Source organism: Halonotius terrestris (assembly GCF_006861665.1).
In the GTDB taxonomy this organism is placed as follows: domain Archaea; phylum Halobacteriota; class Halobacteria; order Halobacteriales; family Haloferacaceae; genus Halonotius; species Halonotius terrestris.
Window position 1 is genome coordinate 327,635 of record NZ_RKLU01000001.1, and the last position, 47,507, is coordinate 375,141.

The following is a 47,507-nucleotide window of genomic DNA, read 5'->3' on the forward strand; positions in this document are numbered from 1 at the left end:
GAACCGGAGGTCATCCGGCAATTCGTCGAAGGCCTCGTAGGCGTCGAGATACGCGCCGCAGGCACCGCTNGCCGTGCCGGTCACCGGGTCCTCGTCGACGCCCGCGCCGGGCGCGAACATCCGCCCGTGGAGCGTCGACTCGGATTCGAGCGTGTCGAAGGTGAACGCGTAGATGCCGGTCGCGTCGTACTCGTCGGTGATCGCCTCGATCGCCTGCAAATCCGGCTGCACGTCGCTGAGAGCCTCAAGGAAATTGACCGGGACGATGAGGAAGGGGAGGCCAGTCGTCGCTCGCGCGACGGGGAGGTCCGCGCCGACATCCCGGAGTTTCGCGGGGTCGATCCCAAGCGCGTCGGCCAGCCGCTCGTAGTCGATCTCGACGGTCTCGACCTCGGGCCGCGATTGGGTCATCCAGACGACGCCGTCGTCCTGCAGTTCGATATCGAGGACGCCGACGTTCGTTTCCAGTCGGTGGGTGCCGGGCTCGATCGCGCCGTCGGCCGCCAACAGCGCGTGACTGGCGATCGTCGCGTGACCGCAGAGTTCGACCTCCTGTGTCGGCGTGAAATAGCGGATTCGGCGGTCGGCGTCCTCGGAGGGCGAGAGGAACGCGGTTTCACTCGCCGACAGTTCGCGGGAGATCGCCTGCATCTGTGCCGCCGAGAGATCGGCGGCGTCGGGGACGACCCCCGCCGCGTTGCCCGCAAACGGTTCGTCGGTGAAGGCATCGACCAGACAGGCCCGTCGTCCGTCCATACTGAGCGAGGAGGCGGGACGGCCACCTAAAACCGTGGGTGTGGCGGAGCGGCTCCCGCGAAGCTCCGGTACCCGATATTTAATAGCCCGCTCAGTCCCAATACGCGTACGACCAGTATGAACGAGCGCTCGGCGGAGTTCGACTGTACGATCACGAACTGGACGTACGTGTACGGCCTGAGTCAGGACGTCGCCAGCGCGGTCAAAGCCGCCGATTTCGAGCCGGATGTGATCGTCGCGCTCGCCCCCGACGGCTGGTTCGCCGGCCGGTGTCTCCGTGATCTCCTCGGGATCGACGAGTTGGCGAGCCTCAAGATAGATCCCTCGTTGGAAGCCGAAGCCGCTGAATCGATCACCGACGCCCTCCCGGCCGAACGCGTCGCCGACAAGAACGTCCTCCTCGTCGACGACATCGCCGACACCGGCGGCACGCTCAGCCGCGCTGCGAGCATTGTCGCCGACCGAGAAGCAAGCGAAGTGCGGACGGCGACGCTGCACGCCATCGACACGAGCGATTTCACGCCCGCCTTTTTCGGCGACCGATTCGAGGACTGGCAGTGGGTGATCTACCCGTGGACGTTTACTGAGGATATGAGCGAACTGATCGCCGGCGTGATGACGAGCGTCGCCGACGATCGGTTCAGCACCGACGAGATCCGCGATCACCTCGCGTCGTTCCACGGAATCACCCGCGCCGAGTTGGAGATGGCCCACCCCGACCGACTCACCGAAGTCCTTGCGGAGATGGACCGCCGTGACCTGATCGAGGCTATCGACGCCGACGGCGAACAGCAGTGGGAGCTCCGCGAGACGACGAACTGATCGCAGCGAGTAGAGAGAGAATCAGTACTGCGGCAGCCGAAGCGAATCCGCACTCCCGGCGACGAACGGGAGCGCAGCGCGGTCGGCGGCTACTGGCGAGTCGCTCTCGTCGGTATCGATGACGATATCGCCGGGTTCCGCGTCGTCATCGGCGGCAACAACGTCAGTCGAGACGAAACCGAGGGCGATAGGTGCATCCAGCGACGGGCTGTCGGCCGCGCGGGTGATCCGGCCGACATCGTCGCCATCGACAAGAATCGAATCGCCAGCAGCGACGCTGGATTCGGGTTTAAGACCGACCAGTTGCTTGCTCGGTCGGCCTCGGTTTTCGACCTTCGAGACGACCTCTTGGCCGATATAACAGCCTTTGTCGAAATCGAGGGCGTGGCGCGCGCCGACCGTGTTCGGGATCTCGCCCTGTAGCTCCGACTCGAAACGCGGCGTGCCGGCCTCCAGCGTCAGCGTGTCCCACGTTCGATAGCCGAACGGCGCGGCATTGAGGCCGTGGTTGAGCAGCGTATCGAAGACACCGGGCGCGTCGTCGGCTCCACAAATCACCGTATAGCCGTCCTCGCCGGTCGGGTTGTCGCTGGCGACGACTGTGACGCCGGCATCGCCCATCGAGCCACGGTCGAAGTGGAGTTCCGGCTCCGGCGCGCCCGCGTGGTTCAGCACGGAGGCGATCTTTTCGGTGGCTGAGGGGCCGTGAACGCCGAAGACGCCGAAGTCGGCCGACACGTCGCTGATTTCTACGTCTTGGACGAAGATTTTCTCCGACCAGTCAGCGACCAGCTCCTCGACTTGGGAGGGTGGCGTGAACAACAGCAGTTGCTCGTCGGCGTTGTAGATGTAGCAGTCGGTTTCGATTCGGCCCTGTGGGTCGAGGACGAACGCGTAACAGCCCTCGCCGTCGGTCGCGGGCACGCGATTGGTGACGATGTTGTCGACGTACTCGACGCGTTCGGAGCCGGTGACGGCGACGATCCCGTAGCCCATCTCGATGACGCCGACGCCGTTGCGGACCGCCCGGTGGGCGACTGCGGGTCGGCCGTAGTGGTCGACGGCCGACCGCCCCGCGCGGTCGATCAGCTCGGCACCGAGGTCGTCGTGGTGGGCTCCCAGCAGTGTCATTGCGCCAGCGAAAGAGCCGGCGGAGTAAAACAGCGGCGACCGTAGGACGGTGGGACGCCGTCAGTTCGCGCGGGTGGCCGTCAAAACCCGAGTTTGTCCCGCAGAATATCGACCAGCGACGGCTCGCTTTCCTCGTCGCCACCCGGCTCGGGGACGACGTGGTCGGCCGGCCGGATGCGGACGGTGCCGCCCTCGTCGTTGGCGATGATCAGCCCCTCGGATTTGAGCGACGCCAACGCGGTTTCGATGCGATCGATGTCGGCATCGACGGCGGCCCGGAGTTCGAGGACGGTCATCCCGTCGCCGCCGCGGTCGAGGAGGGCATCGAGGATCGCGACCTCGACGGCGGGACGGTCCCGATACTCGGCGGGAAGAGCCATGCGAAGGGATACCGTCGGTATCGGTTTACATCTACCGACGGGCCGCCAGCAACGGAAACGACCGCGTCAGACGGCCGGCGGACGGAAGGAGTAGGTTTTAGTCGAGCAACTCGCTATCGACGCTAATGGGAATCCGGTGTCTACTCGGCCACGATTTCGGCGAGCCCGAACTCAAGCGGGATCGTGAGGAGAAAGGCGAGGAAGTGATCGTCACGGTCAGTGAACAGCAGACCTGCAGCCGGTGTGGCGCGACGAAGGTCGTCAGCGAGAACACCGAGGTCACCTCCATCCAACAGCTCACCGAGACGGCCGACGACGAGTCGGCGGCGACACCGAGCGACGAAACGGCCCCCGAAGCGACGGCCGGTGATGCGGGCGACGCGAGCGACGACGCGCCCCAGTCAACAGCGACGGAAGTAACCGCCGACGATGACGACGGCATCACGATCACCGACGACGCCGAGTTGTTGACGGACGACGACGAACCGACAGGCGAGGAGCCGGCAGGGGCCGCGGAGCCGACCGAGCCAACGGACGCAGTCGAAACGGCGGAAGCGACTGAGGCCTCAGAGACCGCGGAAGACACCGAGCCGGCCGAGACAGATGAGCCGACCGACGACGGCGTGATTCTCTCGGGATCGGCATCGGACGCAGACACGACAGAAACGGCCGAAACCTCTGAGGGCGAACGGGCGAGAGCGGATTCAGCAACTTCCGACGACCGCGAAGCCGGCGAGTGGCCCGAGTACGAGGGCGACAGCCAGCCCGGCGAGGAGCCGACAGCGTGGCCCGAGCAAGCGGGCGAGGACGACGGGTTCGACGCCACCTCACCGAGCGACGAGGGCCCCGACGACGTGACGTTCGGCGGCGGTTTCACGCCCGAAGTCGCCGACGCCGACGCACAGGCAGCGGGCGACGCCGAGGGCGAGGAGGTAATCGAGGAACCAGAGGAGTTGACCAAAGCCGAGGAGGCCTCGGTCTACGAGCCGACTGTCGACGACATCAACACCGAGTTCTACTGCCCGGAATGCGGTTTCAGTCGGCCATCGGGAGAATCCTCGATGCGCGCCGGCGACATCTGTCCGGACTGCCGTCGCGGCTACATCGCCGAACGGCGTCGATAGCCGTTGAGAGCCGCCCTGCCGGGAAAGAGAGCCGTAACTGTCGCCGCGAGCGACAAAAAACCATACCGTTAACAGCATCCACATCTAGGATAGGAGTGATTCGAATGACCAGCCTCCCCCGACGCCAGCCGGCGACGATCCGGTGTGGGGAGTCAGCCAGCGGGCGGAGTGCCGACTGTCTGGCGGTGCAGCCGGCCGCCGGGGGCGCGTAATGCTGCCGCGGCTCAAGCTCCAACTCGCGGGTAATGGCAAGGAGCTGACGGCCGCGTTCGTTGCTCTCGGCGTGGTTCTCCTACTCGGTGCGGGCTACGTCTACATGACGCCGCCGATCGAACAGCCCGATCCACAGCCCGACGCCCAGCCCGATCCGGGGCCGGAAACAGAGGAGTTCGAGGCGTTCTTCCTCGAAGTCGAGTTGATCGACAGCGCGGAGGTGCAGGACGGCTCAGGGCGATACGAGGAAGGACAGGTGTTAACCAAGTGGCCGGCGTACTTCTATCAGTACTCGCCGGAGTTGGAGTTCAATATCTCCGTCAACACGACGCGGAACGTGACCGTGGATCTCCAACAGGTCAACCTCACCCGCGAGGAGCGGATCGTCGCGGATCGCAACGACGAGACACTGTATGAGAATAATCGACTCCTGATCTACAGAGCTCCAGAGATCTCTAACGGGCGATTCTCCACCAGACGAACGTTCAACGTCCGAAACGAATTACAGGAGCCAGCCGAGGACATCGCCGCGGACTTCCCCTCCTCAACGAGTTCGCTCAACACGCGGCTCCTCCTCACTGTCGAGTACGTGACGGAACCGATCAACGGGCAGCGGTACAACGGAACGATCCGGTTGACACCGGAGTTGGGATCAAACAACGACGCCTACTGGATCGAGGGTGAACAAACGGCCCGGATCAGCGAGAATCAAACACGGATCATCGAACCGGCAGAACCGACCGAGCCGACCCAACCGACTGAGCCACCCGAACCGGTCAGAGGCGAGCCGGACATGCAGTTGGTCGGAATGCTCAGCCTGCTCGGGCTCGTCTGTATCGGTGTCGGTGGCGTCGTCGCCGCGAAAGTCCCGGAGATCGACCCTGAAGAGCTGAAAAAAGAAGTCGAACACAACGAGTACAGCGAGTGGATCTCGGAGGGCGAACTCATGTTGGATTCGGCCAACGAGTACGTGTATGTCAGCTCGATCGAAGATCTGGTCAACGTCGGCATCGACACCGACAAGCGAGTGATCTACGACCCCGACCTCTCGGTGTACACCGTCACTGACGGCGATGTCATCTACTACTACACGACTGAGCCGTCGGACCTCCAGCGGTGGGCCCACATCTGAGGTCGCGTTCGGCCAGCCGTCGATTACTGATAGCCCTCAAGCATCGTTTCGACGTACTTGGCGATCACATCGACCTCAACATGAACCGGATCACCGACCGCCTTCTCCTGTAACGTCGTCAGCTCGTAGGTTGTCGGAATAATCGCCACCGCAAACGACCCGGCGGATCGGTCGAGGTCAGCGACCGTCAGCGAGATGCCGTCGAGACAGATCGAGCCCTTGTCGACGATATACTGACCGTACTCGGCCGGTAGCTCGAAGGTAAACCGCCAGTCGTCGCCGATTTGCTCGATGTCGGTGATCGTCGTCACCGTATCAACGTGGCCTTGGACGACGTGGCCGTCGAACCGACCGTCGGCGGCGAGTGCGCGTTCGATGTTGACGGCGTCGCCGACAGTGAGGTCGCCGAGGTAGGTTTTGGCGACCGTTTCGGCGGCGAGAAAGACCTCGAACCACTGGCTCTCGTCGCCAGCGTCGGTGTCGCCGTAGGCTTCGACCGTGAGACAGACGCCGCTGACGCTGATCGACTGGCCGTGATGGAGGGAATCGAGTCCCGGCGCGCGGATCCGCAGTCGGCGGCCCTCGGCGTCGGCATCAACGGCGACGACCTCGCCGGCGGTTTCGACTATTCCGGTAAACATACCGGCTGCAGGCGACCCGGACAAATAGCGGTTGTGCAATCCCGACCCCGCAGCCGGCGCGTTTTTGTCGCTGCCAGCGGTAGGAAACGCGAATGCAACTCGGGATTTTAGATTTGATTGGGCTCGCCACGACGCTCGTGTTTGCCATCCCGGTCGCCAACTTCGGCGTAACGCAGCTACTCGCTGGGGAGACGGTGTTCGGCGTCGCGTTGCTTATTGTGGCGACCGCGATGGTCGCTCTCCCGCAGTACTTTCTCGACCCGGAAACGATTCTCAAGCGGCTGGTCAAGGGGTTGCTCCCCGCTCGACTGCGGAGAAAATCGGGCGACGAGCCGCCGGAGCAGTAGTCCCTGCTACGCGTCGCCAGCGGTCGGCGTCACCGAAAACGGATACTCGACGAGTCGTTCGCCGCCGTCGGAAGTGACTTCGATGAGTGATCCAAGCCGAATCCGGCCGTGCTCGGGATCGACGACGCGCGTCTCGACAGCGAGCGTCGATCCCGACCGCAACGCGCCATCATCGGCGGGGCTCGGAGCCTCGTACGGCACGAGGCCGACACCGTGGACAGTTGCCTGCGCACCGGCATCGTCGGTGGCTTCGGCGGCGGCTGCATCGTCGTCGTCCGACTGTCCCATCGGCGGGAAACCGTAGGCAGTGAGCTCCGCGGTCGCTTCGGCAGCGACCGTCCGGACGTTGCCGTCCGGTTGACAGTGACGGCGGGCGGCCGTCTGCCCGGCTTTGGCGGCGATGAAAGCGCGGCGATCCCAGCCGCCGTCGCTGGCAACGACAATCGTCCGGGTGAGAGAGCCGTAGTAGCCGTGTGGGCCTCGCGGTCTGATGTGGACGACGATTCCCTCGCCGGCAGGGAGGGGTTCAGTCGCGCCAGTGTCGCCGGCTCGAACCCGAACCGTCTCGGGAGCGACGCCGACGGCTGCGAGGTCGGCAGCGATCTCCCGTTCCAACCGCTGGGCCGAGAGTGGGTCGCCATCGACGCGGACGACACCGCCGTCCGTCGTGCTGGCTGCGAGACGGTCGCTCGCTCGCCGCATTGCGTGGGCCGCCGCTTGCTGGACGGCGCGGAGACAGTCGCGTTCGGCTGGAGTCTTGCTGGCGCGAGCCTCGGTGAGGGCAGTCGTTGACGACAAGTCGTAGCCGGCTTTTTCGAGTCGAACCGCGGTGTCGTGTGGTAGATGACTTGGAACGCGAAGCGTGCCGGAGCCAGCGTCGGCACCGAGCCGGTCGGCAAGTGCCGACACAGCATGTGTTCCGGGCGGGGTATCTGGGTCGCGGGTCGCTACTGTGCGGTCGATCTCGGCGTGCTGTGCGTCGTCGGCAGCAGCGACGAAATCGGCGACTGCGGCTGCTCGCTCGGATGCCGGCACGCAGTAAATCGCTTCCAAACCGCCAGCAGCGGTCGGTACACAGACGATCGCTGCCGCGTGCGGCGGGTCGGCGGTTCGCGTGAGATACCGGCGGTCGGGCTCGTCGCTGGCGACGTGAACGAAACCGACAGTGTCGGGGGCAGCAAGCGGATCGCGGAGGGCGACGAGCCCGGCCGGCGGCGTCGGCGGGACCGGCCACGCCTCGGTGGAGCGGCCAGCCGGCGAACTCACGGCTCGGGTTCGGGGGCGTCGGCCGTCTCGGTCTCTTGGACGGCGTCGAGCAGCTCCTGCGGCGGATCGTCGCGGAGTTCGTTGTGCAGGAGGACGCTGATCGGGACGGTCGGCGCGCCGTCGATCAGGTTTTCCAGCAGGACGAGCCGTTCGCGGGCCCGGCTCATGCCGACGTAGAACACCCGGCGTTCGTTGTCAGTCAACAGCGGGACGGGATCGGTGTGTTTCGTGAACTCGTCGTCGCCAACGGTCGTCGGGTCGGCGGTCTCCTCGTGGCCGGAGACGGTCGCGGCCATCTGCTCGACGACCTTCTCGGTGAGGTCAGTCCCGACGAAAACGTGGTCGGCCTCCCGACCCTTCGCGGAGTGGATCGTGCCGACGCGGACCGTATCGGGGTCGAGACCGGCGTACTCGCCGTTGAAGTAGGCGTCGATGGAGGTCCGCTGGAAGCTCGTCACCTTGCGGACCATGTCGCCCGCGGATTTTTTGTCGGGCATGAACGGCGCGAACTCCTCGACATCATCGGGGTCAAGCGGAATCTCGGTGAGGTCGTCGCTCTCGGCGGCTTCCTCTTCGGCCTCAAGGAAGTCGTAGAACTCCTCGCGGTCGTTGGAGCCGAACGTCGACTCCTGTAGCATGTCGGCCAGGCGGCGACCCTGCAGCAGCGTGAGTTGGTCGCCGGCGTTGTACGCCTCGATGGCGCGGACGTAGTCAGTCAGCCGGTCGGTCCAGAGCCGCTGGTCGGTGAGCGCCTTGAACGGGATGCCCTCGTCAACGAACTCCTCGATGAACTGGAAGAGTTGGTAGCGGGCGCGGAACAGCAGCATGATGCTGCCTTGGTCTTCGTCAACGGTGTAGCGAACGTTGCGAACGAGTTCGAGCATCGAGGCGTTCTCGACGGCCTCGACGGCACCACCCTCTTTGCGGGGTTTGAGGTCCTTCTCCTGTCGTTTGTCGAGATGGCGGATCTCCGTGTTGACGACGTTGAGAATGTTGGAGGGGAGGCGGTAGGAGTTCGGGAGGATCTCGTCCTCGTCGCGGTCAGCATCCAACAGGAGGTNCGGGTCCGCNCCCTGCCANGCGTAGACGACCTGGTCGTCGTCGCCNGCGATNAGNACCGNCTCCGTGTGGGGCTTCCACTCCTCGTACACGTCGTGTTGAAGCGTCGTGATGTCCTGAAACTCGTCGATGACGAGGTGGTCGACGTTCGGGACGAGCGACCGTTGCTTGACGCGCTCGAGCATGTCGGCGAAGCCGACGACGCCCTCCTCACCCTTGTAGGCGCGCCACGCGCGGATGGCCTCCGGGACGTCGATGCGGTCGTCGTCGCNCGACCACGTCGGCGTGTACTTGTTGCCCGNCTGNGCGTTNGGGTCGACGTCCGGCGGGAGCCGAACCTCGTCGANGTCCCACTGATACGGCACGTCGTACCAGTCGGCGACCTCGCGGCGGGTGCGCTGGAGCCACTGNNNGGTGGCNATGATCTTGTTNCCNATNGTCGTCGAGNNGGCNGTACGGCGGCCGCCGCTTTTGTACTCGTCCTCGTACTCGATGCCGTACTCCTCGCAGAACTCTTCTTTTTCGTCCTCGCCGACAACGTCGCCGCGAGAGAGATCAAGCAGTTCGTAGGCCTTCGCGTGCATCGTACAGACGTTGCCTTTGAGTGCGCGAGGCGTCGTATCGAGCCGTTCGGCCAAGCGTTCCCGGATCTCGGCGGCGGCGGCGCGGGTGTAGGAGACGACGAGGATATCGCGAGGTTCGACATCGTCGGCTTCGAGGATGGTCTCGACGCGGTCGAGCAGGGCGGTGGTTTTCCCGCTGCCGGGACCGCCGAAGAGACGCGTGATCGTGCCGTCCGTGGTACTCATTGTAGCATGCACATGTGCCCCGGCATGATAAACAACGTGACTTCGAGTAAGCCGGCAACAACACAAAACAGCGGGTCAGGAGGGCGTTACTGATCGGGGAGCCAGCCGCAGACCGAACAGGTCGTCGCCGCGGCGTCGTGGAGGGCTCCGCAGTCGGGGCACTGCTTCTTGTTGTACGACTCGTCCCAGCCGGCGGGCTCGGTTGCATGCCCATTCGCGGACAGGAACTCATCGAACAACTCATCGTCTGAAGACTGTGCTGATGACATTACGTTCCATGATAACGCGTACCACGTATTTATGCTTTGTGGCGGTGAGCACGCGGATCGATTCGGCCCATCTCAACCGCAAAACCCCACTGTTATTGTCGCGCCGCTCCTACAGTAATCCGACATGGGAATCCTCGAGAACAAGGCCAGAGCGCGCCTGTTCTACAANTANNTCTCGAANNTCTACGACACGNTNAACCCNTTCATCTGGAACGAGGAGATGCGCGACNANGCNCTNGNGTGGNTCGACNTCNANNNCGGCGACCGCGTNCTCGATGTCGGCAGCGGCACCGGCTTCGCCACCGAAGGCATTCTCCAGCACACCGATGACGTGTACTGCCTCGACCAATCGATCCACCAGATGGAGAAAGCCTTCGGGAAGTTCGGCAAACACGGCGACGTGAAATTCCACCGCGGCGACGCCGAACGCCTGCCGTTCGCCGACGATACGTTCGATCACCTCTGGTCGTCGGGCTCCATCGAGTACTGGCCCAATCCCGTCGACGCCCTCGAAGAGTTCCGACGCGTCACCAAACCCGGCGGCCGCGTGTTGGTTGTCGGCCCCGACTACCCGNACTCGGNCGTNNTNCAGAANCTCGCCGACGCNATCATGCTGTTCTACGACGANGCCGAAGCCACCCGGATGTTCGAGGCCGCCGGCTACAGGGAATTCCAACACCACATCCAACAGGCCAGCCCCGGTAGCCCGAAGGCGATCACGACCGTCGCAACCGTGCCTGAAAGCGATGAGGGCGTCGCTGGCGACGTTGCTGATGATTCGGCTGGAGAAGCGACAACCGATCCGAAAACAGCGACCGCAAGCGACTCGACGGCGGACTGACCGCGCGATCCGTTCTTAGCCGTCGATAAATTCGTTGTCCCGCCAGTCGACACCGGACGCACCCGAGCCTTTCTGTGGGTTCTCGACGACTTCGACGGTCGCCGACCGCGCTTCACCCTCGACGATCCGTGTCGCTTCGAGTTCGTCGTCGTGTTCGGTGATCGCCGTCAGCGTGCCCTTCTCCGACAGCAGGGCGATCTCCTTGAGCACCTGAAACATCGGGTACTGGACCGCGGTGTTCTGCAGGACGGTCTCGCGGTCGCCCTTGAAACAGGCGAACTCGACGAGTTCCGAGGGGATTTCCTCTTCCTCTTCGTCGCCCCAACTCGGGCTCCCGCCGCCGGCACGCGGCGGCTCTTCCTCGTAGACCCGCGTCTCGGTGACGCTGGCTTTGAGTTGGGCCGTGGGGGTGTACTTGCTGAGGCTCTCGTCGGTCGCCTCGGCGTTGATGATCAGGGTGTTGTTGCGTCGAGTGAGGGTTACCTCCGCGATCTCCTCGGGGAGATCCGGATCCTCCAGATACTCCTGGAGGTCTTCGAGAGGCAGTTCGAGCGTCGAGTGGAGACGGAATACGCGGCCTGACATGTTTTTGAGGTGACGGGTGGGTTGCCGTGGGTGCCGGTACCTACTGGGGTGTAAGGCCCCCACTGTTATATGCGCTATCCTTTCTAGACTCCGCGGCTGACGGCCGGCAACCGGCGGCTGCTGGAGGCCGGATTAGGTCATCAGCGTGGCTTCGAGTTCGCCGCGTTCGTCGAGTTCGGNGAGNATNTCGCTGCCGCCGACGAACTCGCCGTCGACGAACGTCTGCGGNATNGTCTCCCAGTCGCTGTGTTCGGCGAGGGCTTCGCGGTACTCGTCGAGCGCGGGCAGCACGTCGACCGTCTCGAACTCTTCGACGTGTTTGCCGATGAGTTCGAGGGCACTGGCGGAGTAGCCGCACTGCGGCATCAGTTGGTTCCCCTTCATGAACAGCACCACGTCGTTGTTCTCGATGGCGTCGTCGACGCGTTCGCGGACTGTCTCCTCGTCCATCTCGCTGTCGGGCTGGAAAGTCATACCTGCCGATAGGAGCGTGGCGGGGATATGCGTTGTGTCCCGGCGCGTCGGCAGTGTTCACGAAAGCGGTTGCACGCGAACGACCGAGGGGTCCCTGCGGTCGTCCTCGCGTTACTCGTCGGGGGCGACGCTGACGACGTTCATCAGCGAGGAGACGGGGACGCCGTCGATCTCATCGAGGCCCTGTTTGTCGACGAGGACGACACAGCCGACGGGGGTGCCGCCCTGATCGCGGACGGCGGTGATCGTCTCCTTCATCGTCGTCCCAGAGGTGATGATGTCGTCAATGATGTAGCAGTTCTGGTCGGAAACAGCGGAGAAATTCTGTGAGAAGCCGCCGTCGATCTCGTCGATGTCGCCTTCCTCCCACTGGTGTTTCGCGGGGCCGTAGGCCGCGATATCGGTGTCGAGTTCGTTGGCGACAACCGTCGCCAGCGGGACGCCGGCCTTTTCGATGCCGACGGTCAGACCGACATCGGTGTCGTCTTTCGAGATGAGATCGGCCATCGCGCGGCTGACGTAGGTGAGCCGGCTGCTGTCGCGGCCGATCGCGCTCCAGTCGACGTGGATATCCTGCGGGCTGGCTCCCGGCTGGCCGGCGTGGTCGGGTTCGCTTTTGATGCCGCCGCGCTCGACGAGCCAGCTTGCGGTCTCCCGGGAAACGTTGAGTTCGTCGGCGATCTCGCCGCGGGACAGGCCGCGACCGGCCAACTCCGCCGCGCTCTCGATGAGGTTATCGACGTTTTTCATACTCGCTGAATTGAATGGCGTTCTTGATAGTACTGTTGTCGTCGACGAACGCGTCCTCGTAGTCCGCAAGATCGTAGATACCGGTCACCAGATCGTCGAGGAACGCGTCCGACAGCGAGTCGAGCGTGTCGACGGCGGCTTCGAAGTGGCCGACGTGGGAGTTGACACTGCCGACAATGGCCTTGTTGTGGAGTACCAGCTCCCGGTGGAGTTTCCCGCCGTCGATTTCGAACTCCCAGTCACCCGGAATCCCGAGCGCGGCGAGGACGCCGTTGGGTGCCAGGGCCTCGATAGACTCGAAGGGGTGTTTCGCGTAGCCGGTGGACTCGTAGATCAGATCAGGGGCTTCGTAGCTGTCGGGGATCTCCGGGACCGGCGTCTCGTTGCTGTTGACGTAGGTGCTGCCCAGTGACTCGATGATGTCGATGGTCGGATCGGGTCGCTCACGCCGGCCGAGACAGTAGGTGCGGTCGAACCGCTGTTCGAACATGGCGAGCGTGATGAGTCCGAGGCTGCCGTTGCCGAGGACGAGAGCGGATTCGGGCGTCCACTCGAAGGCCGACCGGCTCGCGTCGGCGTGTTCGACCGCCTTTTCGGTTATCGAGATCGGCTCAACGAGAAAGCCGTATTCGGCGAGTTCGGGCGGTACTGTGACGAGAAACTCCGCGGGGCTGGTGAAGTATTCGGCCATAAAGCCGTGATCGCCGACGATCCCGCGTTCGAGATACTCGCCGTCAGGGGCCATATCCGGCTCGCCGCGCTCGAAGTACGCGTTGTCGCCGTTCGGGCGGCGGCGAACCGTCGGGACGACGATATCGCCTTCGGAGAGGTCGGTGCCGTTGGCGTCTTCGACGACGCCGACGGCCTCGTGGCCCAACACCATGTGGTCGGTGTCGGCCGGGAAGCCGCCGTGACCGCCGCTGATGACTTCGTGGTCGGTGCCGTCGACGCCGACCCGCAATGTGCGAACTAACGCCTCGCCGTCGTCGGGTTCGGGCTGGGGAAGGTCGATGATCTCGGGCTCGCCAGCCCCCTCATACACTGCGATAGCCTGCATACCGTGTCGGTCGGTCCCACGGCTGAATAGCTTTACTCTTCTGTGAGTAAGGATTTCTGCTGCGGAGAACCGAGAACAACGCGGGTTAGGAGTCGAGTTCCTCGCGCAGCAGTTGGTTGACGCTGCCGGGGTCGGCCGATCCCTGAGATTTCTGCATGACTTGGCCGACGAGGAAGTTCAGCGCGCCGTCCTCGCCACTGTGATAGTCGTCGACAGCGTCGGGGTTCTCGTCAATCGCTTCGACCACGAAGTCGGCGATGGCGTCGTCGTCGGCCTTGCCGAGGCCTTCGCGGTCGATGATGGTCTCGGGGTCGTCGCCGTCGTCGAGCATCGACCGGAGGACGACCTCTTCGGCGTTTTTGACCGTGAGCTCGTCGCTTTCGACGAGTTCGATCAGCCGCGAGAACTCATCGAGGCGACCCTCAATATCGGTGATCAGCATATCACGGTAGTTGAGNTCGCCNAGNAGGTTGTCGGCGACCCACGTCGCNGCNANGNCGGGGNCGAACTCCTCGGCGACGGCCTCGAAGAAGTCCGCGACTTCCTTCGTCGAGGTGAGTTTCGAGGCCGCTTCGTCATCGAGGCCGTAGTCGGCGACGAACCGCTCCCGGCGGGCGTCGGGGAGTTCCGGAATCTCGATTTTCTCCTTCCAGTCGGCGACTTCGAGCGGCGGGAGGTCGGCCTCCCGGAAGTAGCGGTAGTCGGCCTCTGACTCCTTCGAGCGCATCGAGACGGTGATCCCGCGGGACTCGTCCCAGTGGCGCGTCTCGGTTTCGAGCGCGCGGCCGCGCTTGACGGCGTTTTTCTGTCGGCTGACCTCGTAGGCGAGGGCCTTTTCCGCGGCCTTGTGACTGGAGATGTTCTTGACCTCGGTGCGATTTGCGTCTTCGAGGACGGCCTCGTCGATCGCGCCCTCATCGTCGACCTCGTCAGCGTCAACGAGGGAGATGTTGGCGTCGACGCGGAGGCTGCCGTCTCGGGTCGCATCGAAGACACCGAGATATTCGAGCACCTCTTCTAATTTAGCGAGGAAGGCCCGCGTCTCGTCGGGCGAGCGGAAATCCGGCTCAGTGACGATCTCGACGAGTGGCGTTCCTGCGCGGTTGTAGTTGATGAGCGTCGCCTCAGCGGTGTCGATATTGCCGCCCTTGTGCTGGAGGCTGCCGGGGTCCTCTTCGAGGTGGGCTCGCGTAATACCGATCTCGCGGCGGTCGCCCTCGACGCTGATTTCGAGGCTGCCTTCCTGGCAGATGGGGGCGTCGTACTGCGTGAGTTGGAAATTTTTTGGGAGATCAGGATAGTAGTAGTTCTTCCGGTGGAACGTCGTTCGCTCGGGGATGTCGGCGTTGAGTGCCTTGCCGATCTTGACGGCGGCTTCCACAGCCCCTTCGTTGAGCACNGGNAGCGCGCCNGGNAGNCCGAGACAGNNCGGNCAGGTCCGNCTNTTNGGCNCNTCGTCGGCNGCGGCNNCNGTCGNACAGCCACAGAAGATCTTNGTNGCCGTCTCNAGCTGGACGTGCACCTCCAGCCCGATGACGACCGCGTGTTCGTCGGTTTGGACGGCCTGCGCTGTCATTGGGCCGAGTTTGCCGCGCGCTGGCTAAAGCCTAACGGAGCGGCAGATGCAGCGGACGAATCGACTTGCAGCGACACCATACGATCCGAGAACCACAACTCGACGACTGGAGGCAGTCGTCGCACGCGCGTCTGACACAGTTTTATACGGCTCGGGACGGCTTGTCACAGTATGACTAATCGGGTCGATGAACTCGAAGGACAGATCGCAGAGCTTCGCGCCGCGGTCAACGGCCTCACGGAAGAACTGGTCGAAACCAAAGCCCGCGTGAAGGAGCTCGAAGGCGAGGCCGAACCGACCGAAGTCGATCCCGAACCCGAAGCCGACGACGCCGAGTCGGAATCCAGCTCGACCGGCACCCGCACCCAAAACGACGATCACGTCATGGTCGTCGAACACGACCGCGACGACATCGGTCACGCGACCGAGACGGTCGAGGGCAGCGACGAGCCGACCGAAAGCGAGTCGGAAGACACAACTGACGAGGAGCCCGACCTCGAAACAGACGACATCATCGTCGCCTAACCCGCCGGCGACGACCGCGCCGCCGCCCGCTTTCACCCATGCACATCAAAGCCCTCGTGTTGGACGGTTTCAAGAGTTTCGGGCGGCCGACTCGCATCCCGCTGTACGAGGATTTCACTGTTATTACGGGCCCCAACGGCTCGGGGAAATCGAACATCATCGACGGCGTGCTGTTCGCGCTCGGGCTCGCCAAGACCCGAGGCATTCGCGCCGAGAAACTGACAGACCTCATTTACAATCCCGGCCACGACGGCGAGGAATCGACCGCCGACGGCCCACGCGAGGCCAGCGTCGAGGTCATCCTCGACAACAGTGAGGGAACGCTCACCCGGGATCAGGTCGTGACCGCCGCCGGCACCGACCGCGTCGGCGACGTCGACGAGATCACGATCAAACGCCGGGTCAAACAGACCGACGACAACTACTACTCATACTACTATCTCAACGAGCGGTCCGTCAATCTCGGCGACATTCAGGACCTGCTTTCGCAGGCCGGCATCGCTCCCGAGGGCTACAACGTCGTCATGCAGGGCGACGTGACCGAGATCATCAACATGTCGGCGGGCCAGCGACGCGGCATCATCGACGAGATCGCCGGCGTCGCCGAGTTCGACGCCAAGAAGGAATCAGCCTTCGAGGAACTCGACGCCGTCGAGGAGCGAATCAACGAGGCGACGCTCAAAATCGAGGAGAAAGAGGAGCGACTCGACCAGCTGGCCGACGAGCGCGATACGGCCCTCGAATACCAGTCCTTACGCGACGAGAAACAGGAGTACGAGGGATATCTGAAAGCCGCCGAACTGGAGGACAAACGCGCCGAACTCGACGATATCGAAGACCAGATCGACAGCCACGATGAGACTCTCGCCGAACGACAGGAGACCCTTGACAGCGCGCAGGGCCGACTCAGTCGACTGGAAGACGAACTCGACGAGCTCAACCGCGAGATCGAACGCAAAGGTGAGGACGAACAGTTACGGCTCAAACGCGAGATGGAGTCGATCAAAGGCGAGATCGATCGCCTCGAAGGCCGGATTGAGGCCGCCGAAGGACGGATCGAAGACGCCGAAGACGAACGCCGGCAGGCCTTCGTCCAGATCGACCGTAAGCAGGAAGAACTCGACGAGATCGAGGCGACTATCAAGGAGCTCAAAGTCGAGCAGGCGTCGGTCAAAAGCACGATCCAGAGCAAGCAGGCCGACCTCGCCGACATACAGGACGAGATCGACAACGCCGACACCGAGTTCGACGAACTCAAAGCCGAGCTGTCCGATAAAAAAGAGCGGCGCGAGGAGCTGAAGACGCAGGCCAACGACATCCAGCGGAAGAAGGATCGCCTGCTCGACGACGCCCGACGACGCTCGACCGAGGTCGAGGAGGCCCAAGCCGACCTCAATGAGGCTCAAGAGGCGATTCCGGATCTCAAAGCCGAGCTATCGAACCTCCAGAGCGAACTCGACAAAGCCGAAAAGAACAAATCGAAAATCGAGGCCTCGATCGACACGCTCCGGACGGAACGCGAGGAGACGAAAGCCGAGTTGGAGGAGATCGAGTCGGAACTCCGCGAGAAGCAATCGGAGTACGCCGACATCGAGGCCCGCAGCGACGACGACAGCTCATGGCCGCGATCGGTGACGACCATTCTCAACGCCGGCAAGCGCGGCGTCCACGGCGCGGTCGGCGATCTCGGCAGCGTCGACAGCGAGTACGCGACCGCCTGTGAAACCGCTGCGGGGGGCCGGCTTGCCAACGTCGTCGTCGACGACGACGGTGTCGGCTCGGAGTGTATCGACTACCTCAAATCCCGCAACGCCGGGCGAGCAACCTTCCTCCCGATTACGGAGATGGACAACCGCGGGCTGCCGAACCTCCCATCCCATCCGGGTGTCGTCGACTTCGCGCGCAACCTCGTCGAGTACGATAGCAAATACGAGGGCATCTTTTCCTATGTGCTGGGCTCGACACTCGTCGTCGAGGACATGGAGACNGCCCGCGAGNTNATGGGCCAGTTCCGGATGGTCACGCTCGACGGCGACCTCGTCGAGAAGAGCGGCGCGATGACTGGCGGCTCCGGCGGCGGCTCCCGCTATGCGTTTTCCGCGTCGGGCGGCGGCAAACTCGAACGGCTGGCCGAGGAGATCGACCAACTCGAAGACAAACGCCGCCAGCACGAAGACGAAATCCGCGATCTGGAAGACCAGATCGACGCCGCCCGCGACCGGAAATCCGATGCCGTCGAGAAAGTCCAGTCCATCGAGGCCGACATCGAACGCACCCACGAGGAGATCGACGACGCCGAGGCGGAGATCGACGAACTCGAAGCCCGCCTCGAAGAGATCGAAGCCGAACGTGAGGCCGTCGAGGAGGAGATGGCCGAAGTCGATGCCGAACTCGACGAAATCGAGAGCGAGCGCGAGGAAATCGACGCGGAAATCGAGGAGCTGGAAGCCGAGTTGGCCGAGTCAAAGATCCCCGAGTTGACCGACGAGGCCGACGCGATCCGCGAGGAAATTCGGGATCACGAAGACCGGATGGACGATCTCGAAGGCCGACTCAACGAGCAGCAACTCGAACAGCAGTACGCCGAGGAGGCCATCGACGACCTCCACGATACCGTCGAAGCGGCCCAAGACCGGAAGGCCGACGCCCAAGACGAGATCGACGACCTCGAAAGCCAGATCGACGACAAAGAAGACAAACTCGACGAGAAACGCGAGGCCATTGAGGATCTGGAAGCCGAGTTGGCCGACCTCAAAGACGACCGCGAGGATCTGAAAGCCACGGTCAAAGAGGCCCAGGCCGAGCGCGACGAGGCCAAAGAGGCCGTCGGCGAAATCGAGTCAAAACTCCAGGCGGCCCGCGAGGAGCGCGACCGGCTTGAGTGGGAGATCGACGAACTAGAGCAGGCCGTCGGCGACTACGATCCCGACGAGATTCCGGATCACGACGAGGTCGAATCCAACATCGACCGCCTCGAAACCGAGATGGAAAAACTGGAGCCAGTCAACATGCTCGCTATCGAGGAATACGAGGAAGTCGAAGCCGACCTTGACGAACTCGTTGACGGCCGCGACACGCTGGAGGAGGAACGCGACGGCATCAAAGACCGAATTGACCAGTACGAATCCCAAAAGAAGGCAACGTTCATGGACGCCTTCGAGTCGATCAACGGCCACTTCGAGGATATCTTCTCGCGGCTCTCCGACGGGACGGGCGAACTCGTCTTAGAGAACCCCGAGGACCCCTTCGAGGGCGGGCTGACGATGAAAGCCCAACCCGCGGACAAACCGATCCAGCGNNTGGNNGCGATGTCCGGCGGCGAGAAGTCNCTNACNGCNCTCGCNTTCATATTCGCGGTACAGCGATACAACCCCGCGCCGTTCTACGCGCTCGACGAGGTGGACGCGTTCCTCGACGCGGCCAACGCCGAGATGGTCGGCGAGATGGTCGACGACCTCGCTGGCGACGCGCAGTTCATCGTCGTCTCCCANCGCTCNGCGCTGNTGGANCGCNNCGAGCGCGCNATCGGCGTGACGATGCANGACGACAACTACAGCGCGGTCACCGGCATCCAGTTCGACGGCGACGATGCCGACCCGGAGGTGCCAGCCGATGACTGAACTCCCCGACGCTGTCGGCCTCGACGGAATCGCTGGCGATTACAGCGACGATCAAGAGCGACCGCCTGAGCCGACCGCCGACGATGACGAAGTCGAGCCCGTCGAGCTGCTGGTCCAGTTGGCCGAGGAGGGCGAAATCGAGCCGTGGGACATCGACATCGTCGAAGTCACCGACGCCTTCCTCTCGAAACTTGAAGCGACTGATCTGCGCACGAGCGCGCGGGCGTTGTTCTACGCCAGCGTCCTCCTGCGGATGAAAGGCGACGAACTGCTCGATCCCACCGACGACGAGCCAGCGGACGAACCCGAACCGTGGGAACAGGCCTTCGAGGACGACGGAGCCGCCGACGAAGGTGGCGCGCCCGGCTTCGACCCGGTCGACGAACTCGAAGCCGAGATGGATCGCCGCCTCGACCGGAAAAGCACCCGCGGGAACCCGGAAACGCTGGACGAACTCGTCCGGGAACTCCGAGAGGCCGAACGCGACAACTGGTGGAAGCGACGCCGCGAGTACGACACCAGCGGCAGCAGCGGCGGAACCTACGGCACCCAAACCGTCGATTACCGCGCGGCCGACGACTTCCGCGAAGATGACGAACCGACCGAAGGCGACGTGACCGCCAACACCCACACCGAGGATATCGACCACGTCATCGAGCAGGTGCAGGCCGCCCTCGAACCCGAGTTCGACAACGGGCGCAGCGAGGTGCTGTACGCCGAAATCGAATCCGCCGGCGGCCGGCCGTTTATGACGTATCTCGCCTTGCTGTTCCTTTCGCACCGCGGCGAACTCCGACTCCAGCAGGACGACCTCTTCGGCGACCTCTGGGTGCAGGATCCCGAACAAGTGTCCCAAGACGAAGCAGCCGAACCCGACGACGAGATCGAAGCGACGGCCGACTGAGTCGCCAACGCCGTGACGGCAGCGACCGAGCGGCGGTGTGTTTATGTGGCATCTCACTCGACACGGAGGTAGTGACCTCCGACTCCGTCCCGACCCCGCCATCGGAGCGTATTCTCGCCCTCGATGTCCTTCGTGGGTTCGCGTTGCTCGGTATTCTCGTCATCAACATTCAGGTCTTTGCGATGCCGTTTGCGACGCTGAACAATCCGACGGTCTATGCGTCGGCGATGCCGTACGGCGAGTTCTCCGGCGCCGACTACCTCGTGTGGCTGGTGAGCCACGTGTTCGTCGAGCGGAAGTTCATCACGCTGTTTACCGTCATGTTCGGCGCGGGCATCATCCTCTTCAGCCGGAGCAAACGCGAGGGAGAGGTCAACCGACTCCACTACCGCCGGACCGGGTTTCTGCTGGCCGCCGGTCTCGCCCACGCCTACCTGCTGTGGTACGGCGATATCCTCGTTCCCTACGCGCTGTGTGGGCTGGCGGTCTTCTTCGTCCGGGACTGGGAACCCGAGCTACTGGCGCGAGTCGGGCTGTTGATGGTCGCAATCCCGTCGCTGCTGTACATCGTCTCGGGGCTCTCGCCCGGGTCGGCACAGGCGGTTGCCTCGCAGTGGGCCCCTGCCGAGGCGACCCTTCTCCAAGAGGTCGAAACCTACCGGAGCGGCTGGCTCGCCCAACTCGATCACCGCGTGCCGACGGCGATGACCCAACAGACCAGCGGCTTCTTCGGCGTCGTTTTCTGGCGGACGAGCGGGCTGATGATGGCTGGGATGGCCCTTTTCAAGTGGGGCGTGATCTCCAACGAACGGTCAACGGCGTTCTACCGACGGCTCCTCGCCGGCGGCCTGCTCGGCGGCCTCCCGCTGATCCTCGCCGGCGTCTGGTACAGCGAGGCGGTTGACTGGAGCGTCGACGCGCTGTTTTTGGGTAGTCAGTTCAACTACTGGGGCAGCCTCCCGCTGGCCGCCGCGTACATCGCGGGGGTGATGCTATTTTGTCGTCGCTTCGGTGGCGGCGTGGTGACGGGCGTACTCTCAGCGGTCGGCCGGACGGCCTTCAGTAATTACCTGCTGCAGACAATCATCGCTACCTCGATCTTCTACGGCCACGGCCTCAGGCTGTTCGGCAGCGTCACCCGCCTCGAACAGGCTGGCTTCGTCGTCGCCATCTGGGCGGTCCAGATCGTCCTCTCGGTGCTGTGGCTGCGATATTTCCGGTTCGGCCCCGCCGAATGGCTCTGGCGAAGCGTGACCTATGGCGAGCGACAACCGCTCAGAAAATCCGACCGCGACGAAGGGGCGACCGCAGAGTAGTTCGGCAGCGTCGGCTGCTTAGTTCGGCGTCGTCGTTTCCGCGTGCGCGTCACTCGCGCCTTCGACCGTTTCGCGGACCGCGTCACAACCCTCGTCGTGGATGAGGTCGCCGACGACGACGACATCGGCGTACTGGCCCATCTCGTAGGCACTGTCGTAGTCGCCGACGCCGCCGCCGTAGAACAGCGTCGCGTCGTCGATGCCGTCGGCAGCGGCTTCGACCACATCGGGATCGCCGAAGGTGCCGGAATACTCGACGTAAATGATCTCTTGGCCGAACATCTTCTCGGCGACGCGGGCGTACGCCCAGACGTCCTCGGGCGATTGGTTACAGTCGGCTTCGGTGTACTCGGCGACCGAGGCTTCGGGGTTCATCACGATGTAAGCCTCCGTCGTCGTCCGGTCCCAGTCGAGGCCGTCCTCGATGCGGACCCACTCCTTGTGCGCGCCGACCAGCCAGAAGGGGTCGGCCGCGTTGAGCACCGTCGGGATAAGGTAGCCATCGAGGGCCGGCGAATCGATGACGACGCTCGGATTCGACGGCTCTTGGTACAGCGGCACGTCGTACTCGGCGCAGGCGTCGACGACGCGCTGCATCTTGTCTTCGGTCATCCCAAGGGTGCCGCCGATCTCGATGGCGTCGGTGCCGGTCTGACAGACATCGGCGAACGTCTCGCCCTCGACGAGCGGTTTGTCCGGGTCGATCTTCAGCAGGTGATCCCACGATTCCCACGGCTTGCTCATTGGCTATGGGTTCCACCGGCGGAGAATAAAAAGGGTGCGGTGGCACGGCCAAATAGCTATACGCGCCGGACCGAAAGCGGGGCCATGAGCGACGATCCGAGCGACGGGGACGCAACGAGCGACACGGAGGCAACAATCGACGCGGGGCCCACCGACGACGCGGACGAAACGAACGTCCTCGGCACCGCGCTCGACCCCTGCAGTGAAAACCCTGAAACCGGGTTTCTGCGTGATGGTCACTGTCGACACCTCCAGCGCGATCCTGGCCGGCATGAGGTCTGTGCGGTGATGACACAGGACTTCCTCGAATACAGCCGCAAGCAGGGCAACGACCTCGTGACGCCGCGGCCGGAACTCGATTTTCCGGGGTTGCATCCGGGCGACCGCTGGTGTGTCTGTCTGCCGCGGTGGATCGAAGCCCGCGAAGCCGACAACGCGCCGCCGGTGATCCTTGAGGCGACGACAGAAGGTGTTCTCGACGAACTCTCGCTCGACGAACTCCGCGAACACGCCTACGAGGACGAAAAATAGCGACCGTAAATCGATAGCTGCCGACTGCCTCAGTCGGCGTCAGCCTGCCAGTCGCGGACGGTGTCGGCTCCGATGCCGTCGACTTCCTCGGCAACCTCGTCGGGATTGGCGTCTTTCAGTCCCTCTACGTCCTCGATGCCGGCCGTTTCCAGTTTCTCGGCGGTCTTCTCGCCGATCCCGCTGATCGTCTCCAGTTCCGAGCCGTTCTGGCGGGCCTGATACTCCCGGTAGTTGCAGATCGGACAGTCCAACTCCCACGGCTCGCGGTCGTCGTCCTCGTAGGTGACGACGAGTTCCGGGAGATCGTGTTCGTCACAGCGGCCGTCAGTGATCTCGATATCGCCGCGACGCGGCAGCGGCAGGGAGTACTCGCAGTCAGGATAGCGCGTACAACCGACGAGCCGCGAGCCGTTGCGGAGCTGTTTGATCGCCAGCTCGCCGTCATGGTCCTCACCGCAGTCAGGGCAGTCACCGATCACGCGGTCGGCCTCGGCGTCGGCGGCGTCAGCCTGACACTGCGGGCAACCGTGGACGAACGTCTTCCGGCCGGCCAGCAGTTTGACCTCCCTAAGGTCGTGATCGTCGCAGGTCTCGTCGAGCAGCAGGGGTTTGCCAGTCGACGGCAGCGGCAGCGTGTACTCGCAGTCGGGATACCCGTTACAACCGATGAAGTACGAGCCCTGGCGGCTGGTGCGGATGAGGAGGTCGTCGCCGCACTCCGGACACGGGCCGAGCGTTTTGTCGGCCTTGAGCGATTTTTGAATCTGGCTGCCGATCTCCTCGCGGGAGTCGGTGAGGTCGTCGAAGACATCCTCAAGCAGTCGGCGAGAGGCAGCTGTCACCGCATCGTAGTCCTTCTCACCGGCCGCAATCGCCTCCATGTCGGCTTCGAGTTGGGCGGTCATGTCTTCGGAGACGACTTGGTCGGCGAAGTCCTCGGCGGCCTCAACGACCGCCCGGGCAAGCATCGTCGGCCGCGGCGGGTCGTTTTCGAGGTAGCCGCGGTCGTAGAGTTTCTCGATGGTGTGGTGCCGCGTCGACTTCGTGCCGATCCCCATTTGCTCCATCGTCTCGATCAGCCGCGATTGGCCGTAGCGGCGTGGCGGCTGGGTTTGCTTGGCCTCGATCTCGGTGTCGGTGATCGTCAACTCGTCGCCCGTACTCACGTCGGGCACGTGGGTTTCCGACTGGCTGAAGTAGGGGTAGACCGCGTGGTAGCCGGCCTCGACGAGGCGTTTCCCGTTGGCCTTCAGCGTGAGCTCCTCGCTCGTCGGTTTGCCATCGACGACGACTTCGCAGTCGGGGATTTCCGCGACGACTTTCAGGTGTTCCCATGTCGCGTCGTCGGCAACGGTGGCGANAAACCGCCGGACGACGAGTTCGTANATCTCCCACTCGTCCTCGGAGAGCTCNNNNCGNCNGGGGANCTCGCCGGTCGGGTGGATCGGCGGGTGNTCGGTCGTCTCCTCGTCNCCNNCGGTCGGCTCGATCTCGTCGGCCGCGAGCAGGCTCGCGACGTCGTCGCCGAAGGTACTGTCGCCGGTGAACGATTCGAGCAGTTCGCGTGGGTCGAGATCCTCCGGGTAGACCGTGTTGTCGGTTCTGGGGTAGGTCAGGTAGCCAGCGGTGTAGAGTTCCTCGGCGACGCTCATCGCCTGCTGGGCCGAGTAGTTCAGCGAGCCGGCCGCGCGGATGAACTGTGTGGTGTTGAACGGCGCGGGCGGGCTGTCGGTGCGGGTGCGGCGATTGACCGAGTCGACAGCAGCTGTTTCGGCTGCGGCCAGTGCCTCGTAGACCGCTTCGGCGCGGTCGCCGTCCCAGAGGCGTTCAGCCTCGTTGCCGTCCTCGTCGCGGTAGAAGTACTGGCTCTCGAAGCCGCCGTCGGCGTCGGTTTCGAGGTCGGCGAACAGCTCCCAGTAGTCCTCGGGATCGAAGGCCTCGATCTCGCGTTCGCGGTCAACGATCAGTTTGAGTGTCGGGCCCTGTACACGACCAACGGAAATGAAGTCGTCGCCGAGTTGCCGCGCGGAAAGTGAAAGAAACCGGGTGAGGGCCGCGCCCCACAGGAGATCAATGACTTGTCTGGCTTCGCCGGCGGCCGCGAGGTCGAAATCGAGTTCGTCGGGGTGGTCGAAGGCCTCGGTGACTTCGCGGTCAGTGATCGAGGAGAACCGCACGCGGTCGATCTGCACGTCCTCGTTGACCTCTCGCACCAGTTCGTAGGCTTCCTTGCCGATCAGCTCGCCCTCGCGGTCGTAGTCGGTGGCGATGGTGACCTGCGAGGCGCGGCGGGCGAGCTGGCGGAGCGCGCGGACGATGCCCTCCTGGGTGGGCTGTTTGTCGATGGGCGCGTCGATCAACTCGACGGGTTCGACGTCCCGCCAATCGTTGTACTCCGNTGGGAAGTCGACGCCGACGACGTGGCCNGANAGCCCGANACAGCGTTTGCCGCCCCACTTGTAGACGTTGACGCCGTTGACACGCTCGGTGTCGGCGGAGTCGCCGCTGAGGATCTCGGCGATCCGCCGGGCGGCGTTGTCCTTCTCGGTAATGATCAGAGCAGGCCCGCGACTCATTGGGTCGGCGTAGGCCGCTTTATGGCCTAAACCTTTCGCGCGACGATATCCCACGGTATCGGTCGGCTCGCAGCCGCTGCGGCCCCGTTTCGGCTCTCGATGCCACCGACGCGGTTTTCGGGCTTCGGAGCGAATCACATCCATGCTCAAATTGCTCCTCGGTACCGTCGGCCTCGCCGAAACGCTCTACCCCGAGCGGTTTATGCGCGTTCTGACGCGACTCAGCTACGACTACGACGACGCCCCAACGGCGAAACCGTGGGTCGTCACCGCGGCGCGAATCGAAGGACTGGTCATCCTCACCGCAGTCGTCTGGGCAGCACTGAAAGCCGACTGCAATTGTGGGCTACTGTCCCGGGCCGATGGCACCGAGGCCGATGCTGACGACGGAACAGACGACACCGACGACACGATCGACAAAATCGCGTAATCGGTCCGATTCACTCGCCTCTGATCTCCAGTCGAAACAGCAGCCTACGCATTCAACACGGCCAGTTTCGGCGAAACGCGTCGCCAACCATGCTCCCGTGAGAAAGTGGCGTACGGCACCGACATTGCCGACCGGCCACGACGGTACCCGCTGCACGCCCGAGAACACTACCACACTTTCACCTGCAAATATTGACGCGGTTCGGTCGTCGTAGCGAGACAGTGCTGTAACGGAACTACACAACTGCAATCAGATATCGACGGCTGGCGTCTCGTAGGCCCCCTCGTCGGCTTCGGTATCGTACTGTTCGATGGCCGTTTTCACGATCTGGAAGACGCCTTCCTTGCTCCAGCGAGCGGTGTTGATGTTCAGGTCGTAGAACTCCCGATCCTCGACGTCGATGTCGTAGTATTTCTCGTACCGGCCGGCCTCGCTGACCTCCCGGACGCGCATTTCAGCCTCGGTTTCCTCGCGGTCCTCGACGCGATCGACCCGGACCTCATCGGGCGCGTCGAGCCAGAGCCGGAGATCGGCGTTCTCGCCGGCCAGCCAGCCCGCGAGGCGTGATTCTAGAATGAACGGTTTGCCCGAGGCCCCCCACTTCTCGGCGATCGACTGGAGTCGCTTGTCGAGCGCGCGGTCGATGTCGTCGCTGGCGTCGGCCTCGGCGGTCTGTTGATGGAGGCTCAACTCGCCGTCCTCGGCGAGTTCCCGGAAGATGTCGCCGCCGGAGACATAGGGGCAGTCCATTGCCTCCGAAAGCCGTTCACAGAGCGTCGTCGCTCCACAGCCCGGTGGCCCTGACACCGTGATGAGGAGACTGCTGTCGATCTCTGGCGTGGATGGCTTGGCGGCGTGGCCCTGTGTACTCATACGCGGCCTGTTTTACATGAACGTACCTTATGGTATCGGTCTCGACTCCGTCTGCCGGTTGTGGTAACGCATCACACCACTGCAATCGCCACGAGGCTCTTAGGGGCGGCCCACCTACACCGGATCGTGTGTACGCTCGTCCTCGCATGGCAGGTCTTCGCTGACGCGCCGGTCGTCGTCGCCGCCAACCGCGATGAGTCGACCGATCGGCCGAGCGAGCCGCCGAGCGTCTACCGGACCGACCCCGACGCGATCGCGCCGCGGGACGCCGAGGCCGGCGGGACGTGGATCGGCTACAACGAGCGCGGGCTCTTCGTCGGCCTGACGAACCGTTGGGTTGCCCACGAGAGCGGTCGCTCGCGGGGCCAACTCGTCGCCGACTGCCTCGGACTATCGTCGGCGACCGCAGCGGTCGAGCACGTCCGCGAGGCGACCGCGACCGACACGTACGCCGGATTCAACCTCGTCGTCGCCGACGCCGACCGGGCGGCCCTGCTCGAATGGGACGGTGACCTCCACGTCACTGAATTCGACCCCGGCGTCCACGTCGTCGTCAACGTCGGTGCGGACGGCGCGTTCTTCGAACCTGAGGCGCGGCCGGAGGTTGGTCGCCAGCAAGCCGACAACGCCGAGCGGCTCCGAGCAACGCTCGCTCCCGAGGATTGCGAGTCCGCCGGCGAGTGGCGCGAACGTGCGGCGGCGGCACTCGGCGATCACGCAAACGGCGTCTGTGTCCACGGCGACGGCTTCGGAACGCGGTCGGCATCGCTGATCGAACTCGCTGGCGAGGATGACACGGTCGGCCGCTACTGGTTCGCCGACGGCCCACCCTGCCGGAGTGCCTTCGAGCGCGTCGAAAGCAGGCTTTAAACGAGTTGCGTCCGGATGAAACGGTAATGAGTGCGTCCGAGATCGAAGACGGTCTGTCCGACGACGAGCTCCGTGGGCTCGAACTCATCCGCGAGACGGGTGGGATTCATCAAAGCGAGTTCTGGAAGGAACTCGACATCTCCTCGCGGAAGGGCAGCCGCATCGCCGAGAAGCTGGTGGACGCCGAGCTGATCAACCGCGAGGATACGGTGTACAACGGCCACAACACCTACTACCTCGAACCGACGGCGAAGGACCTCGATTTCCGCCTGCTGATGGCCGGCGACCTGCTGTCGCCGTTTATCGGGGAGGAAGAGGTTGATCCGCAGAGCGACTCCTTCTCGCAGTGGCTGATGAACCTCGCCTACGAGGAATAGGCTCCGTCGACGACTGACGGTGGATCGGTGTCAGGAGAGCGAGAGACCGGGGGGCTTTTGCGCCGACCCGCCAATGATCGGCTGTGAGCGAGCCAGTTTCGACCGGCTGTAACGCCCTCGATGATCTGTTGGGCGGCGGGTTCGAACGCGGCACCGTCTCCCAGCTCTACGGCCCGCCGGCGGCCGGCAAGACGAACATCGCACTGTCGGCCGCTGTCGGCGTCGCTGCCGCCGGCGACAGCGCGCTGTACATCGATACCGAGGGGCTGTCGGTCGATCGCTTCCAGCAGTTGATCGAGGAAACCACTGACGAGGCCGTCGAGGATGTCGCCTCGCGGCTCATCATCACCGACGCACTGGATTTCGACGACCAGCAGGAGGCGGTCCGTGACGCCGGCGACTTCGCCGAGCAGGTCGATCTGATCGTCCTCGACAGCGCGACCGGCTTCTACCGACTCAACCGCGCCGGCGACGAGGAGGGCGGCGACTCCCTGCGAGCAGTGGCTCGACAGATCACGCAGTTACTCTCCCTCGCGCGCAAACACGACATCGCGGTCGTCATCACGAACCAAGTTTACAGCGATCCCGACAGTGATCGCGTGCGGGCGTTGGGCGGCCACACGCTGGAACACTGGACCGGTGTCGTCCTCCGGCTGGACCGGTTCCGCGGCGGGAACCGCCGGGCGACGCTGGAGAAACACCGGGCGAAAGCCGCCGGCGAGACGGCGACGTTCAAAATCACGGATCGCGGGATCGAAGCCACCGATCCCGTCTGAGCAGGTCGTTTCGATCAGATCTCGTTGCTGCGGCCGATCGAAGTTCGGAGCTGTAGCCGATCAGATCTCGCTGAGGTTCTTTACCATTTGGCCGCGCTGTTTGGCGTCGGCGTCGACACCCTTGCGTTCGAGGACGTTGCGCTCCAGTTTGTCGAGGGCGACGTGGAACGCGTGGTTCGCGCCGTACCCCTCCCCGGAGCCGGCGAGTTGGCCGTGGCTCGTCCGGAGGCGGATCTGCGCTTGGATCAGCGGCGTCCCCCGGAGTTTCTCCTTGTGTTCGTGGAACCGCACGTGGGCGTGGATCACGTTCATCGCTTGGTACTTGTCGACGACCTGCGTGATCGAGTCGACGATCTCCGCCCGATCGATGCTGTCCAGCAGTTTGACGTTCGTGATCTGGACGTCCATCGACTCCTCTTCGGTGAACGTCAGCGCGCGCAACACGTCGGTTTTCGTGATGACGCCGCCGACCGCATCCGCGTTGTCCGCCGCCGAGACCACCAGCCCTGAGACCTCGTTGTCGAACATCCGCTCGACGGCGGCTTTGACCGTTTCCTCGGGGGTGGCGGTCAACACCGGCGAACTCATCAGGTTCTCGATCGGGAGGTCCAACATCCGGTCTTGGTCGCCGGTGCGGTCGCCTTTGTGCTGGCGTTCGTGGTCCCGAACGACGAAGTCGACGATGTCGTGGGTCGTGAGGATGCCGACCAGTGTCGCGTCGTCGTCGACGACCGGTAGCCGGGAGATGCCGTGCTCGCGGAAGCGGTTGATCGCTTGGCCGACGGTCGTCTCCTCGCCAGCGGCGATCACCTCGTCGGTGTAGATCTGGCCGACGGTCAGCGCGTCGAGGTTGTCGATGACGGCCCGCAGGATCGCGTCGGTCGTGATGATGCCGTCGAGAGTCTCCCCCCGGAATACTGGCGCGACATTGACGTCGCCCTCGACGAGCAGGCGGGCGACCTCGCGGATATCTTCGGTGTGCTTGACACGCGGCGCGGAGGTCATCAGCACGCTAGCCTTCGTATCGTCTTGAATCCGCGACTTTACCAACTCGGATTCACCGATAACGCCCGCGTACTCGCCGTCCTCGGTGACAATGATCCCGCGCGGGTTTTCGCTCTCGAACGTGGCCCGAACCTTCGCAAGCCGTTCGTCAGCAGATACTTCGACGAACTCCTCGACAACGATATCAGTAATATCCATAGTCTATTGTGTACGTACAGCCGCAGGGGTATTTAACCTTGTTACAGTGTACCACTCTGCCGGTGTCGATACCGGTCCAGTAGAGACCGACCGCAGCCAACATCGTCAGCCAGCGGTACTCAACGGCTCCTGTCAGTCGTTCGGGGCATGCGACGCCGTCGCCGACGACGCACTCGCCGGTGTCGACAGCCGGCCGCGGGCGTACATCGCCGTCAGGCCGTAGAGGCTACCGACGGCGAGGGCGAACACGAGGACGAACCCGATGACGATGTCGCCACGACGCACCAGCGGGATGCCGAACCGGGCGGCGAAGACGAGTACCCAGAAGGCGACGGCGAGCACTGCGGTGGCGACACCGGCTGCAACCCCGTGAAGATAGGTGTAGGCAGTCGGTCGTTCGACGAGTCCCCACCAGACGACCGCGCCGAGGGCGAAAACGGGTGCGGCAAAGACGACGACAGGCGGGACTCCCGTCGGAAGATCGAGTAGGCTCCCGGCAGTCGCGGTGATCGGCGACAGCGCGACCAACAGGAGAACGGCACAGCCACAGGCGTAGCCACCAGTGGCTACTGACCACAGTCGTGAACCGGAGGGCATACTTGTTGTTCTCCGGTCATGAACAAAAAATCTCTGGTAAGTTTAATGGTTGTTTGTCCGACCGAAAGGCATTATCACTGCCAGTCACCGAAAGGGGAACTACGACTGCCAGAACGACGGCGTGAACAACACGAGCACCGGAATGATCTCGATCCGGCCGACGTACATCAGGAGGATCATCACCGTCTTGGTGAGTTCGGAAAACGGGCTGTAGCTGTTGAACGGCCCGGCGATGCCGAAGGCCGGCCCGATGTTGAAGAAGGTCGCGGCGGCCGCGCTGAGGGCCTCGAACTCCGAGAGACCGAGACCGATCCGCGCGCCGTCGACAACGACGACGATCGCCCCGAGGAAGAAAATGACGAGGCTCAACATCGTGTAGGAGAACACATCGCGGATCGTGTCTTCATCGACGGCTTTGCCGCTGAGTCGAACCGGTTTGATCGTCTCGGGGTGGATCGTCGTAAACAGATCACGGCGGAAGGATTTGAGGATGATCAACCACCGCAGCAGCTTGATCGAACAGGTCGTACTCCCAGCCATCCCGCCAAGGAACATACAGGTAAACAGCAGGTGTTTGGCCGCCGGCGACCACGCGTTGAAGTCGACGGTCGCAAACCCGGTCGTCGTCAGCAACGACACCACCTGAAACGTCGCCAGCCGCGCCGTTTCTTCGAGGCCGCTGGTCGTCACGCCGGGATCGACGGCCAGTAGCAGCCCCATCAGCACCGACGCGCCGACGACGAGGGCGACATAGAACCGAAACTCCTCGTTGCGGAGCGGCCGGCCCCAGTCTCCCTTGATGAAGAAGTACAGCAGGATGAAGTTGGTCGCACCGATGAACATAAACGGAACAATAAGCCACTGGGCGGCGGGTGCGAACGCGCCGACGCTGTCGGGCTGCGGCGAGAAGCCAGCCGTCGCAACCGCCGTCATGGCATGGGAGACGGCGTTGTAGGCGTCCATGTTCGGGGCAATCCCCGCGAGACCGAGTGCGAACAGCCCGCCGGCCGCCAGCAGCGTGATCCCCGCGTACAGCCGCCAGATCAGCCGCGCCGTGCCGGCGATCCGCGGCGTGAGCTTCTTGACGTCTTTCGTCTGTGATTCGGTCTCCATCAGCTGTGCGCCACCGACCGACAGCTGCGAGAGGATCGAGATCGCCAACACGAGGATGCCGAGCCCGCCGAGCCACTGGATGACCTGTCGCCACAGCAGGATCGCCCGCGAGTGGACGGCGAAGTCGTCGATGACGGTCGCGCCCGTGGTCGTGATCCCGCTCATGCTCTCGAAGAGGGCATTGACCGGCGCGGCCAGCAGCCCGTTGCCCGCCAAAACGAACGGCAGCGCGCCGAGCAGCCCGACACAGAACCACGACAGCGAGACCATGAGATAGGCCTCACGCGTGTACATGTTCTTTTCAGTCTCCAACTGTTCGAGCCCGAGGCCGGCGGCCAGCGTGATCGCTATCGGGACGAGAAACGGGACGACGGGGTCGCCGTCGACGGCCGCAAGCACCAGCGGAAGCGCGAGCGGGACGGCAAGCCACTTCAGCACGCCGCCGAGCAGTCGGAGACTGACCCGCCAGTTGACCCGGAGTCGCCGCATGTTAGAGTTTGGCCGTCGTTTCCTCGATCGCAGCGGCGTCGACGAAGAGGACGACGTGATCGCCCGACTGGATCATGGTGTCACCGCGGGGGGTCACGAACTCCTTGTTCCGCGTGATCGCGCCGATAACGACGCCCGCCGGCAGATCGGCGACCGACTCGCGGATCGGCCGGCCCGCGAGCACGCTGTCGGCATCGACTTCGATCTCGATGACCTCGGCCTTGTCGCTCTCGATGAGCGCGACGTTTTCGGCCTTGTCGGACTGGGTGAGCCGCGTGATCTCCTCGGCGACGACGATCCGTGGGTTGATCGCCACGTCGACGCCGACGGTCTGGAACAGATCAACGTAGGAGGGTGTGTCGATGGTGGCGACGGTCCGATCGGCACCGAGTCGGCGGGCGAGCAGCGACACCAGCAGGTTCTTTTCGTCGCTTTCGAGTGCGGCGATGACGACATCGGCCTCGTCGATGTGTTCCCGTTCGAGGAACTCCATGTCGGTGGCGTCGGACTCCATGACCTGCGCCTGTGGCAACTGTTCGGCCAGCTCTCTGGCACGATCGGGGTCCTGCTCGATCATCCGGGGCGTGAACCCACGCTTGCCCAACAGGCGAGCGACGTGATAGCCGATCTCGCTGCCGCCGAAGATCACGACCTCCTCGTCGCTGCCGGTCGCATGTGCCGGTTCGAGTGCGTCGGCGAAGTTGTGGACGCTCTTGTGGCTCCCGATAACGACGACGCGGTCGCCGGCGTGGATCCGTGTCTCGCCGTCCGGGATAACGACCGCGTCGTCACGGACGAGTGCCGCAAACGTCAGCGAGTCGTACCGATCGGCCTCCTCGACGGTCTGATCGACGACCGGGCACTGCTCGCTGATCTCGAATTCGGCCATCTGGACGCGGCCGCCGGCGAAGGGATCGACATCGACCGCCGCGGGCAGGCCGACGATCCGCACGATCGATTGGGCCGTCAGCAGGTTCGTACAGACCATGTTGTCGACGCCGAAGGCGCGGTCGGCCTCGGGGGCTTCCCACGTGTTGAGGTACTTCGTCTGTTTGATCCGGGCGATCGTGAAGGCGTCACCGATCGCGCTGGCCGTCGAGCAGACGACGATGTTGGTCTCGTCGTCGTCGGTACTGGCGATCACCATGTCGGCGTCCTCGATGCCAGCCTCTTCGAGCGTCGAGATGTCGGTCCCGTCGCCGCTGACGGTCAACACGTCGTGGGCGTAGGCGAGTTCCTCGGCGCGGTCGCTCGACTGGTCGATCACGGTCACGTTGTGGTCGGCCGCCAGATCGGACGCGATGCTCTCGCCGACTTGGCCGCCGCCGATAATGAGGACCTTCACAGCGTACCACCGATCATACCGCCGGGTAGCGGCGGCCACCGTTTAGGGTTTCCCCTCCGCTTAGAGATACGCCGAATCCGTCCGGATCGAAACGTCGACCTCGCGCTTGCGGCCTTCGAGATCGACGACGGCCCGCTGGATGACGCGTTCGGCCTCGTTGCGGATCAGCGGAATTGCCTTCTCCAGCACCCAGCCGAACGAGACGAGCGCAGGGAGGTTTAATACGCCGGCATCGGCGGAGTCGGGATCGAAGTTGATCTCTAAAGACACGTCACAGGCAGCCGTTGCGTCGTCGGGCGCGTCAGCCGGCAGCGAGTCGTGGGGCTCGACCCGCCACGCGCCGCTGGCGTCGATGTCTTTGGTCACGCGCCAGTTGATCTCGGTCGGCGGGTCGACGGCGACGACCTCCGAGTGGGCCGTGTAGCTGAGCTTCCACCACGCAAAGCGGAGGGCGTAGGCCGTCCCGACGCCGCCGTCGCCCTTGCGTCGACTGACCGCCGTCAGGTACTTCGAGTAGTCGGCGTAGCCCGGGAAATCGAGCAGGAACTCGTAGACTGTCTCGGCGTCGGCGTAAACCACGGTGCTCACGACGATAGTGTCCACACCCGCGTTTGGGACGCCGGGATCATAAGCCCGCAGGGAGCGGCGTCAAGTGCGTACTCTCAATCACCGTATCACCGTCACCGGGATCCGGAACCCACACCGACTTATGGCTGTAGGCTAACCCGTCAGTATGGTTGACACCGAGGCCTACACCATCGAAGATCCGGACGGTTCTACCGAGACGATCGAAATCCCAGCCGGCTTGGTCGAAACGCTGGCCGAACCCGGCGAGGAGCCAACGACCGTCGTCAGCGACATCGTTGTCCAAGCACTCGCCCAGCACGCCCACGCGCTGGTCCACCACTCCGAGGGCGAGACACCAGAAGACCTCGTCGAGATCAACGACGCGATGGAGGACGTCTTCGAGGACCGCTTCGGGATGAGTCTCGAAGACGCAATGGGGCACAGCCACTAAGCGGCCTCCGTCGCTACCGCTCTCAACGCTTGTTTTTCCGGTCGATTTGATCGCTCACCGGCGACGACGAAGACGGTGGGGTGTCGCGGTCGCGGCACCGCACAGCGGGTTTAAGAACGTCCGCAGAGAAGTACCACGCGATGGGCACCCTAACGGAACTATTCGCGCCGGACCGCATCGCCGTCGTCGGTGCGACCGCGCGTGAGGGGTCGATCGGACGGGCCGTCACCGACAACCTCCTGTCGGCATTCGACGGCGAGACCGTCCCGGTCAACCCCAACTACGAGGAGGTGTTGGGCCTCTCCTGTGTCGACGAGGTAGGAGAGGCGGCGGCCGATATGGCCGTCATCGTCGTCCCGCCGAAGATCGCGCTGCCGGCCGTCGAACAGGCCGGCGAGGCCGGCGTGGAAAACGTCGTCGTCATCACCGCCGGCTTCGGCGAGACCGGCGGCGACGGCGCGAGCCGGGAACAGGAACTGAAGGAAATCGCAGCCGAGTACGACCTCAACCTCGTCGGCCCCAACAGCCTCGGCATCATGTCGACGGCCAACGGCATGAACGCCTCCTTCGGCCCCGACAGCCCCGAAGCGGGCAACATGTCCTTCATGAGCCAGTCGGGGGCGTTCATCACGGCCGTCCTCGACTGGGCCAACGACGAAGATGTCGGCTTCAAGGACGTTGCCTCCCTTGGTAACAAAGCCGTTCTCGACGAAACCGACTTCGTCGACCACTGGGGCGACGACCCCGATACCGACGTGATCATCGGCTATCTCGAAGGGATCAGCCAAGGCCGGGAGTTCATCGATACGGCCCGCGAGGTGACGAAAGACACGCCAATCGTCCTCGTGAAATCCGGTCGCACCGACGCCGGTGCGCAGGCCGCCTCCTCCCACACCGGGACGATCGCCGGCTCCGAACAGGCCTACGAGGCCGGCCTCGATCAGGCGGGTGTCCTCCGGGCCGAGTCGGTCCAAGACCTCTTCGATGCCGCACAGATGTTGGCGAACCAGCCCGTCCCCGAGAACAACGACATCGCCGTCATCACCAACGCCGGCGGCCCAGGCGTGATGTCGACCGATGCTGTCGGCGACTCCGACCTCGAAATGGCCTCCTTCGAACAGGAGACGCTCGATGAATTTTCCGACCAATTGCCCCCGGAGGGCAACATCTACAACCCCGTCGACATCGTCGGCGACGCCGACGTCGAGCGGTTCCGCGACGCCCTCGATATCGCCCTGGCCGACGAGAACGTCGGCTCGGCGATGGTGCTGTCGTGTCCGACGGCCGTGCTCGACTACGAACAGCTGGCCGCTGAAACCGTCGAGTTGCGGGAAAAACACGGCAAACCCGTCGCGGCCTGCTTCATGGGTGGCGAGAGCGTCAACGCCTCCGCGGAGATCCTCAACGAGGCGGGGATTCCGAACTACTTCGATCCCTCGCGGGCCATCGGCGCGCTCGACTCGCTGTGGGCCTACCGCGGCATCCAACAGCGCGAATACGAGGCTCCCGCCGACTTCGATGTCGACCGCGAGGCTGTCCGCGACATCCTCGAACGCGTCAAGGACCGCGGCGACAACCGCCTCGGCGTCGAAGCGATGGGCCTGCTGGAGGCCTACGGCATCCCGATTCCCGACGGCGATATCGTCGACTCGCCCGAGGACGCCCGCGCGGTCGCCGAGGGAATCGAGGGCGACGTGGTCATGAAAATCGTCAGCCCCGACATCCTCCACAAGTCCGACATCGGCGGCGTCAAGGTCGGCGTCGCCGACGACGAGGTCGACGACGCCTACGAGGACCTGATCACTCGCGCGCGGAACTACCAGCCCGATGCGAACCTGCTTGGCGTCCAAGTCCAGGAGATGGCCGATCTCGATTCGGGCACCGAAACTATCGTCGGCATGAACCGCGATCCGCAGTTCGGCCCGCTGATGATGTTTGGCCTTGGTGGCATTTTCGTCGAAGTCCTCGAAGACACTACGTTCCGCGTCGCCCCCGTTTCGGAGTCCGAGGCGCGTGAAATGACGGAAGAAATAAAGACGGCTCCGCTCCTTCGTGGCGCACGAGGGCGCGATCCGGCCGATGTCGATGGCATCGTCGAGACGATCCAGCGGCTCTCCCAACTCGTCGCTGACTTCCCGGCGATCATGGAGTTCGACATCAACCCACTGGTCGCAACGCCCGACGGCGTCGCTGCCGTCGACATCAGACTCACCGTCGACCCTGACGAACTATGAACACGCTACTCATCACCGCAACCGAGGAAAGCACCGGCAAGACCGCCATCGCCCTCGCGCTGGCGACCATCGCCCACGAGCGCGGCCAGTCAGTCGGCTACATGAAGCCGAAGGGCACCCGCCTGCAGAGCAACGTCGGCAAGACGCTCGACGAGGACCCCATGCTGGCGCGGGAACTCCTCGATATCGACGCCGAGATGCACGAACTCGAACCCATCGTCTACTCGCCGACGTTCATCGACGGCGCGATCCGCGGCCAGGAAGACCCCGACGAACTCCGCCAGCAGGTCAAAACCCAGTTCGACGCCCTGTCGGCCGACCGCGACACCATGATCGTCGAGGGCGGCGGCTCGCTGTCGACCGGCGGCATCGTCGGCCTCACCGACGCCGACATCGCTGAACTGCTCGACGCACGGGTCGTCCTCGTCACCGACTACAGCCAGCCCGGTGATATCGACAGCCTGCTGGCCGCCGTCAACAACCTCGGCGACAACCTCGCGGGCGTGATCTTCAACCGGATTGCCGACACCGCCTTCGAGGAGCTCGACAGCGACGTGATCCCGTTCCTCGAAAGCAGAGATATTGAAGTCTTCGGCGCGGTCCCGCAGGACCAAGAGCTCGCCGGCGTCACGATCAAGGAACTCGCCGACGAACTCGGCGCGGACACCTTGACTGACACGCCGACCGACGCCTACGTCGAACGCTTCCTCGTCGGCGCGATGGGCGGCGACGAAGCCCTCCGGTACTTCCGGCGGGCGCGCAACGCGGCGGTTATCACCGGCGGTGACCGCTCGGATATCCACACCGCCGCGCTGGAAGCCTCCGGCGTGAAATGCCTGATCCTGACTGGTGGCCACCGCCCGTCATCGGCGATTCTCGGCCGCGCGGCCGAGGCCGGGACGCCGATCCTCCAGATCAACACAGACACGCTGACGGCCGTCGAGCGCGCGGAGTCGGTCGTCCGCAGCGGTCGGACGCGGGACCGCCAGACAGTCGAAACGATGGCTGGCTTGCTCACCGATCGGGTCGATATCAACGCACTGCTCGGCGACGACGAGTAAGAAGCGGTCGCGCGGTGAGTCCGCTGTTTGCTGTTCTTTCGACAGCCTGAGAAACCGTTTACAGCAGTCCGAACTGCACGAGCAGCAGCAGCGCGCCGACAACGACGACGCCGATCGTGACCAATCGCCACGCGATCTTGAGGACGATCCGCCCGACGATCAACACGACGAGCATGCCGATCAGCGCGATCAGGAGTTGTGGAAGGCTCAACCCTGCTACGCCGAGAAGCGCGGTTAGTGACATAGTTGCAGCGAGACACTGAACCGGAATAAGCTTGTGGGGACGTGATTCCGACCACTTTCAGATCACCACGAGACTGTCCGGCTCGCCACAATCGCCAGCTATCGACTGGGTCGATGACGACGGCCGCAGTTTCACTTTCACCGCACTTTGCACAGTCTTCTACTCAGCTATGAGAGTGTTTAGATAGACACCCGACCCGGACAGCACCGTTGCCCCCATATTCGCAGTACGGCCAGCGGTAGCACTGTCGTCGCCGACCGCAGTCCGGCTACCGCAACCGTGGCTGTTATAATGGTTCCTTCGGTACCAATCTATTGCCTTGTGAGATCCCCACGAGAATACTAGGCATTCTCGTTGGTCTCACAGGCACAGCTGTGAGTGTAACGATCAAGTTCGAGTTAGGATCTCCGCAGTCAATTTTACTGTGGATTTCTCTGCTCGTCACGCTGCTGTGAAATAATAAAGCAGTAGCTCGCTGGCATAGTTCGAGGGGACAACTGTTGTCCCCACGAGAATACTAGGCATCTATGACTGTGGATCCGTATACAATAAATGTATTCAATTCTCGTATATGGTTTATTTGAGGGTTTAGAAGCCTTAATACGGCCGTTTATTCAATCTCTATGCCGATCTGGGAACGCATTTGCTATTCGATCAGTTATATAGATAGTATTACCGAGGTAGTCGTAGGCATTTCACTTTCAATGCGGTTTGAGTACTCTTATATTGGTACCCAATAGTAATAAAGTAGTCACGGGATAACCGAGAGAGCACCTCCTAACATGCCTACGATCAGCGGTTGCACTGGTCCATACAAATCGAGTTTGGCTACCGCAATCGGTGCTGTTATGAGGGTCCCATCGGTACCAATGTCCCGTCCCGAATGAGTGTTCAAATTATGCGCCCGCAACCAGAAACCACCAGACAGCACGCCCGATATCGGCAGGGGGCCGACGAATGAGCCGCGCGGACCTCTCCGCCGACGAACTCGAACTGCCAATCAAACGCACCACCGGCGACACGCTCGAAGACCGCCTCACGAGCAACGCCTACAACAACATCCTCCCGGCGCGATACCTCCGCAAAGACGCCGACGGCAACCTCGCCGAGACGCAGGAAGAGCTGTTCGAACGCGTCGCCCAGAACGTCGCCCTCGCCGAGGCTGTTTTCGAGGCCGACAAGCAGGACGAGGAGATCACGGTCACGCCCGACCAACTCAAACCCGACCACCCGCGGCGCGACGAACTCGCCGCGGAAGTCTTCGGGAAAGGCACGACCGCTGACGACGACGCCGAAGCGACGCTGTCGGTCTACAACGTCAACAAGTTCTCGTACGAAACGATCGTCCCTGAACTCCCCGACTCCGTGGCCGACCACGTCGAAGACGTCGCCGCCGAGTTCGAGGAGCTGATGACTCAGCTTTCGTTCATNCCGAACTCGCCGACGCTGATGAANGCNGGCGACGANCTCCAGCAGCTNTCGGCNTGTTTCGTCGACNCNCCGGCCGACGACATCACCGATATTCACCAGACGATGAAGGAGGCCGCCGAGGTCTTCCAAAGCGGTGGTGGCATGGGGTATGCCTTCTGGAAACTCCGGCCCTACGGCGATTCGGTCGGCTCGACCGGCGGCATCGCGTCGGGGCCGATTACGTTCATGCGNACNTNCGACCAGATGTGNGAGACCATCGCNCAGGGNGGNNCNCGNCGNGGCGCNCAGATGGGCGTCATGCGCGTCTCGCATCCGGACGTCATCGAGTTCATCCACGCGAAGAACAAGGACGTCTCGCTTGCCCACTGTCTCCGGCTTAACGACCCGGACGACTACACGTACACGACGTTCTCCGAGGCGCTGGAGGAGGCTCGCGGCCTCATCGACGACGATGGGAAGGTGCCGAAACACCTCCGCAACGCCGTCGAGGGCCATCTCTCGAACTTCAACATCTCCGTCGGGGTCACCGACGACTTCATGGAGGCNCTGNNNAACGGCNAGGAGTTCACGTTCACNAACCCNCGCACNGNCGANCCGCACATCGCCACGCCCGAAACGAAGGAACTGTACGACCTCCACGGCCTCGGCGAGTACGTCGAGGTCGGCGAGGAACTCTCGGTCCCCGCCGAGGAACTCTGGGACCACATCGTCAACGGTGCCTACGAGAACGGCGAACCGGGCGTCATCTACCTTGAGCGCGTCAACAAACAGCACNCNTTCGACGTNGAGGANCANCCNGACCACNNNATCCTCGCNACNAACCCCTGCGGCGANCAGCCGCTNGAGGAGTACGAGGCCTGCAACCTCGGCCACATCAACCTCTCNACNCTCGCNGNNNAGGACGCCCCCGACTGGCGCGTCTGGTACGACAACAACGGCGACGCCTACGACACCCTTGAGGCCGCCGCTGAGGCGTTCATTCAGGAAGCCATCGACATGGACGCGTTCAACCGCCGGATCGAGTCCGGCACNCGCTTCCTCGANAACGTCGTCACGATGTCGGACTTCCCGGTCGANNAGATCGANGAGAANGTCCGCGAGATGCGGAAGATCGGNCTCGGCNTNATGGGNCTNGCNCANCTNTACATCCAGNTCGGCGTCCGCTACGGCTCCGACGAAGCCAACGCCATCGCCGAGCAGCTGATGACCCACATCAACCACGAGTCGAAGTGGGCCTCCCACGAACTCGCCGAGGAGCGCGGCCCCTTCNGCGANTNNGANNNCTCGAAGTACGCNNACCCNACNGAGTANCGCGAGTGGTTCGANNANCANACCGGNCTCGACGCCGACGAGTGGGNNGACGGCTTCCCNATCCGNAACCACAACACGACGACCATCGCGCCCACNGGNACGACNTCGATGGTCGGCAACACCACCGGCGGCTGTGAGCCCATCTACAACGTCGCCTACTACAAGAACGTCTCCGACGACGTTCAGGGCGACGAGATGCTCGTCGAGTTCGACGACTACTTCCTGCGGACGCTGGAGGCGAACGACGTCGACGTCGAGGCCGTCAAGCAGGAGGCNCAAGAGCAGATGGCGNCGAACGAGTTCGACGGCGTCGAGGGNCTCGACACNGTNCCGGACGCCATCGGCGAGCTGTTCGTCGTGACGAGCGACCTCTCCGGCAAGCAGCACGCCGCGGTGCAGTGCGCCTGTCAGGNNGGAGTCGACTCCGCCATCTCGAAGACCTGCAACTTCCCGAACTCNGCNACGNNNGAGGACATGGACGAGGTNTACCGCTACATCTACNAGAACGGCGGNAANGGNGTCACCGTCTACCGCGACGGCACCCGCTCGAANCAGGTGCTNACGACGCGTGCGAAGAACACCGAGTTCGCCGACGACGGCGAGGCCGCCGAGCAGATCACCGCCCAGATCGAGGAGGTCTTCGGCGGCATCGAGGGATTCCTCGACAACGAGGAAGTCCGCGCCCAACTCGGCGAAGAACTTGACGACCTGTTCAACACGCCCGAGGAAGGCCTCGGGAAGAAACGCCCGCGGCCGGACGTGCTCTACGGCGTCACCCAGCGTGTCGACACCGGCTACGGNAAGNTNTACGTNANCATCAACGANGACNNGNAGNGCGAGCGGCCGTTCGAGCTGTTCGCCACCATCGGCAACTCCGGCGGCTTCACGGCCNNCTTCACCGAGGCNCTNGCNAAGACNATCTCGACNGCGCTGCGNTCNGGCGTCGANCCCGANGAGATCGCCAACGAACTGAACGGCATCCGGTCGCCGAAGGTCGCCTGGGACAAAGGCGAGCAGATCAACTCCATCCCGGACGCCATCGGCACCGCGCTCCGCCGCTACCTCGACGGCGACATCGAGGAGCCGTACCCGAAACAGCAGAACCTCTCTGAGCTGAACGACAGCGACGAGGAAACGGAGCGACAGCCGGCTGCACCCGAAACCGACGGCGGCGCGGCCGTCTCGGCCGAGTCGGCGAGTGCCGGCGCGGCGACGGATTCGATGACCGAGCCGCCCGCCGACGACGCGGCAGCCGACGACGCGACCGACGAGCTACTCGCGGCCGGCGAGTCGCCGGAATGCCCCGAGTGTGGCAGCATGTCGCTGTACTTCTCGGAAGGCTGCAAGACCTGCGAGTCCTGCGGCTGGTCGGAGTGCTAAGGTAGCGACGCAATTCGGTTTCGACTGTTTTTGCTTCCGGCTTCATCGGGAAGCGACGCTGCTCGTTTCGAATCCGATACGGCTACGATTCGAACGTGAGATCGTCGACAGCGTCGTCGAGATCGGCGGCCGTGATGTCGCCGTGGCGGACGATCGTCGGTGCCGGCGTCGTGAGATCGACGATGGTGCTCGATTTCGTCGTCCCCTGTGCTTTGCCCGGGAGTACGTAATCGACGCGGTCGCCGACCTGGTCGACAGCGAGATCGAGATCAACGAGTTGGTCGTCAGCCTGCCCGGTCAGGTTTGCCGAAGTCATACAGAGCGGCTGGTCAACCGCTTGTGAGAGTTCCCGCCACGTCGGATTACTGAGACAGCCGAGGGCGACCGTCTCGCCGCTGGCAACGACACGGTCGGGGACAGCGTCCGTCTTAGGCAGGATAATGTTGAGCGGCCCGGGCCAGAACGCGTCGACGAGGGATTCGACGGCTTCCCGCCGGTCGGTCGTTGCCCATCGCTCCCAGTCGTCCGGGTCGCGGATGAACAGCGTCAGGGGATCGGTCGGCTCACGGTTCTTGATCCGGAAGGCACGCTCGATGGCCGCCTCATCCCACGGATCGAGCGTGAGCGCGAGGTTGGTGTCGCTGGGCGCGACGATCACGCCGCCGTCGAGCACGCAGTCGGCCGCAGTAGCGATCCCCTCGGGCGTCGGGTCGAGCAATCGCTCGTCCATATCGGGTGTGACTCACGGCGGTTGTTCAACGATTCGGGTCGCGCTGCGGCGGTCGAGGTCGATACCGCGGTCGGCTCGACGGGCTTACGGTACCGGGAGCCGCTCGACCAGTTTCGCGCCGCGGGTGAAGACGCCGCCGGTGCCGTCGCTCGTGACCGCCCAGAAGACGGCTTCGGGGTCTTTGTTCCAGATCCATCGCCACCGGGTTTTGGCGAGCAGGTAGAGCTTGCGGGCAGTGCCGAGTTGCGGTGTCGCCGACAACACGTCGTAGTCGCGCTTGCGAATCAGTCGATGATGGTCGGCGTACAGCACCGCCGCGAGCAACACCGCGAGCTGGCAGTCCTCGGGAAGGAATTTGATGCCCGCGACGCCCTTCTCGTACAGTTCCTCGGCCCGGTGGAGTTCGGTCTGCATGACGGCCGCGAAGTCGTCGTCCATCTCGAAGTTCCGGATCTGCTCGTTGGTGACGCCGTGTTGATCGAGGGTGGACTGCGGCAGGTAGATCCGGTCGCGTTCGACGATATCCTCCCGGACGTCGCGCAGGAAATTGGTGAGTTGGAAGGCTTCGCCCAACGCCGTCGCATGCGGCAGGGCTCGCTCGGGGTTTTCGGGGGCCATCACATCGGTCATCATGCGACCGACAGCCGACGCCGAGCCGTCCATGTAGGCCTCCAACTCCGCGTAGGTCGGGTACTCGTCGGTGTCGATATCGGAAACCATCGCATCGATGAAGACCTCGATGTCCTCGTCGTTGAGGTCGTACTGCTCGCGGAGTTCCGAGAAGGCCGCCAACACGGGGTCGTCGGTCTCACGGTCGCCGAGGGCGGCCGCGCGGATCTCCTCGAGGTCGGCGCGCTGCTGTTCGGGTGGGACACCGTCGGCGTCGTCGACGACCTCGTCGGCAACGCGGAAGAAGGCGTACAGGACGTAGGTCGCCTCCCGGACGCGCTCGGGGAGCAGCCGGGTTGCGAGGTGGAAGGTCTTGCCCGTTCGCTGTTGGATACTCTTACTCCGGGCTATTTGGTCGTCATCTACCATGTCACGTGGGGGGCCATCGTCGGTCTCGGCAGCCGGTTCCAGCGGCACAGCATATGACACCAATAGGGTCGCAAGCGACATAACAGTTCGTACACAAACCGGGGTCCGCATCGGTCGTACAGAAACCGCTCGCCGACAGCGACGAAAGAACCCGGCAGCGACGAGCGGCGGAAAAACGGCGAAGCGACGACTCAGTAGAACGTATCCGCACAGTCGTAGACGACGCCGTGGGTGGGACAGATATACTTACAGTGGCGGTGCTGCATCGACGACCCACAGAGCGGACAGGGGCGGCCGGGCGGCGTCTCGGTGTCGGCCATACTCGATGGCTGGGACGGGAGCCAATTAGTTCTCGCGGTCGGCGATCCGCGGCAGGTACACACCGGTCGAGGGGCGGAGCAGTCCCACATCGAACCGCTTGGCCCGCAGAATGCCGAGGCCGAAGACTACGGCCACAGCGACCGGGAGCCAGTTGCCGAACCACGCGTTGATCGCTCCCCAGAGAATGACGAAGCTGACCATGTCGTCGAGCATGAACTCACACCCCGCGAGGCGGTCGAAGAGTCCCGACTGGTCGAGTGAGAAATCAAGTACGCCGACGGCGACCGTCGCGCTCAACACCCAGCCCGCAAAGTTCGACAGCGGGACGCCGTAGAACACGCCGCCGGCATCGTAGGCCCAGAAGCCCAGCGAGACGGCCGCCGGATCGAGGACGAGATCCATCGTCACGACCGCCGGGATCACGACCGCCAGGCGCGCGAGCCGCGAGCCAGCCCGGTCACCGAGCAACAGCAGACACAGCAGGTAGGCGTTCAACACGAGCGGGATGAAGAAGACGGGCAGCGCGGCGGGGACGCCGTCGACCATCGGGCCAAGGCTGACGCCGTACTCGAAGGCACCGTAGGGCCAGCCGGTTGTCACGCCGAGGTATTCGATCAGGTAGGTGTAGCCCGTCAGCAGCCCGAGACCGGCAACCCCCCGGCGGCCGAGCGTCGGAAGCACGCCGACAAGCATCGGCGCGGCCATGACAATCGTTCCGAAGACGAGAAACGGCGGATTGAACCGAAGCGGTTCGGGGACCATCGCCCACCCCTCCGCGCTGCCGACGAGCATGAGCGCGCCGACCAACGGGAAGAAAACGGCGATGGTGAATCGGTTGCCATCGACGAGGGCATCGAGCCACGGTTCGACCTCGCGGCGGTTTTTGGGGAAGCCGGCGATTGCGTCGCCGATACCGTCAGCCTCGCTGATCTGTGGCTGCGTGGTGCTGGACGAGTCCGACACAGCCGACGAGTCGGTCACGTTGCTCACGGCAGCACCTCCGCTGGCGGGACGATCCGCCAGAGCAAGCCCAGCGTGAACAGCGCGCCGACGGCCGTGTTGAGCGCGGGGAACCACCAGTAGGCGCGGTCAACGGCAACCGACGAGCCAGCGACCCACGCGACGAACACCGGATACACGCCGATCAGCGCGCCGAGTCGCGGATCGACGAGGCCGAAGGCGACGGCGGCGGCCAGCCAGCAGGCAGCGACGTAGCTGTAGGTGCGTCGCTCGCCGAGCCACGTCGCCGTCGTCCGGATGCCGGCTCGGCGGTCGGGTTCGATATCCGGAATCGCGGAGAAGGTGTGCATCCCCATCGTCCAGAGCCACGCGCCGACGACCGCGAGCGCGGGCGGCTGGCTCCCGGCGACAGCGGTGTAGGCGGCGACGCCAGGCAGGATGTAGAGCCCATTGGAGAGCGAATCGAGAATCGGCGTCGTCTTGAACCGCGCGGGCGGCGCGCTGTACTCGACCGCAAGGAGGAGAAAGCCGGCGAGCCACGGCCACACCGCCGCAGACGTGAGGGCGAACAGCGGCACCGCGAGCAGGCCGCTGGCGATGACGGTGGCGACGACGAGGCGGTCGCCCTGCCAGCGAGCTTCCTTGTCGGTCTTTTTCGGGTTCTCGGTGTCGATGTCGGCATCGAAGATGTCGTTGACGCCGTACAGCAGGACGTTTGCCGGGAAGAGGAAGTAGGCGAACAGCGCGAAGCCGACCGGCAGGAACAATTCGGGGACGGACCGTGCCGCGGCGGCGACGCCGACGACGACGGGGCCGGCGAGGTAGAACCAAAACCGGGGACGCGACAGCGTCAGCAGATACCGCAACTGGTCGGCCAACGCGTCGTCACCCGTTACTGTGCCGTCGGTCGTCACAGCCATCATCACTCCGTGATCGCTTCGGCGGTGTGCTGGCCGCTGATCAGACACATCGGGACGCCGATGCCAGGTGTCGTGTACGATCCCGTGAAGTACAGGCCATCGACTGTCTCGGATTTGCGGTTCGGCCGCAGGAGGGCAGTCTGTCGCAAGGTGTGGGCCATCCCGAGGGCGGTGCCGTGCATCGAGTTGTACCGATCAGCAAAATCGTTGACGCAGAACGATTTCTCGAAGACGATGCGATCACGCAGGTCGACGCCAGTGTTTTCAGCGATGTCGTCGAGGACGAGTTCGCGGAACTCCTCGCGGAGTTCGGGCGTGTCTTCGAGATTCGCGGCGATAGGGACGAGTGCAAAGAGATTGCTGTGACCCTCCGGGGCCACGCTATCGTCGGTTTTCGACGGAACACAGAGGTAGTACGCGGGGTCGTCGGGCCACTGTGGGTCATCGAAGATCGTTGCGAAGTGGTCGTCCCAGTCGGTCGGCAGGACGAGCGTGTGGTGTTCGAGTGGCTCCACGTCGCCTTCGACACCGAGATACAGGAGGTAGGCGGAGGGGGCGTAGGTGCGGCTCTCCCAATAGTCCTCGCTGTACTGTCGTTTCTCCGGCGGGAGGAGTTCCTGTTCGGTGTGGGCGTAGTCGGCGTTGGAGACGACGTAGTCCGCGAGGTATTCCTCGCCGTGTTCGGTGCGGACCGCAAAGGCACCTTTCCGGCCGGCGATCTCGGTGACGGGCTGGTCGGTGACGTACTCGACGCCGAGTTCCTCGCCGAGGTCGATCATCGCATCGACGAGCGACCGGATGCCGTTGTCGGGGTAGTAGACGCCCATNTTGAANTCGACGTGNCTCATCANGTTGTANAGCGCGGGCGTGTTCCCCGGCGANCCGCCGAGGAAGACCAGCGTGTACTGCATGATCTGCTGGAGTTTNGGNTNNTCGAAGTAGNCNNCGACGTNGNCNTGCATCTTCCCGAGCAGCGAGAGGCCCCACGAGTAGCGGAGCACGTCGGGATCGATGTAATCCCGCAGGCGCGGGCGGTCCTCGTAGACGAAGTGCTCCATGCCGACGTTGTAGGTATACTCGGATTTGTCGAGATACCGACCGAGGGCATCGCCTGCACCGGGTTCGTAGTTCTCGAAGATTTCCTTGTTCGTTTCGAGGTCGGGCACCATATCGACCTGATCGCCGTCCTTGAAGAAAATCCGGTAGTGCGGGTCGAGATGGGTGAGTTCGTAGTAGTCGCTCGGCTGCTTGCCAAAGTGGCCGAAAAACCGCTCGAAGACGTCAGGCATGAGATACCACGAAGGCCCCATATCGAAGGTGAACCCCTCCGCTTGGAGC

The 47,507-nt window shown here is 63.8% G+C and carries 44 protein-coding genes and 1 pseudogene (2 of these 45 running past the window's edge); 18 read left to right on the forward strand and 27 right to left on the reverse strand.

Annotated features, from left to right (window positions below):
• A protein-coding gene (locus EGH24_RS01755) for a PhzF family phenazine biosynthesis protein (RefSeq protein WP_142978459.1) crosses the window boundary here: on the reverse strand, positions 1–756 show its 5' portion. Its footprint begins 162 nt before the window's first position; 756 of the gene's 918 nt are visible here — the first part of the coding sequence; the start codon lies at positions 754–756; its stop codon lies off the left edge, out of view.
• Between the two features lie 117 nt (positions 757–873).
• On the opposite strand from EGH24_RS01755, the gene EGH24_RS01760 reads away from it, so the two are divergent.
• On the forward strand, positions 874–1,578 hold the full coding sequence (locus tag EGH24_RS01760) for a phosphoribosyltransferase (protein WP_142978460.1): 705 nt from the start codon (positions 874–876) through the stop codon (positions 1,576–1,578).
• Between the two features lie 21 nt (positions 1,579–1,599).
• Here EGH24_RS01760 and ygfZ read toward each other — a convergent pair whose 3' ends face one another.
• Both ygfZ and EGH24_RS01770 read right to left on the reverse strand, forming a co-directional pair.
• Complete coding sequence (gene ygfZ / locus EGH24_RS01765) at positions 1,600–2,709, reverse strand: CAF17-like 4Fe-4S cluster assembly/insertion protein YgfZ (protein WP_142978461.1); 1,110 nt, start codon at positions 2,707–2,709, stop codon at positions 1,600–1,602.
• An 80-nt stretch (positions 2,710–2,789) separates the two neighbouring features.
• On the reverse strand, positions 2,790–3,089 hold the full coding sequence (locus tag EGH24_RS01770; RefSeq protein WP_142978462.1) for a DUF6432 family protein: 300 nt from the start codon (positions 3,087–3,089) through the stop codon (positions 2,790–2,792).
• 125 nt (positions 3,090–3,214) lie between these two features.
• On the opposite strand from EGH24_RS01770, the gene EGH24_RS01775 reads away from it, so the two are divergent.
• Both EGH24_RS01775 and EGH24_RS01780 read left to right on the forward strand, forming a co-directional pair.
• Complete coding sequence (locus EGH24_RS01775; protein ID WP_142978463.1) at positions 3,215–4,213, forward strand: DUF7093 family protein; 999 nt, start codon at positions 3,215–3,217, stop codon at positions 4,211–4,213.
• Positions 4,214–4,424: 211 nt separating this feature from the next.
• Positions 4,425–5,558 (forward strand): DUF5305 family protein, encoded by a 1,134-nt coding sequence (locus EGH24_RS01780; RefSeq protein WP_142978464.1) that lies wholly within the window; start codon positions 4,425–4,427, stop codon positions 5,556–5,558.
• 23 nt (positions 5,559–5,581) lie between these two features.
• Here the strand turns inward: EGH24_RS01780 and EGH24_RS01785 are convergent, their stop codons facing one another.
• The gene (locus tag EGH24_RS01785; protein ID WP_142978465.1) at positions 5,582–6,199 is read right to left on the reverse strand and encodes a riboflavin synthase; all 618 of its coding nucleotides are present in this window, start codon (positions 6,197–6,199) and stop codon (positions 5,582–5,584) included.
• A gap of 92 nt (positions 6,200–6,291) precedes the next feature.
• Between EGH24_RS01785 and EGH24_RS01790 the strand changes: the two genes are divergently transcribed.
• Positions 6,292–6,546 (forward strand): DUF7533 family protein, encoded by a 255-nt coding sequence (locus EGH24_RS01790; RefSeq protein WP_142978466.1) that lies wholly within the window; start codon positions 6,292–6,294, stop codon positions 6,544–6,546.
• 6 nt (positions 6,547–6,552) lie between these two features.
• Here EGH24_RS01790 and EGH24_RS01795 read toward each other — a convergent pair whose 3' ends face one another.
• The 3 genes from EGH24_RS01795 to EGH24_RS01805 all read right to left on the reverse strand — a co-directional run bounded on the left by EGH24_RS01795 (position 6,553) and on the right by EGH24_RS01805 (position 9,949).
• A complete protein-coding gene (locus EGH24_RS01795) occupies positions 6,553–7,812 on the reverse strand; it encodes a M24 family metallopeptidase (RefSeq protein WP_142978467.1) in 1,260 nt (419 codons plus the stop codon).
• Positions 7,809–9,680 carry a UvrD-helicase domain-containing protein gene (locus tag EGH24_RS01800; protein ID WP_142978468.1) on the reverse strand — a complete coding sequence of 624 codons (1,872 nt, stop codon included), beginning with the start codon at positions 9,678–9,680 and terminating at the stop codon, positions 7,809–7,811. Before EGH24_RS01800 ends, EGH24_RS01795 begins: the two co-directional genes overlap by 4 nt.
• 86 nt (positions 9,681–9,766) lie before the next feature.
• Positions 9,767–9,949, reverse strand: a complete 183-nt coding sequence (locus EGH24_RS01805) for an HVO_0416 family zinc finger protein (protein ID WP_142978469.1) — start codon at positions 9,947–9,949, stop codon at positions 9,767–9,769.
• A gap of 124 nt (positions 9,950–10,073) precedes the next feature.
• Between EGH24_RS01805 and EGH24_RS01810 the strand changes: the two genes are divergently transcribed.
• On the forward strand, positions 10,074–10,790 hold the full coding sequence (locus tag EGH24_RS01810) for a methyltransferase domain-containing protein (protein ID WP_142978470.1): 717 nt from the start codon (positions 10,074–10,076) through the stop codon (positions 10,788–10,790).
• A gap of 15 nt (positions 10,791–10,805) precedes the next feature.
• On the opposite strand, the gene EGH24_RS01815 is transcribed toward EGH24_RS01810, so the two are convergent.
• The 5 genes from EGH24_RS01815 to gatB all read right to left on the reverse strand — a co-directional run bounded on the left by EGH24_RS01815 (position 10,806) and on the right by gatB (position 15,232).
• On the reverse strand, positions 10,806–11,375 hold the full coding sequence (locus tag EGH24_RS01815; protein ID WP_142978471.1) for a DUF7110 family protein: 570 nt from the start codon (positions 11,373–11,375) through the stop codon (positions 10,806–10,808).
• Between the two features lie 132 nt (positions 11,376–11,507).
• A complete protein-coding gene (locus EGH24_RS01820) occupies positions 11,508–11,849 on the reverse strand; it encodes a glutaredoxin family protein (RefSeq protein WP_142978472.1) in 342 nt (113 codons plus the stop codon).
• 111 nt (positions 11,850–11,960) lie between these two features.
• Positions 11,961–12,599, reverse strand: coding sequence for a transcriptional regulator GfcR (gene gfcR / locus EGH24_RS01825; protein ID WP_142978473.1), 639 nt, complete (start codon positions 12,597–12,599; stop codon positions 11,961–11,963).
• Positions 12,583–13,656: a glucose 1-dehydrogenase gene (locus EGH24_RS01830; protein ID WP_142978474.1), complete on the reverse strand. Its 1,074-nt coding sequence runs from the start codon at positions 13,654–13,656 to the stop codon at positions 12,583–12,585. Before EGH24_RS01830 ends, gfcR begins: the two co-directional genes overlap by 17 nt.
• Positions 13,657–13,741: 85 nt before the next feature.
• A complete protein-coding gene (gene gatB, locus EGH24_RS01835; RefSeq protein WP_142978475.1) occupies positions 13,742–15,232 on the reverse strand; it encodes an Asp-tRNA(Asn)/Glu-tRNA(Gln) amidotransferase subunit GatB in 1,491 nt (496 codons plus the stop codon).
• Positions 15,233–15,403: 171 nt separating this feature from the next.
• On the opposite strand from gatB, the gene EGH24_RS01840 reads away from it, so the two are divergent.
• The 4 genes from EGH24_RS01840 to EGH24_RS01855 all read left to right on the forward strand — a co-directional run bounded on the left by EGH24_RS01840 (position 15,404) and on the right by EGH24_RS01855 (position 21,597).
• On the forward strand, positions 15,404–15,757 hold the full coding sequence (locus EGH24_RS01840) for a DUF7518 family protein (RefSeq protein ID WP_142978476.1): 354 nt from the start codon (positions 15,404–15,406) through the stop codon (positions 15,755–15,757).
• 38 nt (positions 15,758–15,795) lie between these two features.
• The gene (gene smc, locus EGH24_RS01845) at positions 15,796–19,377 is read left to right on the forward strand and encodes a chromosome segregation protein SMC (RefSeq protein WP_142978477.1); all 3,582 of its coding nucleotides are present in this window, start codon (positions 15,796–15,798) and stop codon (positions 19,375–19,377) included.
• Positions 19,370–20,281 (forward strand): segregation and condensation protein A, encoded by a 912-nt coding sequence (locus tag EGH24_RS01850; RefSeq protein WP_142978478.1) that lies wholly within the window; start codon positions 19,370–19,372, stop codon positions 20,279–20,281. The genes smc and EGH24_RS01850 overlap by 8 nt, the downstream gene beginning before the upstream one ends.
• Before the next feature lie 71 nt (positions 20,282–20,352).
• On the forward strand, positions 20,353–21,597 hold the full coding sequence (locus EGH24_RS01855; protein WP_142978479.1) for a DUF418 domain-containing protein: 1,245 nt from the start codon (positions 20,353–20,355) through the stop codon (positions 21,595–21,597).
• Positions 21,598–21,615: 18 nt separating this feature from the next.
• Here the strand turns inward: EGH24_RS01855 and EGH24_RS01860 are convergent, their stop codons facing one another.
• A complete protein-coding gene (locus EGH24_RS01860; protein WP_142978480.1) occupies positions 21,616–22,341 on the reverse strand; it encodes a phosphoglycerol geranylgeranyltransferase in 726 nt (241 codons plus the stop codon).
• 84 nt (positions 22,342–22,425) lie between these two features.
• Between EGH24_RS01860 and EGH24_RS01865 the strand changes: the two genes are divergently transcribed.
• Entirely contained in the window at positions 22,426–22,872 is a 447-nt protein-coding gene (locus EGH24_RS01865) for a DUF2237 family protein (protein ID WP_142978481.1), read from the forward strand.
• A 29-nt stretch (positions 22,873–22,901) separates the two neighbouring features.
• Here EGH24_RS01865 and EGH24_RS01870 read toward each other — a convergent pair whose 3' ends face one another.
• Positions 22,902–25,448 (reverse strand): DNA topoisomerase I, encoded by a 2,547-nt coding sequence (locus EGH24_RS01870; RefSeq protein ID WP_142978482.1) that lies wholly within the window; start codon positions 25,446–25,448, stop codon positions 22,902–22,904.
• A gap of 142 nt (positions 25,449–25,590) precedes the next feature.
• Here EGH24_RS01870 and EGH24_RS01875 point away from each other — a divergent pair, with 142 nt between their 5' ends.
• A complete protein-coding gene (locus EGH24_RS01875) occupies positions 25,591–25,878 on the forward strand; it encodes a hypothetical protein (RefSeq protein WP_142978483.1) in 288 nt (95 codons plus the stop codon).
• Between the two features lie 249 nt (positions 25,879–26,127).
• Here the strand turns inward: EGH24_RS01875 and cmk are convergent, their stop codons facing one another.
• Positions 26,128–26,751, reverse strand: coding sequence for a (d)CMP kinase (cmk, locus tag EGH24_RS01880; protein WP_142978484.1), 624 nt, complete (start codon positions 26,749–26,751; stop codon positions 26,128–26,130).
• A gap of 126 nt (positions 26,752–26,877) precedes the next feature.
• Between cmk and EGH24_RS01885 the strand changes: the two genes are divergently transcribed.
• From EGH24_RS01885 to radB, 3 genes are all read left to right on the forward strand, one after another.
• A complete protein-coding gene (locus EGH24_RS01885; protein WP_142978485.1) occupies positions 26,878–27,621 on the forward strand; it encodes an NRDE family protein in 744 nt (247 codons plus the stop codon).
• 26 nt (positions 27,622–27,647) lie between these two features.
• Positions 27,648–27,998, forward strand: a complete 351-nt coding sequence (locus EGH24_RS01890) for a helix-turn-helix transcriptional regulator (RefSeq protein WP_142978486.1) — start codon at positions 27,648–27,650, stop codon at positions 27,996–27,998.
• An 83-nt stretch (positions 27,999–28,081) separates the two neighbouring features.
• Positions 28,082–28,774, forward strand: a complete 693-nt coding sequence (gene radB / locus EGH24_RS01895) for a DNA repair and recombination protein RadB (protein ID WP_142978487.1) — start codon at positions 28,082–28,084, stop codon at positions 28,772–28,774.
• Between the two features lie 60 nt (positions 28,775–28,834).
• Here the strand turns inward: radB and EGH24_RS01900 are convergent, their stop codons facing one another.
• From EGH24_RS01900 to EGH24_RS01920, 5 genes are all read right to left on the reverse strand, one after another.
• Positions 28,835–29,977, reverse strand: a complete 1,143-nt coding sequence (locus EGH24_RS01900; protein WP_142978488.1) for a CBS domain-containing protein — start codon at positions 29,975–29,977, stop codon at positions 28,835–28,837.
• A gap of 132 nt (positions 29,978–30,109) precedes the next feature.
• Entirely contained in the window at positions 30,110–30,574 is a 465-nt protein-coding gene (locus EGH24_RS01905; protein ID WP_142978489.1) for a hypothetical protein, read from the reverse strand.
• Positions 30,575–30,673: 99 nt separating this feature from the next.
• Positions 30,674–32,176, reverse strand: a complete 1,503-nt coding sequence (locus tag EGH24_RS01910; RefSeq protein WP_142978490.1) for a TrkH family potassium uptake protein — start codon at positions 32,174–32,176, stop codon at positions 30,674–30,676.
• A 1-nt stretch (position 32,177) separates the two neighbouring features.
• Positions 32,178–33,560, reverse strand: a complete 1,383-nt coding sequence (gene trkA, locus EGH24_RS01915) for a Trk system potassium transporter TrkA (RefSeq protein WP_142978491.1) — start codon at positions 33,558–33,560, stop codon at positions 32,178–32,180.
• A 21-nt stretch (positions 33,561–33,581) separates the two neighbouring features.
• Positions 33,582–34,124: an SRPBCC family protein gene (locus EGH24_RS01920; protein ID WP_142978492.1), complete on the reverse strand. Its 543-nt coding sequence runs from the start codon at positions 34,122–34,124 to the stop codon at positions 33,582–33,584.
• A 130-nt stretch (positions 34,125–34,254) separates the two neighbouring features.
• On the opposite strand from EGH24_RS01920, the gene EGH24_RS01925 reads away from it, so the two are divergent.
• The 3 genes from EGH24_RS01925 (at position 34,255) to EGH24_RS01935 (ending at position 37,834) form a co-directional block, all read left to right on the forward strand.
• Positions 34,255–34,539 (forward strand): DUF7545 family protein, encoded by a 285-nt coding sequence (locus EGH24_RS01925; protein WP_142978493.1) that lies wholly within the window; start codon positions 34,255–34,257, stop codon positions 34,537–34,539.
• 140 nt (positions 34,540–34,679) lie between these two features.
• Positions 34,680–36,773: an acetate--CoA ligase family protein gene (locus EGH24_RS01930; protein WP_142978494.1), complete on the forward strand. Its 2,094-nt coding sequence runs from the start codon at positions 34,680–34,682 to the stop codon at positions 36,771–36,773.
• Positions 36,770–37,834 (forward strand): phosphotransacetylase family protein, encoded by a 1,065-nt coding sequence (locus EGH24_RS01935; protein ID WP_142978495.1) that lies wholly within the window; start codon positions 36,770–36,772, stop codon positions 37,832–37,834. Before EGH24_RS01930 ends, EGH24_RS01935 begins: the two co-directional genes overlap by 4 nt.
• 58 nt (positions 37,835–37,892) lie before the next feature.
• Here the strand turns inward: EGH24_RS01935 and EGH24_RS01940 are convergent, their stop codons facing one another.
• Complete coding sequence (locus EGH24_RS01940; protein ID WP_142978496.1) at positions 37,893–38,078, reverse strand: hypothetical protein; 186 nt, start codon at positions 38,076–38,078, stop codon at positions 37,893–37,895.
• A 957-nt stretch (positions 38,079–39,035) separates the two neighbouring features.
• Between EGH24_RS01940 and EGH24_RS01945 the strand changes: the two are divergent.
• Positions 39,036–42,200 (forward strand): annotated as a pseudogene (locus EGH24_RS01945) (adenosylcobalamin-dependent ribonucleoside-diphosphate reductase).
• A gap of 82 nt (positions 42,201–42,282) precedes the next feature.
• Here EGH24_RS01945 and EGH24_RS01950 read toward each other — a convergent pair.
• The 6 genes from EGH24_RS01950 to EGH24_RS01970 form a co-directional block, all read right to left on the reverse strand.
• Positions 42,283–42,930 (reverse strand): L-threonylcarbamoyladenylate synthase, encoded by a 648-nt coding sequence (locus tag EGH24_RS01950; protein WP_142978497.1) that lies wholly within the window; start codon positions 42,928–42,930, stop codon positions 42,283–42,285.
• An 84-nt stretch (positions 42,931–43,014) separates the two neighbouring features.
• A complete protein-coding gene (locus tag EGH24_RS01955) occupies positions 43,015–43,968 on the reverse strand; it encodes a phytoene/squalene synthase family protein (RefSeq protein WP_142978782.1) in 954 nt (317 codons plus the stop codon).
• A 191-nt stretch (positions 43,969–44,159) separates the two neighbouring features.
• A complete protein-coding gene (locus tag EGH24_RS15745; RefSeq protein ID WP_281284923.1) occupies positions 44,160–44,288 on the reverse strand; it encodes an HVO_2523 family zinc finger protein in 129 nt (42 codons plus the stop codon).
• 25 nt (positions 44,289–44,313) lie between these two features.
• Positions 44,314–45,219 carry a bisanhydrobacterioruberin hydratase gene (cruF, locus tag EGH24_RS01960; RefSeq protein WP_394348359.1) on the reverse strand — a complete coding sequence of 302 codons (906 nt, stop codon included), beginning with the start codon at positions 45,217–45,219 and terminating at the stop codon, positions 44,314–44,316.
• Between the two features lie 56 nt (positions 45,220–45,275).
• Complete coding sequence (locus EGH24_RS01965) at positions 45,276–46,169, reverse strand: prenyltransferase (protein WP_142978498.1); 894 nt, start codon at positions 46,167–46,169, stop codon at positions 45,276–45,278.
• A 2-nt stretch (positions 46,170–46,171) separates the two neighbouring features.
• Positions 46,172–47,507, reverse strand: partial view of a phytoene desaturase family protein gene (locus tag EGH24_RS01970; protein ID WP_142978499.1) — the 3' portion only. Its footprint extends 206 nt past the window's final position; 1,336 of the gene's 1,542 nt are visible here — the last part of the coding sequence; its start codon lies off the right edge, out of view — the gene reads right to left on this strand; the stop codon is at positions 46,172–46,174.

What these genes read in the sequence shown, in the direction of transcription:
- EGH24_RS01905 (WP_142978489.1), bottom strand. Translation starts at nt 30,574, where the DNA reads ATGCCCTCCGGTTCACGACTGTGGTCAGTAGCCACTGGTGGCTACGCC.
- EGH24_RS01780 (WP_142978464.1), top strand. Translation starts at nt 4,425, where the DNA reads ATGCTGCCGCGGCTCAAGCTCCAACTCGCGGGTAATGGCAAGGAGCTG.
- EGH24_RS01875 (WP_142978483.1), top strand. Translation starts at nt 25,591, where the DNA reads ATGCTCAAATTGCTCCTCGGTACCGTCGGCCTCGCCGAAACGCTCTAC.
- EGH24_RS01925 (WP_142978493.1), top strand. Translation starts at nt 34,255, where the DNA reads ATGGTTGACACCGAGGCCTACACCATCGAAGATCCGGACGGTTCTACC.
- EGH24_RS01860 (WP_142978480.1), bottom strand. Translation starts at nt 22,341, where the DNA reads ATGAGCAAGCCGTGGGAATCGTGGGATCACCTGCTGAAGATCGACCCG.
- EGH24_RS01950 (WP_142978497.1), bottom strand. Translation starts at nt 42,930, where the DNA reads ATGGACGAGCGATTGCTCGACCCGACGCCCGAGGGGATCGCTACTGCG.
- gfcR (WP_142978473.1), bottom strand. Translation starts at nt 12,599, where the DNA reads ATGAAAAACGTCGATAACCTCATCGAGAGCGCGGCGGAGTTGGCCGGT.
- EGH24_RS01910 (WP_142978490.1), bottom strand. Translation starts at nt 32,176, where the DNA reads ATGCGGCGACTCCGGGTCAACTGGCGGGTCAGTCTCCGACTGCTCGGC.
- EGH24_RS01940 (WP_142978496.1), bottom strand. Translation starts at nt 38,078, where the DNA reads ATGTCACTAACCGCGCTTCTCGGCGTAGCAGGGTTGAGCCTTCCACAA.
- EGH24_RS01785 (WP_142978465.1), bottom strand. Translation starts at nt 6,199, where the DNA reads ATGTTTACCGGAATAGTCGAAACCGCCGGCGAGGTCGTCGCCGTTGAT.
- EGH24_RS01830 (WP_142978474.1), bottom strand. Translation starts at nt 13,656, where the DNA reads ATGCAGGCTATCGCAGTGTATGAGGGGGCTGGCGAGCCCGAGATCATC.
- EGH24_RS01900 (WP_142978488.1), bottom strand. Translation starts at nt 29,977, where the DNA reads ATGGATATTACTGATATCGTTGTCGAGGAGTTCGTCGAAGTATCTGCT.
- cmk (WP_142978484.1), bottom strand. Translation starts at nt 26,751, where the DNA reads ATGAGTACACAGGGCCACGCCGCCAAGCCATCCACGCCAGAGATCGAC.
- EGH24_RS01770 (WP_142978462.1), bottom strand. Translation starts at nt 3,089, where the DNA reads ATGGCTCTTCCCGCCGAGTATCGGGACCGTCCCGCCGTCGAGGTCGCG.
- EGH24_RS01775 (WP_142978463.1), top strand. Translation starts at nt 3,215, where the DNA reads ATGGGAATCCGGTGTCTACTCGGCCACGATTTCGGCGAGCCCGAACTC.
- EGH24_RS01930 (WP_142978494.1), top strand. Translation starts at nt 34,680, where the DNA reads ATGGGCACCCTAACGGAACTATTCGCGCCGGACCGCATCGCCGTCGTC.
- EGH24_RS01890 (WP_142978486.1), top strand. Translation starts at nt 27,648, where the DNA reads ATGAGTGCGTCCGAGATCGAAGACGGTCTGTCCGACGACGAGCTCCGT.
- EGH24_RS01850 (WP_142978478.1), top strand. Translation starts at nt 19,370, where the DNA reads ATGACTGAACTCCCCGACGCTGTCGGCCTCGACGGAATCGCTGGCGAT.
- EGH24_RS01955 (WP_142978782.1), bottom strand. Translation starts at nt 43,968, where the DNA reads ATGGTAGATGACGACCAAATAGCCCGGAGTAAGAGTATCCAACAGCGA.
- EGH24_RS01840 (WP_142978476.1), top strand. Translation starts at nt 15,404, where the DNA reads ATGACTAATCGGGTCGATGAACTCGAAGGACAGATCGCAGAGCTTCGC.
- EGH24_RS01865 (WP_142978481.1), top strand. Translation starts at nt 22,426, where the DNA reads ATGAGCGACGATCCGAGCGACGGGGACGCAACGAGCGACACGGAGGCA.
- EGH24_RS15745 (WP_281284923.1), bottom strand. Translation starts at nt 44,288, where the DNA reads ATGGCCGACACCGAGACGCCGCCCGGCCGCCCCTGTCCGCTCTGTGGG.
- EGH24_RS01790 (WP_142978466.1), top strand. Translation starts at nt 6,292, where the DNA reads ATGCAACTCGGGATTTTAGATTTGATTGGGCTCGCCACGACGCTCGTG.
- EGH24_RS01805 (WP_142978469.1), bottom strand. Translation starts at nt 9,949, where the DNA reads ATGTCATCAGCACAGTCTTCAGACGATGAGTTGTTCGATGAGTTCCTG.
- ygfZ (WP_142978461.1), bottom strand. Translation starts at nt 2,709, where the DNA reads ATGACACTGCTGGGAGCCCACCACGACGACCTCGGTGCCGAGCTGATC.
- EGH24_RS01965 (WP_142978498.1), bottom strand. Translation starts at nt 46,169, where the DNA reads ATGGCTGTGACGACCGACGGCACAGTAACGGGTGACGACGCGTTGGCC.
- EGH24_RS01935 (WP_142978495.1), top strand. Translation starts at nt 36,770, where the DNA reads ATGAACACGCTACTCATCACCGCAACCGAGGAAAGCACCGGCAAGACC.
- EGH24_RS01760 (WP_142978460.1), top strand. Translation starts at nt 874, where the DNA reads ATGAACGAGCGCTCGGCGGAGTTCGACTGTACGATCACGAACTGGACG.
- EGH24_RS01815 (WP_142978471.1), bottom strand. Translation starts at nt 11,375, where the DNA reads ATGTCAGGCCGCGTATTCCGTCTCCACTCGACGCTCGAACTGCCTCTC.